Genomic DNA, 51670 nt, shown 5'->3' on the forward strand with positions numbered 1-51670 from the left:
ACACCGAACACCGAGCACCGGCCCCGTACCTGCCTCGAACCACGATGGAGACACCGCGATGCGCGCAGCGCCGCAACCGGAGCACGCCGGCCGAGCACGGCCGGATGCCGGCGCCACCGAACCCGACCGGATGGCCGCGTGGCGGCTCGCGATCTGCCTGTCGCTCGGCAGCGCGATCGCGCTGGGCCTTGCGCGTTTCTCGTATGCGTTGCTGCTGCCGCCGATGAAGGCCGATCTCGGCTGGACCTTCGCACAGGCCGGCGCGCTGAACACGGCCAACGCGGCCGGCTACCTGATCGGCGCGCTCATCTTCCCGCTCCTGTCGCGACGCTGGCGCGCCGGCACGCTGCTCGCGGCCGGCTGCGCGCTGACCGCGGTGCTGATGGCCGCATGTGGGCTCACGCCCGACATGAACGCGCTGCTCGTCGAGCGGCTCGCGACAGGCGTCGGCAGCGCGCTGATCTTCATCAGCGGCGGCGTGCTGGCCGCGCGGCTCGCGTCCGCGTCGCCGCGCGATGCGGGGCTGCTGCTCGGGCTCTATTACGGCGGCACCGGGTGGGGCATCGTCGCGTCGTCGCTGCTCGTGCCCGCGACGCTCATGCCTCGCGCGCACGGCTGGCAACCGGCCTGGTTCGCGCTTGCGCTCGCATGCGTGCTGTTCTCGGCGATCGCCGCGTCGGCGGCGCGCCGCATCGAGCATGCGCACGCGGCACCGGCCATCCGGCACGACGGCGCCGCGCCGGTGGCGGCCGCGAGTCCCGCGCGCTTCGCACTCGCGCTCGCGGGCTACGGACTGTTCGGCGTCGGCTACATCGGCTACATGACGTTCATCGTCGCGCTGCTGCGCGGCGCGGGGATGAGCGGGACGGTCGTGTCCGCGTTCTACGTGATGCTCGGCGTCGCGACCGTCGTGTCGGCGCGGCTGTGGTCGGGGCTGCTCGACCGGATGCGCGGCGGCCAGGCGCTGGCCGTGCTCAATGCGCTGCTCGGCGTCGCGACGCTGATGCCGGCGCTGTTCGTGCATCCGGCGGCCGCGTTCGCGTCGGGCGTGCTGTTCGGTGCGACGTTCCTGTCGGCGGTCGCGTCGACGACCGCGTTCGTGCGCCACAACCTGCCGCCGGAAGGCTGGGCGAAGGGTATCAGCGCGTTCACGACGATCTTCGCGTTCGGGCAGATCGCCGGGCCTGTCGCGATCGGCTGGGTGTCGGACAGCGCGGGGCTCGCGCGCGGGCTGGTCTATTCGGCACTGACGCTGTTCGCGGGCGCGGCCCTCGCGGCCGGACAGCGTGCCTTGAGGGCGTCAGCGTAGCCGACCCCGGCCCGCGACATCCGGCGAGCCCGGCAACGCTACCGCTACCGCTACCGCTACCGTTACCGCACGCAGGCCGTGCGCGACACGCGATGGAACGCGCGGCTGAAGTAGATGAGGCTGTCGCCGTCATTGCGCACGCGGATCGACGTCGCCTCGATGAACATCACCGAATGCGAGCCGACTTCCTTCATCTCGGCGATCGTGCCCTGCAGGCTCGCGAGCGCGTCGCGCAGCACGGGCACATCCTGCTCGCCGCGATCCCACACCGGCAACGCGAAGCGGCGCTCCATCGGCAGCTCGGTCGTCCCCGCGAAATGCCGCGCGAGCAGTTCGTGCTCGGCCGGCAGCACGTTGATGCACACATGACGATTGCGCTCGAAGATCGCATGCATCGCGCTCGACCGGTTCAGGCACACGAGCAGCGTCGGCGGCGCATCGGTGACGGAACAGACGGCGCTCGCGGTGATCCCGCAGCGGCCGTGCGGCCCCGCGGTGGTGATCACGTTGACGGCCGCGCCGAGGTGGGCCATCGCTTGCCGGAAGGCCTTTTGCGCGTCGGTCGGTTCGGCGCGCGCCGGTTGCGGGGTATCGGTCGTTGCGGACATGGGCGCTCCTGGGTGAATGAGGGCGGCGATCGTGCGTGCCGTGGATGCGGCAGCGGATCGTCGACGATGTCCCAAGCGTACGTCGCGAAAAAGCCGGCGAACATTCGCACGATTGACGATGAGGATGGCGTTCCCGCCAACGCATCTAAAGGTTCTACCTAGATGCGCGGCGCGACGCGCGAAAAAAAGTGCGATCGGGCGTTCGAGCGGTACGTAAAGGGGTATTCAGCGCATTTTCGGCTCGCTATGATGTGCCGCACACCCCCCGACGAACGACGCTTGCCTCACCCGCGGCGCGTGCGATACCGATAGCGATATCTTGCGAGACACCCCGATGACGTCACCCGCTCCGATCGTATACATCGTCGACGACGACAGCGGCATGCGGACGTCGCTCGCCTGGTTGCTCGAATCGGTCGGCATCGCGTCCGAGGGATTCGCGAATGCCGCCGATTTTCTCGCGCGCTTCGACGTGAACCTGCCCGCGTGCCTGGTGCTCGACGTGCGGATGCCGGAGAAAAGCGGGTTCGACGTGCAGGCGGAACTGAACGCGCGTGGCGCGACGCTGCCGGTGATCTTCGTCAGCGGGCACGGCGACATTCCGATGTCGGTGCGCGCGCTGCAGAACGGCGCGATCGATTTCGTCGAGAAGCCGTACAACTCGCAGCAGATGCTCGAGCGCGTGCAACGCGCGCTGCGGCTAGCGCAGCAGCGGCACGCGGTCGACCAGCGTCACCGCGAACTGCGTCAGCGGCTCGATGCGCTGACCGCGCGCGAGAAGGAAGTGCTGCGCGGCGTCGTCGACGGCAAGGGCAGCAAGCAGATCGCGTCGGACCTGTCGATCAGCGTGAAGACCGTCGACGTGCATCGCGCGAGCATCAAGGAGAAGCTCGGCGCGACGTCGATCGCCGCGCTGGTGCGCGACGTGATGGTCGTGTGGGGCGACGACAACGACACGCCGCGCTAGGGCCTGTTCACGCTGATAACGGGCCGGCCCCAAGCGGGATTTTTGGGTGACGGGAACGTGCGTTGCCGGCCGTATTGCGGTGTCGCACGCCGCTTGTTCGGCTCGGCGCAAACGGCGCGCCGTGCGCCTTGCACGACGGCCGTCGACGCACGTTCGCAAGCCCGTTATCGGCGTGAACCGGCCCCGGGGCGTTCGTTCACGCGCCGCAGCGCGCGACGCTCAACGCATGTACAGCCCGCCGTTGATGTCCCAGCACGCGCCGTTCGCGAAATGCGCGTCGCCCGACGCGAGCAGCACGGCCGCATCCGCGACGAAGCCGGCCGACCCGAGCTTGCCGCCCGGCAGGCTCGCGAGCACCTGGCGCAGCTTGTCGGGTGCGACGCTTTCATGGACGATCGGCAGATCGAGCGGGCCCGGCGAGATCGCGTTGACGGTCACGCCCTGCGCGGCGAGGTCGCGCGCGAACACCTTGGTCAGGGTCAGCGTGCCGCCTTTCGCGGCCGCATAGTGCGCGCCCGTCGCCGAGCCGCCGTTCTGCCCGGCGAGCGATGCGATGTTGACGATGCGGCCCGCGCCGCGCGTCGCGAAGTACTGGCCGAACACCTGGCAGCCGAACAGCACGCTGCGCAGGTTCACGTCGATCACCTGGTCGAACTGCTCGGCCGTGATCTCCATCGCGGGCACGACCTTCGATGCGCCGGCATTGTTGACGAGCACGTCGATCGCGCCCCAGCGCGCGACGAGCGCATCGCGCGCGGCTTCGAAATCGCGTTTCGACATGACGTCGAGCGGCAGCGCGAGCGTGCGTTCGCCGCTCGGATCGAGGTCGCGCGCGTGCGCGTGAATGGCGTCGACGGCGATGTCGGCCAGCGCGACGCGATAGCCGGCCGCATGAAAGCGTTCGGCGATGACGGCGCCGAGCCCGCGCGCGGCGCCGGTGACGAGGACGACTCGATCTGACATGGTGCGTGATTCCGTGGTTCGCGGGCGCGTGGCCGAAGCGGCGCCCGCATCGTGGTTCATGCGGCGAGTGCCGCTTCGAAGTGCGCGGCGACCGCGCACACCTGTTCGTCCGCGCCCTTGCGTCCGACGATCTGCAATCCGGCCTTCAGCGGCGTTCCCGCGAGCGGCAGCGGCAGGCTGAGCGCCGGATGGCCGCTCAGGTTGAACGGCCGGATCAGCGACGACATCGCGATGACCGATACGCCGTCGCGTGCCTGCGCAAGCGTGATCGGCAACGCGGGCAAGGTCGGCAGCACCAGCACGTCCGCGCGTTCGAGCGCGGCGTCGACCTGCGCCGTGAAGCGTGCGCGTACGGCTTCCGCTTCCGCGAGCGCGGCCGGCGCCGTCGTCGCGGCCATGCGCAGCCGCGCATCGAGATCGGCGCCGAGCTTGCCGGTTTCGACGAGATGGCCGAAGGCACGCGACGTTTCCGCATTGATGACGGCGAGCCCGGCCGCGAACGCGGCGGGCAGTTCGTCGAGCACGACATCGTGCGCGCGCAGGCTCGACGCACGTACCGCCGCGTCGAGCGCGGCGGCGATGGCCGGATCGGCATCGACGATCACGCGCGCGATCGTGCAGCCGGCAACGGGTGCTGCCGCACGCGCCCGATCGAAGCCCGGCGCGATCGCGGCCATCACGGCCGCGAGCGTGCGGATGTCGCGTGCGAACGGCCCGACGCAATCGAGCGTGGTGTCGGCAGGCGCGACCCCGCGCCGCGACACGCGGCCGAACGTCGGCTTGAGCCCGGCCACGCCGCAGCAGGCAGCCGGTCCGCGGATCGAGCCGCCGGTATCGGTGCCGAGCGCGGCGTCGACCACGCCGAGCCCGACGAGCGACGCCGACCCGCTCGACGAGCCGCCCGGAATGCGCGTCGGGTCCTGCGGATTGACCGGCGTGCCGGTGGTGTCGTTGATGCCCGTCATGCCGAACGCGAGCTCGTGCATGTTCGCCTTGCCGGCGATCTGCCAGCCGGCGTCGAGCAGCAGGCGGACCACGTCCGCGTGCCGCGCGGCGGGCGGCGCGTCCGCCAGCGCGCGGCTGGCCGCGCGGGTCGGATGGCCGGCGATGTCGATCGTGTCCTTGATCGCGACCGTCGGGCCCGGGCCGCCCAGCGTGAAGGTGTCGATGAAGCCTGTCATGGTGCGATGGCGTGCGAGCGCGGTGAAGGGGTTCAGGATTGCGGCGCGGCGGCGAGCGGCCACGGGCCGTCGAGCACGCGCTCGGTGCGGAAATGGCGGATCAGCCAGGTCGCGGCGTCGGCGGCCGGCGCGAAATCGACGGTCAGCCGCGCGGCGATCAGCTCGGCCGTGCCGTCCGCGTGGCGCGATGCCTGCAGCATGATCCAGCGGCCGCGCGCGGTCGCGCGGTCGAGGTCGACGTCGATCGACTCCGACGTCAGGAAGTGCAGGTTCGCCGAGAAATGCGGATCGGGCGGCAGATAGCGGCGCAGCATCGCGACGATCGCGTCCGTGCCTTCGAGGCGGCCGAACTTGCGCGCGTACTGCGGGCCGATGCCTTCCCATATCGCGTCGGCCGTGAACAGCGCGGCGAGCGCCGGGCCGTCGCCGGCATCCTCGGGCACGTCGCACAGCGCCATGTAGCGCGTGATCGTCGCGCGCACCGCGCGTTCGGCATCGAGCGCCGCCACGCGCGGCGTGAGCGCCGCGAGTGCTTCGAGTGCTTCGCGCGCTTCGAGTGCTTCGAGTGCTTCGAGCGCCCGCGTCGAATCGGGTCCGGTCATCGCCGGCCTCACGACGCGGGCTTCGCGGCCGGCGGCACGGTCAGCGCACGGCCGACGCGCGCCTCGATCTTGCCGTAGCGCCACAGGTTGTATTCGCCGACGGGTGTCGTGCGATACAGGTTGCACACCGCGACCGTCGTGTCGAAGTCGGCGACGTCGGCCATGATGTAGAACGTCCACGGCGCACCGTCGGCCTGGCCGACGACGAGGCGGTCGTCATCCATCACGCCGAGCACGCGCACGCCGGGCATCGCCTCGACGGCGGCGAGCATCGCGCCGTACGCTTGCCATACTTCGCCGATCTTCTCGCGCGGCAGGTCGAAGAAGTTTTGCGACACGCCGCAGCAGAACAGCACGCGCAGCGGCAGTGGATTCGAATCGGACATGACAGGGTCTCCTGAAGAATGTGTCGAGCGGTGTCGAAGCGAATCGACGCGGATTACAGATAGCCGGGAAACGGCGTGACGCCGGTGAACACCGCGCCCGCGCCGTCGAAGTTGCCTTCGCCGAGAAACGCGTGCTGCGTGACGACCATCGCGTCGCGCAGCAGGCGCTGCAGCGGATGCGTGCGATAGATCGCGGCCGTGCCGCCGAGGCGGTATGCGTGCTCGACGACGCTCGCGCCTTCGCGGGCGATATGCGTGGCCGCGAGCCGCAGCAGGCTGACCTGCTCGGGCGTGACCGGGTTGCCGGCCAGGATCGATTGCCAGACCGAGTCGGTCGCGTCGTAGAAGAACGCGCGCGCCGAGCGCAGTTGCGCCTCGGCCTTCGCGAGCTCGATGCGGAAGTACGCGCGATCGGCGAGGCGCGGCGCGCCGGTGGTCGTCTGCCGGCCGCCCGACATCCGGTTCGCGACGTCGAGCGCCGCGCGCGCGAGCCCGAGGTTCACGACGGCGAGCACCTGCGCCGCATACGCGACGGTCGGATAGCGGTACAGCGGCTCGTCGACGGTCGGCTCGCCGCCGCGCACGAAGGTCCACGCGTCGGGCACGAAGCGGTCGTCGACGCGCAGGTCGTGGCTGCCGGTGCCTTGCATCCCGACCACGCTCCAGTTCTCGACGATCTCGACTTCACCGGCGCGGAACACGGCCGTGCGCGGCTTGTTCGGCGCGGCGTCCCGCGCGCCGGGCACCGCGATGCCGACGCCGAGCCAGTCGGCGCCCTTGCACCCGCTCGCGAACTTCCACGTGCCGTTCACGCGCCAGCCGCCGGGCGCGGCCTGGGCCGGCTGCACCGGGAACAGCCCGCCCGCGAACACCTGGTCGGGGCCGCTCGCGTACAGCTCGGCCTGCGTGGCGAGCGGCAGCGCGGCGAGATAGACGTTCGCGGAGCCGAAGCTCGCGACCCACGCGGCCGACCCGTCGGCGGTCGCGATCCGCTCGATCATGTCGAGGAACGCGGTCGGCGCCAGCGCATCGCCGCCGAAGCGGCGCGGCGTGCCCGCGCGATAGAGGCCGGCCTCCTTGAACAGCGCGATCACGTCGCGCGGCACGTGCGACAGGCGGTCGAATTCGTCGCGCCGCGCGACGACGGTCTCGATCACCGCGTCGAGCGGCGACACCCGCGCGGCCGCTTCGCGGACCGCATGCGGCGAGGAGGACGCGGCGTCGATGGCGAGGGCGGCGTTGGGCATGACTGTCTCCTGGGGGAAGGGGTTCGAAAGACGATGCAATCAGTCTAGAAACGCCGAAAACACGCAGCAATTGGTGCGTAGGGCCGCGTGACTGGTGTCGCTCCGTGCCGGACTAAAGAAATCTTCAGATGCAGGCCGTGCACGCCGGTGCTATGTTGGACGTCCGGCCGCGCGACGCCGCGCGCCTTCATCCGAATCCGATCATGAGTTTCCCCGACGAAGACGATTTCCATCGGCTGCTCGACGCATTGACCACCTGCGTGCTGCTGCACGATGCGCAGACCAAGGCGATCGTGTGGGCGAACCGCGCCGCGTGCATCGCGCTCGGCTTTTCCGTCGAGGAACTGCTGCCGCTGAAGGCGCCGGACATGACGCGTCCCGAGCCGAAATACCGGCGCGAGATCGGCGTGGGCGCGATGGACCGTGCGATCGCCGAAGGGCGGCCGCAGGTGTACGAGTGGTGCTACCGGTCGCGCACCGGCGTCGACATGCTGTCGGAGGCGATCGCGACCCACGTGCCGCTGCGCGGGCGCGACGTCGTGATGGTGCAGTTCCGCGACATCAGCGCGGAGGAAGCGATCCGTCAGCAGCTGCGCCGCTACGAGGCGCGGCTGCGCGAATTCATGCAGGACCTCGACGAGGGCATCGCGGTCGTGACGCCGCACGGCGGCGCGCAGTTCGTCAGCGAGTCGGGGCGCCGCGTGCTCGGGCTCGCGCCCGACGAGGCGCTCGGCGGCGTGCTCGACTACTGCACCGCGGCCGATCGCGACCGGCTCGTCGCGCAGCTGCACGATGCGCCGTCGACGTGTCCGTCCGAGCCGCAGCGCTATCGCTTCGTGCGGCGCGACGGCTCGGCGTGCTGGCTGCGCATCACGTGCCGGCAGGTCGAGATCGAAGGCGATCTCGACGGTTTGCTCGTGCATTTCCGCGACGTCAGCGACGAAGTCGCGATCGAGGAGGCGCGCCGCGCCGAAGCGCGCATGCTCGAATACGCGGGCCGCTACAACGCGATGGGCGAGATGGCGACCGTGATCGCGCACGAGCTGAGCCAGCCGCTCGCGGCCGTGCGCAACTTCATCGAGGGCGCGGTGCAGCGGCTGACCACGCGCGGCACCGTCGACGATGCGATCTGGGGGCTGCGCAGCGCGGACCGGCAGGCCGAGCATGCGGCGCTGATCATCAAGAGCGTGCGCGAGTTCATCGTGAAGCGCGAGCCGGTCGTCGCGCTCGCCGACCTGCGCGAGATCCTCGCCGACGTCGCGTATTTCATCGAGCTGCGCGCGAAGGAAGCGGGCGTGACGGTCGCGATCGTGCAGGCCGACAGGCCGCTGCCGATTCGCTGCGAGCGCGTGCTGATCGGGCAGGTGATGCTCAACCTGGCCTTCAACGCGATCGAGGCGTTCGCCGGCTGCGAGCGCACGCCGTGCACGCTGACGCTCGGCACCGCGAACGTCGGCGGGCAGGCGGAGCTGCGTGCGATCGACAACGGGCCGGGTATCGCAGAAGGTGCGCACGACCGGCTGTTCGACGGCTTCTCGTCGTCGAAGGCCGGCGGCAACGGGATCGGGCTGTCGCTGTGCAAGAGCATCGTCACGCGCCACGGCGGGCACATCGGCGCGAGCCCGGCCGAAGGCGGCGGGCTCGACTGCCGCGTGACGCTGCCGCTCGTCGACACGCAGGCGTAGCCGGTGCGTCGCGGTGCAAGCGTAACGGGCGCCACGGACATCACGCACGTCACGCGCATCGCGGCCGTCACGCCCATCACGCCCATCACGCACATCGCGGCCGGGCAGCGACGCGCGGCGCACGATCAGCGCCCCAGCGCCCGCGCGGTCTGGCCGCCGATCCCGAAGTCGGTGTTCGGGATGTCCTTGATGATCACGCGCGTCGCCTGCAACGGCGCATCGAGCACGTTCGCGCCGGCGTCCGAGAGCGCGGCGATCAGCGCGCGTTTCTGCGCGTCGGTGCGGCCGGCGATCAGGATCGCGACGATCACCGGCAGCGACGGCGGCGCGCCGTCGGCGGCCGTGCGCCCGCCGAGGCCGATATGGGTCGCGGGCAATTCGGTGAGCAGCACGCGCACCGATTCGATCGGCGCGCCGATCGCGTCGACGGTCGCGTTGCTGAGCCGCGCGATCAGCTCGGCCTTGCGCGCGTCGTCATGGCCGGCCGGCAGGAAAACTTCGAGTGTGGGCATGGTCGTCCGGAAAGGTGAAGGTGACCGGTTCACCGTTGCAGATTCGGCGATGAACCGGCGGCTACTTACAGCAGGAAGCCGATGGCGCTGAGCGCTTCCGTCGAGTCGATCAGGCGCACGACCTTCCCGGCGATCCGCATCTCGCCGTCGGCATCGACGTGCAGCGTGTGCGTGACGTCGGCCGCGAACAGCGTCGCGACGCCGCGCTTGTACGCGACGACGACCTGCGCGGATTTCAGCTCGACGATGCCGGCGCCGCCACTTTCCAGCGTGAAGCGCGACACGGTGCGCACCGTGCGCGCCGCGTCGGTCGCCGACGCCGAGTAACCGGACACCATCCGCTGCACGCGCTTCTCGCGCATGTCCTGATCGTCGAACACGTAGTTGAGCGTCGCCGCGAAGTCGGTCGCGTCGGGATCGATCGGCACCACGTAGTGACCGGCCGGATCCCACAGGTCGAGCCACGCGCGATAGTCGCGGCGGTCGAGCATCTCGGCTTCGCGCCACACGAATTCGACCGCGCGGGCAAAGGTCTGCTCGGAAAAGAGGGCGTTGCGGTCGTCCATCATCGTTGCTCCATCATCTTGCGCCATTGCTGGTAGGCCTCGCGCATGCCGGTCTCGTCGGTCGCATGCGCGGTCTTTTCGCCGTTCGCGGCGGTCGTCTCGCGGTTCAGCCCGCGGTTCACGAGAATCGGCACGTCGGGGCCCGCCTGCGCGCCGCGCTGCACGCGCTCCCACGCTTCCGCGTCGTCGGGGCTGCCGAAGCCGAACGGGCCCTGGAAATGCTCGTGGATGCGCAGCCGTTCGCGATTCGCTTCGTCCGGGCCGCCATCCATTGCGAGCGCGACGTGGCGGATCTCGGTTTCGTTCGCGGAGATCGGCCGCAGCACGCGGAAGAACGCCATCGACAGCGCGAGGTTCGGGAACAGGTTCAGGTTGAAGCCGACCCCCATCAGCGAGCGCACGATGCGGCGCACTGCTTCCGGCGTGTGGCGCTCGGCGAGCTTCGCCGCGAGCGGCGCGAAGCGTTCGGGCAGCGGCGCGCCGTCGTCGTCGTCGAGATCGATCAGTTCGGGCATCAGCACCGCGAGGCTGTGACCGTTGCCGAGCCCGCGGCAGAATGCGTCGTCGCTCGTCATGAAGCTCGTGATCGCCGCGGCCGTTTCATCGTCGATCGATTTCATCCACGACTTGTGCACGACGGGGAAGTGATAGAGGTCGGTCGTGTTCTCGAGCTGGATCTTCCAGTTGCCCTTGAACTTGAACTTGTGCTCGCCGTTCGCCTTGATCGGGTAGCCGGCACCTTGCTTCATGAACAGGTCGATCCACGGCTTCGCGCCGCCGAGGAAATCCTCGAGCGGTTCGATGGCGTCGTTGAAGCTCGCGAAGATCAGCCCCTGGTACACGCCCACGCGCAGCTTGACGAGCGGCAGGTCGCCTTTCTCGCACACGCCTTCGTAGCCGTCGCCGTACGGCAGCGCGCGCAGCGTGCCGTCGAGCGCGTACGACCAGCTGTGATACGGGCACGTGAAGCCCTTCGCGTTACCCTTGTGCGATTCGCACACGGTCGCGCCGCGATGGCGGCAGCGGTTCTGCAGCACGTTGATCTCGCCGGTCTTGTCGCGCACGACGATCACCGGCTGGCGCCCGATCGTCGTCGTGATGAAGTCGCCCGGGTTCGGCAACTCGCTCTCGTGCGCGACCCAGATCCAGGTGCGGTAGAAGATGCGGTCGAGCTCGGCCTCGAACAGCGCGGGGTCGTGATACATCGCGGGCGCGATGCGGTCGGGCTGCACGAAGCCGTGCAACGCGCGGGTGTCGATCGTCTGGGTGGGAATGTCGCTCATCGTCGTCGTGGGGAAAGAGTCGCGAAATCGGGCCGCGTCGCGCGCGGCATCGAGTACTCAGTCTCGTCTCCTGCTACATATCCGTCAAATTGATCTAAAATTGCCAATCAAATAAATACGGCAAATGATGGAGGTCACGATGACATCGGTCGATCATCTCGATCTGAACCTGTTGCGGGTGTTCCAGGCGATCGTCGAGGAGCGCAGCCTGACCAAGGCCGGCGAGCGGCTCGCGCTGTCGCAGCCGGCCGTCAGCTATTCGCTCGGGCGGCTGCGCACGCTGTTCGACGATCCGCTGTTCGTGCGCACGCGCGCGGGGATGCAGCCGACGCCGGTCGCGCTCGAACTCGCGGGGATCGTCGGCAAGGCGCTCGACATGGTGCGGGTCGCGCTGCGCTATGCGGAGCGTTTCGATCCGGCGTCGAGCACGCGCACGTTCCGGCTGTCGCTGTCGGATGCGGGCGAGATGGCGTACCTGCCGGCGATCTGCCAGGCGCTGCGCGCGCGCGCGCCGCGCGTGACGCTGAGCGTGCAGCCGCTGCCGGTGGAGGAGATCGAGGAGGCGCTGCGCGCGAGCCGGCTGGATTTCGCGATCGGCAACCTGCCGGAGCTGATGCCGCGCACGCGCCACCAGGTGCTGTTCGAGGAAACCTACGTGTGCATGACCGGCCGCCGGCGCGGGTTGCCGGCCGGCGCCGCGCTGAGCCTCGAGCAGTTCGTGCGCGCCGCGCACGTCAACGTGAAATCGGTCGAGCACAGCCACCACGCGCTCGACGACGCGTTGCGCGCGCAAGGCGTGGGCCGCAACATCGCGCTCGAAGTGCCGCACTTCGTCGCGCTGCCGAGCGTGCTGTCGGTCACCGATCTCTTTGCGACGCTGCCGAAGCGGCTCGCGCGGATCCTGAACCGCGACAACGCGTTCCGGCTGTACGACCTGCCGGTGATGCTGCCGCCCGCGCCGGTCACGATGCACTGGCATGAGCACTTTCACGAGGACGAGGGGATCGCGTGGATGCGCGCGCTGCTCGCCGAGATCGTCGAGCGGTTCGACGCGTGACGATCGGACAGCGCGCTGGCGGGGCGGCCCTGCGTGTCGGCAGCGCACCGGCGCATGAGTCAATCGGTAGATCGGCGCCTTCGCACGTCAGCGCCCGCTGCGCATCACAGATCGAGGACGAGCACCGCCGAGCGCGCTCGCGACACGCAGCAGCAGATCACCGTGTTGCTCGCGCGTTCGGCCTTGCTGAGGCAGTGGTCGCGATGATCGGGTTCGCCGTCGAGCACCGGCACCATGCAGGTGCCGCACACGCCTTCGCCGCATGACGTATCGACCTCGATGCCGATGCGGGCGAGCGCGTCGACGATCGACGTGTCGGGCGCGACGCGCACCGCTTGCCCGCTGCGTTGCAGGCGCACTTCGAAGCCTTCCGCCGGCGCGGCATCCACAGCGGCGTCGGCCGCGACGGGTTCCGCCGCGAAGCGTTCGAGATGAATCGCATCGTCGGGAATCCGCGTGGCCGCCGCGGCGACGACCGCATCCATGAACGGCCCGGGCCCGCACGTATAGACATGCGCGTTCGCGTCGATCGATTCGACGCAGCGGCCGAGTTCGGCCGCGAGCGCGTCGGGCGCGATCCCGTAATGGAACGTCACGTGCGGCGCGAACGGCTCGGCCGACAACTCGTCGACGAAGGCCGCGTGTTCACGGCTGCGCGCGAAGTAGTGCAACCGGTAACGCGCGCCGCGCTGCTCGAGCGCATACGCCATCGACAGCAGCGGCGTGATGCCGATCCCGGCCGCGACGAGCACATGCTCGCTCGCGTCGTCCGTCAGACGAAACAGGTTGCGCGGCGCGCCGATCGACAATTCGGCGCCGATGCGCACGTCGTCGTGCAGCGAGCGCGAGCCGCCGCGCGACTGCGCTTCCTTCTTCACCGCGAACAGATAGCTGCCGCGCTCGTCGGGACGGCCGCACAGCGAGTATTGCCGCGTGACGCCGGACGGCGCGGTGACGTCGATGTGGGCGCCCGGCTCGTACGCGTCGAACGGCTGGCCGTCGACGCGCGAGACCCGGAAACAGCGGATGTCGTGCGCGGCGTCGATCAGCGCGTCGATCCGGACCTGGTGGCGGTTCGCTTGCATGGGGTGTTCCGTGGGGAAGGGAGGAAACCGGCGCGGCAGGTACCGCGCCGTCATGCAACCGAGAATAGGGATGGGCATCGCATAAATCAAATCGATAAAAAAGCGATGACAGAATCAGTGGGATGGATGATGGTTGATGGCGTCGATCGGCATCGGTCAGCGTGCGGCCACCGCGTTGCCGCCGTCGACGGCCGGGTTCGCCGACGCCGACGCATGGCCGCGCTCGCGGTCGAGACTGCGGCGGTACTGCCGGCATCCGGCCGCCAGCAGCAGCGCGGCGAGCGTGGCCGCCGCGACGTTGACGATCGACATCGAATGGCCGACCGCCGCCGGCACGCCGAACACGCGATCGGTGAACAGCGCGACGACGGTCGTGCCGATCCCGAGCGCGATCAGGTTCGACACGAGCAGGAACAGTGCGGAGATCTGCGCGCGCATCTGGTTCGGCGCGAGCGTCTGCATCGCGGCGGTCGACGTCGGCATCGGGAACGACGCGAAGAACATCGCGACGACGAGCATCGCGAGCGACGCCGGCAGGCTGTCGAGCTGCGTGAACAGCGTCGCGGGAATCACCATGCACGCGGCGCCGATCGCGCCGGCGCGCATCGGCGCATCGCTGCGGCCGCGGCGCAGCAGCCAGTCGTTGAGCCAGCCGCCGCAGAACACGCCGGCCGTGTTCGCGACGAGCAGCACGACGCCGAGCGTGTAGCCGGCTTCGACGGCCGTCATGCCGAAGCGGCGGATATAGAACGCGGGCGTCCAGCTCAGCAGGCAGTACAGCGTCATCGCATAGAACGAGAAGCCGAGGTAGTGGCACGCGAAGGTCGCGCGATGCGTGCCGACGAAGCGCAGCGAATCGCGCATCGACACGCGCCGCACGGCGCCCGAGCGATCCTGCGCGAGCCCCTTGCGCTGCGGGTCGCGCACGGTCGCGGCGAACAGCAGCGCGACGAGGATCCCCGGCAGCCCGACGATCAGGAACGTGACCTGCCACGCATGCACCTGCCCGACGACCGGCAGCGTGAACGCGCTCGCATGCTTGAGCAGCGCGATCACGTAGCCGCCGATCAGGAACGCGACGCCGCCGCCGATGAACGAGCCGAGCGAATACACGGCGATCGCGCGGCCGAGCTTCTCCTTCGGGAAGTAGTCGGCGAGCATCGAATACGCGCCGGGCGACAGCGCGGCCTCGCCGACGCCGACGCCCATCCGCGCGATGAACATCTGCACGAACTGCTGGCTGAGCCCGCACGCGGCGGTCGCGACGCTCCACAGCGCGATGCCGAGCGAGATGATGCGCGGGCGCGCGTAACGATCGGCGAGATACGCGACGGGCAGGCCCATCACCGCGTAGAACAGCGAGAACGCGAAGCCGTTCAGCAGGCTGAACTGCGTGTCGGTCAGGTGCAGATCGCGCTTGATCGGCTCGATCATCAGGACGAGCACCTGGCGATCGACGAAGGAAAAGACATACGCGAGCATGCAGATGACGACGACATACCATTCGTACGTATAGCGCTTGCCGTCGGCAGCGCGGGCCGTGGGTGCGGACATGCGGATTCTCCAGGAGCGGGCGGTGGGGAAGCGCGGCGCGGGCCTCGCGGGCCGGGCGCCGTCGCGGCGCGAAAGCGTGCGGGTGACACGATCGGAGACGCAGCGTAGTCGGCCAAATTCGGCGGCCATAGCCGGAGTGACAGCCGCGCCACACGGACATTCACCGACCCGGATAAAGAAAACACCGAGGCCGTGCGCGCGGGCCGCCGCGCAGCGCACGTGCGGCGGGGCGCGCGTGCCTCATGCGGCGCGTCTATAAGCGTTATAGAGCGCATTGCGTCGACGTCCGAAATTGTCGTTCCTAGACTCGGCCCGTTTTTGATCGGCAGCGTTCGCCTCCGAAAGCGAGCGCGCTTCCTGTCAAACGGCGCGATGCCGACGGGCGCCGGAATTTCCACGGGACCACGAAGATGAACCATCCGAACGGGCGGGCCGACCGGCCTGCCGTACCGCTTGCCATGCTGGTGGCCGCGCTCCTTGCGGGCGCAGCGCTGCCGGCTGCCGCGCAATCGAGCGTGACGCTCTACGGCCGCATCGATACCGCGATCGAATACGCGAACGCCGGGCCGAACCACGTGACGCGCATGGGCAGCGGCAACCTGTGGGCGTCGCAGTGGGGGTTGAAGGGCGTCGAGGATCTCGGCGGCGGCTACGCGACGATCTTCAAGCTCGAGGACGGCTTCAACGCGGCGAGCGGCGCGCTGTCGAACGCCAGCGCGCTGTTCGGCCGCGAGGCATGGGTCGGCATCACCGGGCCGTTCGGCGGCGTGCAGTTCGGCGAGCTCTACACGATCGTGCACACGACGCTCGTCACGTACAGCCTGCCCGGGCTCGGCGCGGGCCTCGCATGGGGCAACGCGACGAACAACTTCGTCGGCCCCGCTTTCCTGCGCGTGCGCAACTCGATGCGTTACACGTCGCCGCGCTACGCGGGCTTCATGCTGCGCGCGATGGCCGCGCGCGGCACCAACGGCGCGGCCGGCCAGCCGGCATCGCTCGGCGACACGTATGGCGCGGGCCTCAACTACGTGCGCGGCGGGTTGTCGGTCGACGTCGACTACATGCAGCAGAAGTTCAGCCCGGTGGCGGCATCCGCGCTCGGCGCGACCAGTTCGGCCGCGAACGGCAACTACACGGTCGGCGCGATCTCGTACGACTTCAACGTCGTGAAGGTCGCCGCGCTGTACATGCGGCATCGCGGCGGCCCGGACGTCGCGGCCGCGATCGACAGCCAGAGCGCGTATCCGCACAGCGACACGATGGAGCTCAGCGCGACGGTGCCGATCGGGCGTGCGTCGCTGCTGCTGAGCATCGGTCATTACCGGAAGGTCGCCGACAGCGACGGCAATGCCGATTCGTACGGCATCCGCTTCGACTATCCGCTGTCGAAGCGAACGGTGCTGTACACGGGCGCCGCGATGGTGCGCAACGGCGCGCACGCGCGCTTCGTCGTCAACGGCGCGGCCGGCGGCGGCGTCGCGGTCGCGAAACCCGGCGCGACCGCCAGCTCGATCGTCGCGGGCATCCTCACGGCATTCTGACCGCCGAGGGTGGCCCGCATCCGCACCCGCCTGCGCGGCTACGCGCAGGCAGGCGGCTGCGGCGCGAGCCATGCGTCGAACGGCGCCTGCCGGCCGATGTCGAACAGCTCGAGCAGCAGCGCGCGCAGCCAGCGATGGCCCGGGTCCGCATCGAAGCGCCGGTGCCAGTATGCGTTCACGGCCCATTCGCCGGCATCCGCGATCTCGTACAGCGCGCACGGCTGGCGCGCCGCGAACGTGAGCGCGACGGTTTCCGGCAGGATCAGCGCGTAATCGCCGTGTTCCAGCAGCGCCGGCACCACCATGAAGTCGGGCAGCGCCGCCCGCACGCGCGGCATCAGGCCGTGCCGTTCCAGCAACTGCATCGACTGCGGATGCGTGGTCACCGCGACGAAGCGCAGCGCGTCCGGCGCGTCGCCGTCGAGCACGAACCCGTCGGGCAGCGCGACGCGCCGCGCGGTGCGGCGCGGCATCAGCAGCACGCAGCGTTCGTGCAGCAGCGCGGTGCGCTGGAAGTGGCTCGACGCATCCGCGAAATGCCCGAGCGCGAAGTCGATGCGGCCCGATTCGAGCGCGACGTTGAGCTGGCATTCGTCGACATGCAGTGTCTCGATCACCGCGCCGGGCGCGCGCCGGTCGAATGTCGCGAGCAGCGTCGGCAGGAACGCGCTCGCCGCGAAGTCGCTCATGTGCAGCCGGAACACGCGCTGCGTGCTGTCCGGCGCGAAGCGCGAGCCTTCGTCGAGCACGTCCTGCAGGATCGCGAGCGCCTTGTCGACCGACACCGCGAGCCGCTGCGCGCGCGGCGTCGGCTCGACGCCGGTGCCGGTGCGCACGAACAGCGCGTCGCGGAACATCAGCCGCAATCGGCCGAGCGCGTAACTGACCGACGGTTGCGTGACGCCGAGCCGCAACGCCGCACGGCCCACGTGCCGTTCTTCGTACACCGCACGAAACGTCTTCAACAGGTTCAGGTCGAGGTCCTGCACGCGCAGGCCGTCGGGCGCGTCCGTGTCGTGCGCCGGTGGTTCGGATCGGGCCGGCGGCCGGCCGGGGGCGGCGTGCGTCATGGTGCTTGCCTCGCGGTGACGGAAGGCGGGTGGCCGTAACGCCGTGCATACGCCTTCGCGAAATGGCCGAAGCCATGGATGCCGTGCGCGATCAGCACGTCGGTCACGCTGCGCGCGTCGCCGCGTTGCAGCGCGGCGTGCACCGCCGCCAGCCGGCGCTCGCGCACGTAGGCGGCCGGCGTGGTGTTCAGGAACGCGCGGAACGCATGCTGCAGCGTGCGCGGCGCGACGCCCGCGACGGCCGCCAGCGCGGCGAGCGCGAGCGGTTCGCCCAGGTGCGCGTCGACGTGGCCGCACGCGCGGCGCACGTGCGCCGGCAGCGGCGGGGTGCCGCGCGCCAGCGCGTCGCTGTACGAATGCGGCAGGTGCGTGAGCAGCAGCGACATCAGCCACGCGGTGAGATCGGCGCCGAACGTCGCCGCCGCTGCGCCGATGCCAGCTTGCGCGCCGAGCCGGCACAGGTATTCGAAGGTCGGCAGCACGAGCGCGGCGCCCGTGCCGTTGCCGCCGGCGGCGAGATCGAAGTGCAGCGGCCGCGTGAGTGTCGCGTGCAGCATGTCCTGCAGCTTGCGTTCGAGCGCGCCGCGTTCCAGCCGCAGCACCAGGTTGCGGCAGTCGGGGCTCGTGCTCAGGCGGCTCGCGAGCGCCGGCGACGACACGGTCAGCTCGCCCGGCCCGGCGCGTGCCACCCCGTGGCCTGCCCGCAGCTCACAGGCGCCCGACAGCGTCAGCCGGAACAGGAAGTGATCGGCATCGTCGCCGAACTCGATGCGCGTCTCGCGGCCGTAGCAAAGCTCGAGCAGCGCGCCGCGATGCAGCGGCACCTCGTACAGCTCCGCATGAAACGGCGCGCGGCCGTGCGTGGCCATCCGGTGCGGCCCGAGCCGGTGTGCGACCGCGCGTTCGACTTCGTCGGGCGCATGCAGCGTGCCGAGCCGGTTCGGCGCGTGTCGGGAAAGGGCGATATCCATGCGGGGGTCTCGGGTCGGATGGATGGGGGCGACGTCGTGCGCGTCGCCGCGATTGCGTTGCGCGAACGGGTGCGCCGTTGCGTGTTTCGAAGCGACGCGATGCGTGCCGCCGCGTAGTCTCGGAACCACTCACTCACCGGGAGACGACGATGAAGGTATGTGTACTGGGCGGCGGCCACGGCTGCCATGCGGCCGCGCTCGACCTGTTCGAGAAGGGCCACGACGTGACGTGGTGGCGGCGCGACCGCGAACCGCATGCGCGGCTGCGCGCGCTCGGCGCGTTGCACGTGACCGACCATCGCGGCAAGCGCGCGGTGCCGCTCGGCGACGCGCCCGGTGCGATCCGCCTGACCGACGATCTCGCGGCCGCGCTGCGCGGCGCGCGGCTCGTCGTGGTGCCGCTGCCGGCCGTTTCGCACGATGCGCTTGCCGCGCAGGTCGCGCCGCTGCTCGAGGACGGCCAGGTCGTGTTCCTGCCACCCGGCACGTTCGGCAGCGTCGTGTTCGCGCGGGCGGCGGCCGACGCCGGCAACCGGGCGCGCGTCGCGTTCGCCGAGACGGGCACGCTGCCGTACCTGGTGCGCAAGCACGGCGACAACGCGGTCGTGATCAGCGCGTATGCGACGCGCCTGCCGACCGGCGTGTTTCCCGCGCACGCGGCCGGCTGGGCGTTCGACGTGCTGCGCGCGGGCTACCCGTCGGTCGAGCCGGTCGAGGATGCGCTGTCCGGCGCGCTGATGAACGCGGGCCCGGTGATCCACCCGCCGCTGATCCTGATGAACGCCGGGCCGCTCGAACACTTCGACGCGTGGGACATCCACAACGAAGGCACGCAGCCGTCGATCCGCCGCGTGACGAATGCGCTCGACGCCGAACGCATCGCCGTGCGCGAGGCACTCGGTTACCGCGCGCCGCATTTCCCGCTCGCGGACCACTACGCGGCTGACGGCGACGAATGGATGTACGGGCGCGGCGCGCACGGCAAGCTGACCGACAGCGGCGACTGGCGCGAGAAGATCGATCTGCGTACGCATCGCTACATGCTCGAGGACACCCGGCTCGGGCTGTCCTTCATCGTGTCGTGCGGGCGCTGGGCCAACGTGCCGACGCCCGTTGCGCAGGGGCTGCTGAGCATCGCGTCGGCGGTGACCGGCCGCGACCTGTATGCGGACGGACGCACGCTGGACGGGCTCGGCCTCGCGGCGCTGTCGCGCGACGCGATGCGCGCGTGGCTCGATACGGGGTACACCGCATGACGGCCGCCACCGACGTGACGCGCGTGCACGTGCTCGGCGCGGGACGCATGGGGCAGGGGATCGCGCTCGTGTTCGCGTTCGCGGGCCTCGACGTGACGCTGATCGACTTCAAGCGGCGCGACGCGCAAGGATGGCGCGCGTTCGAGAGTCGCACGCACGACGAGATCATGCGGCCGCTGCACGCGCAGGTCGCGCTCGGCCGCATCGATGCCGAGCAGGCAGACGCCGTCGCCGCGCGCATCGCGCTGGTTCCGCGCGACGGTGCGGCGCACGCCGTGCGCGACGCCGGCATCGTGTTCGAAGCGCTGCCCGAAGTGCTCGACGCGAAGGCGGACGCGTTGCGCTGGCTTGGCGAGCATGTCGATGCGGGGGCAACGATCGCGTCGACGACGTCGACGTTCATCGTCACCGAGTTGCAGCGCCATGTCGCGCACCCTGAGCGGATGCTGAATGCGCACTGGTTGAATCCGGCGCTGCTGATGCCGCTCGTCGAGATCAGCCGCGGCGACGCGACCGATCGACGGGTCGTCGACGCACTGGCCGCGCTGCTTGAGCGCGTCGGCAAGAAGCCGGTGATCTGCGGGCCGGCGCCCGGCTATATCGTCCCGCGCATCCAGGCACTCGCGATGAACGAGGCCGCGCGCATGGTGGAAGAGGGCGTCGCGAGCGCCGCGGACATCGACACCGCGATTCGCACCGGCTTCGGCCCGCGCTTCGCGGTGCTCGGGCTGCTCGAGTTCGTCGACTGGGGCGGTTGCGACATCCTGTACTACGCGTCGACGTATCTCGCCGGCGAGATCGGTCCGCGCTTCGCACCGGCCGACAGCGTCGTGCGCAACATGGAGGCCGGGCGCGACGGCGTGCGTACCGGCGCCGGGTTCCACGACTATGCGCAGGTCGACGTGCCGGCCTACATGCGGCAACGGCTCGGCGAGTTCGCGCGGCTGCTCGATCACCTCGGGTTCGCGCCGGTGTTCGACGGCGCGCGGCGGGAGGGCGGCAACTAGGCGGCGCGTCGGGGTGGCGAGCGCGAGCGGCGGCACGCGTCGGGAACGGCCGTGCCGGCCGCCGCCGTGTTCACCGCCCGTCGGTGCGGATCGGCCCGCTTGCGCGGATCGAAGCGTCATGGTCACGCCGTGTCGCCGCGCGGGGCGGTCGCGGCGACAGCGGGAACGACCCCCACGGTGCGTGTCTCGCGCATCACGCACAGCGTCGCGACGGTCACGAGGCCGAGCGCAACGAGGAACAGCGACACGGGCCACGACGCGTGATAGCGCGCGAGCAGCGCGGTCGCGATCAGCGGCGACATCCCGCCCGCGAAGATCGATGCGACCTCATGGCCGAGCGCGACGCCCGAATAACGCACCTCGGTGCTGAACAGCTCGCCGACCAGCGCGGGCAGCGTGCCGATCATCGCGCCGTGGCTCACCGCGGTGCCGACCGTCAGCGCGAGCCATACGAGCGGCGTCACGCGCGTATCGAGCAGCCAGAAGAACGGAAACGCGCACGCGACGAGGCTCAGCGCGCCGATCAGGTACACGGGCTTGCGGCCGATCCGGTCGGACAGCCGGCCCCACGCGAGCATCGCGCCCATCTCGACGATCATCGCGATCATCACGCCGGTCAGCATCACGCCGTTCGGGATGCCGACGTATTTGCCGTAGACGAGCGAGAACGCGAGGAAGATGTACGCGCCGCCGTTTTCGGCGACGCGCAGCCCCATCGCGAGCAGGATTTCCTTCGGATGGCGGCGGATGCATTCGACGATCGGCAGATGCGTGTGCGCGCCGCGCTTGCCGGCCTGCTCGTAGTCGCGGCTTTCCGGCAGGTGGCGGCGGATATAGATGCCGATCGCGAAGATCGCGATGCTCGCGAGGAACGGCAGCCGCCAGCCCCAGGTGCGGAACGCGTCGTCGGGCAGCGCCTGCGCGGCGAGAAACGCGGCCGACGACAGCGCGAAGCCGCCGCCGACGCCGAGCTGGCTCCATGCCGCGTAGTAGCCGCGCTGCTCGGGCGGCGCGTTCTCGCTGATCATCAGCACGCCGCCGCCCCATTCGCCGCCGGATGCGATGCCCTGCAGCAACCGCAGCACGACGAGCGCCGCCGGCGCCCACAGGCCGACCTGCGCGTAGGTCGGCAACAGGCCGATCGCGAACGTCGACGCGCCCATGATCAGCAGCGTCCACACGAGCGACGCCTTGCGTCCGTAGCGGTCGCCGACATGGCCGAACACGATCCCGCCGAGCGGCCGCGCGACGAAGCCGAGTGCGAACGCCGCGAACGCGGCGAGGCTGCCCGCGAGCGGCGATGCGCCGGGCGGGAAGAACACGTGGCCGAATACCAGCGCGGCGGCCGTGCCGTAGACGAAGAAGTCATACCATTCCATCGCGTTGCCGGCGACGGAGGCGATGACGATCCGGCGAAGCTGCCGGTCGGCGAGCGGCCGGGCGGCGCTCGGGGACTGCACGGTGTCGGTCGGGTACATGGCGGACTCTGAAGGGGGCGGGCGCGTGCCGTCTCTGGAACCCATGCGGCACTGCGGGCTAGTGTTGTCGGCAGCGCCGCCCCGGTCAAATCCGCAGAAAAAGGGGAGTGTCATCACTCCGGCAAATGATGGGGACGCGCGGCACGGCCCTGCGCCGGGCTATCGGGGAAAACCGGATGGGCGCCTCGAGCGTCGCCGTTTCGTCAGCTTGCTTACGCACGCCATTCACGTCTGAGCAAAAGGCGCCGCGCCTGGCGGACCTCCACGCTTTCGTTTTTCTTTCGGTGCCGCGCGGCACCGCCTGTTTTCCCGTCCACCTCCTCTCATTCGATTTTCAACTGCCGTCCAGTTGAACATTTCATTTCTTGATGCGAGTGCGGCTGGATACCATCCAGCCACTGTCTATGCAAGCCGACCGGCGCGTATGGCCAGCATCGAGAAAACACAACACAACATCGACAAGACGGTTTGGAGAGGAGATGACGGAGATGGTGCGAATGATGGGCAGGAAGACGGGCGTCGCGTGCACGAGCGCGGCGATTGCGATGCTGTTCGCGGGCGCCGGCGCCGCGCACGCGCAGTCGACGGTGACGCTGTACGGGATCGTCGACGCCGGCGTGACCTACACGAACAACGCGAAGGGCCATGCGCTCTGGCAGTTCACGGGCGGCAACGAATCGGGCCCGCGCTGGGGCTTGATCGGCACCGAGGATCTCGGCGGCGGCCTGAAGGCGAACTTCCGGCTCGAGAACGGCTTCAACGTCGCGAACGGCGCGCTCGGGCAGGGCGGCCGGATGTTCGGCCGCTCCGCGTGGGTCGGCCTGAGCGGCGCGAACTGGGGCGCGGTGACGCTCGGCCGCCAGTACAACTCGACGCAGGACATTCTCGGCTCGCTGCAGATGAGCAGCTTCCTCGCGCAGTACTCGACACATCCGTTCGACAACGACGACATCAACAACACGTTCCGCACCAACAACGCGGTCAAGTACGTGTCGCCCACGATCGCGGGCCTGCAGGCGAACCTCGTGTACGGGTTCTCGAACTCGACCGGCTTCGCGAACGACAACAGCTGGAGCGCGGGCGTCACGTATGCGAACGGCCCGCTCAACGCGGGCGCCGCCTATACGCGCGTGAATCACCCGGCCGCCAGCGCGACGGGCGCCGTCGCCTCCGACAACTACTACCCGGGATCGGCGTCGGTGTTCGGCGCCGGCCTGTCGAGCGCGGTGCGCCAGCAGATCTGGGGCGCGGGCGCGAGCTACGCGATCGGGCAGGCGACGCTCGGGCTGCTGTACACGGGTTCGAACTTCGGCCAGGCGACCGGCGGCGCGCTGCGCTTCGGCAACTACGAAGGCAGCGTGCGCTACCTGATCACGCCCGCGCTGATGGCCGCGGCCGGCTACACCTATACGAAGGTCGCGCGCGGCGCCGACGACGGCCACTATCAGCAGGTGTCGGCCGGCCTTCAGTACCTGCTGTCGAAGCGCACCGACGTGTACGTGAACGGCTTCTACCAGAAGGCGTCGTCGGGCGTCGGCCACGCATGGATCGACGGCACCGACGGCCCGTCGTCGACGACGTCGCAAGTGGCGGTGGTGGTCGGCATCCGCCAGAAGTTCTGATGTCCTGACGCGTTCGCGCGTGTTCCGGAGGAGACATAGATGAAATTCAAACTGTTGCTGGCGGCGTTGCCGTTCGTCGGGATGTACACCGGCGGCTCGATCGCCGAGGTGCGGCCGCTGCTGTTCGGCCTGCCGTTCCTGCTCGTGTGGAACCTGATCTGGATGGCGGCGACCGCCGCGATCCTCGCGATCCTGTTCCACCTCGACGAGCGCGGCGAGCGCGGCGAGCGCGGTGAGTGCGACAAGGTCCGCGGCGCCCGCACGGGAGACGCGCGATGAACGCTTCGATCATCATCATCGCGGCGTTCGCCGTGTTCGCGCTCGCGATCGGCGTGATGGCGCGGCGCGGCCGCAAGCTCACGCTCGAACAGTGGGCGGTCGGCGGGCGCGGTTTCGGCTCGCTGCTCACGTTCCTGCTGATGGCCGGCGAGGCGTTCTCGACGTTCTCGTTCCTCGGCGCGAGCGGCTGGACCTACAGCAAGGGCGTGCCCGCGTTCTACATCCTGTCGTACGGCTGCCTCGCGTTCGTGATCGGCTACTGGATGCTGCCCGCGGTGTGGCGCTACGCAAAGGCGCACGGGCTCGTGTCGTTCGCCGATTACTTCGCGTCGAAGTACGACAGCCGCGCGATCGGCGTGCTGGTGTCGGTGGTGGCCGTGTTCGCGATGGTGTCGCTGCTGATGATCCAGCTGCGCGGCCTCGGCGTGATCGTGTCCGAGATGTCGTACGGGCTGATTCCGCAAGCGGCCGCGATCTGGATCGCCGCGACGCTGATGGCGGTCTACATGGTCGTGTCGGGCATCCACGGCTCGGCGAGCATCGCGATCTTCAAGGACGTGCTGATCCTCGCGATCGCGATCTTCCTCGGTCTGTACCTGCCGATGCATTACTACGGCGGCCTCGGCGAGATGTTCGCGAAGATCGACGCCGCGCATCCCGAACTGCTGCGCATGCCCGAGCACGGCTTCAACCTGAGCTGGTACAACTCGACGATCCTGCTCACGTCGCTCGGCTATTACCTGTACCCGCACGGCTTCACCGCGATCTACGTCGCGAAGGACGAACGCGCGCTGCGCCGCAACGTGATCCTGATGCCGCTGTACCAGGTGCTGATCGCGTTCCTGTTCCTCGTCGGCTTCGCGGCCGTGATGACGGTGCACGGGCTCGAAGGCGCGCAGACCGACCTCGCGCTGCTGCGTCTCGTGAAGCAGACGTTCCCCGCGTGGTTCGTCGGCATCGTCGGCGGCACCGGCCTGCTGACCGCGCTGGTGCCGGGCTCGCTGATCATGCTGAACGCATCGACGACGATCGCGCGCAACATCTACCGCGAAGGCTTCGCGCCGAATGCGACCGATCGCGAGGTGACGCGCGTCGCGCGGATCGCGTTGCCGATCTTCACGCTGGTCGTCGTGTACTTCGTGCTGCGCGGCGGCGCCACCTTCGTCACGCTCGCGATCTTCTCGTCGAGCCTGCTCACGCAGCTCGTGCCGATGCTCGCGTCGAGCTTCCTGAAGCGGCCGTTCGGCACGCGGGAAGGCGCGTTCGCGGGGATCGTCGCCGGTGCGATCGTGATCGCGATGACGAACTACTACGGCGTGACGCTCGCATCGCTGTTCCCCGGCGCGTCGAGCACGCTGACGTCGATCAACCCCGGGCTGGTCGCACTCGCGGTGAACGCGGTGGTGTTCATCGCGATCAGCGCGGCGCAGCGCAAGCTGAAGGCGCGGGTGGCGGCGCCGGTCCGCTCCGCGTGACGACACGACCGCCATGCCGACGTCGAGCCGCCGGGCAGCCGCCCGGCGGCTCCCGAACTATTTCAAATTAAGACAGGACACCTGGCGATGACGACCGAGGACAAGGCCGACAACCGGCGCGAAGCGATCGATACCCTGATCGCGAACGGCTGCGTGATCACGATGGACCCGCGGCGGCGCGTGATCGAGAACGGCGCGGTGGCCGTGAAGGGCGATCGCATCGTCGCCGTCGGCGACACCGCCGAATTGCAGGCACGCTACCGTGCCGCACGCACGATCGATGCGCGGCGCAAGGCCGTGCTGCCGGGCCTGATCGATTCGCATGCGCACGCGGGTCACGCGATGCTGCGCACGATCGGCGGCGCGGACGGCGATGCGTGGTCGGCCGCGGCCGAGACGATCTACACGCGCGCATCGGATGAAGCGTTCTGGGAAACCGAATCGCACCTCGCGGCGCTCGAGCGGCTGAAGGCCGGCGTGACGACGGGCGTGTCGCTGCTCGGCGGCGGCAACTCGATCATGCGCGTCGACGATCCCGTCTACGCGCGGCGCCATTGCGATGCCGTGGTGCGCACCGGCACGCGCTCGATCGTTGCAGTCGGCCCGTCGCGCCCGCCTGCCCCGCGTGCTTACACGCGCCACATGCCGCACGGCAGCGAGACGCGCGACATCGATTTCGACACGATGTACGACGTGTGCGAGCGCATCGTCGACGCATGCCACGGCGATGCCGACGGCCGGATCAGGATCGCGGTGACGCTGCCGGTGTACGGGCCCGAGCACGACCCCGAACTCGCGCAGTACGAGCGCGAGTTCCGCGACCAGGCGGCGCGCTACGGCGCGCTGGCGCGCGAGCGCGGCCTGACGTTCACGCAGGACGGACATCGCGCCGGCACGCTCGCGTTCGCGCATCGCGAGCTCGGGCTGCTCGGCCCGACTTCGTTCATGTCGCACAGCATCGACCTGACCGACGACGACATCGCGGCATGCGTGGAAACCGGCACCGCGATCATCCACAACCCGAGCGCGATCATGTCGATCATCGGCCGCTGCCCGGTGCCCGAACTGATCGATGCGGGCGTGACGGTCGCGATCGCGTCGGACGGCGCGGCGCCCGATCGCGGCTACGACATGTTCCGCCACATGTGGCAGTGCATGCATTACCATCGCCGCCACTTCCGCGACCCGGACGTGCTGCCGCACGGCAAGGTGCTGGAGATGGTGACGATCGACGCGGCGAAGGCGCTGTCGCTCGATCACGAGATCGGCTCGCTCGAAGCAGGCAAGCTCGCCGACATCATCCTCGTCGACCTGTTCCGCCCGCACATGATGCCGATGAACATGCCCGTGTATCGCGTGACGTGTTTCGCGAATGCGGCCGACGTGTGCATGACGATGGTCGGCGGACGCGTGCTGATGGAGGATCGTCGCGTGCTGTCGGTCGACGAGAACGAGATTCTCGAGCGCGTGATGGAGGTCGCGGAGACCACGATCGAGCGCAGCGGGTTGCGGCGCCTGCTCGACGAGCCGAAGACGCTGTGGGGGCGCAGTCACTACTGAGCGATGCCGCGCGGGCAGACATTTGCGTGGTGCGCTGTCGGCAAGGCCGGCCCAGGTCGGCCCTTTTGGGGCCGGCTTTTTTTCTGGTTTCGCCGCCGACGGACATGCTAGGATTTCTCTCAAACAACTTCGGAGACTGCTATGCCGTTCATCTGCGAGAACGTTGAATGTCGTGCCGTGCTGGCGCGCGGGCAGGTCAGGACCCTTCAGGATGACGCGGGATGGTGCTTCTACTGCCCGGACTGCAAGGCCAGGAACGAGTTGATGACGATCGGCCTGGCCGGTGGCTCCGTCGAGCTGGTTCAGCCGGAGCGAGCGAGCCCGCCGCACAAGGTCGTCGCGACGGCCCGGCCGCTGGACGACGGCAGATACGCGGCGCAGTTGCGCGTTCAGCGGGCGCTGGCGGTGAGGGGAACCTACGCGGCCGAAGAGCATTGGGAGCAGCTCGGTGTATTCCCCGATGCGCAGGAGGCCGTCGCGCATGCGAAGTCCTTCGCAACCGACCTGCTGGAGCGGGCGGTCTAGTCGCGAACCGCACACCGGACTGTCCAACTTTGCCGGCCACGACGCCGAGCCGCGGCTCGGGTGTCGTGCCGTTTCGGCAAGGCCGCCCGGACCCGATCCGGGCCGACCCGGGCCGGTTGCATCACGCCGCCGCCGCGTCTCGAAGACGGAATTGCGCGACGGCATCGCTGAGCCGCGCGCCCTGATCCTCGAGCGACAGCGCCGCGGCGGCCGCTTCCTCGACCAGCGCGGCGTTGCGCTGCATTGTCTGTTCCATCTGGACCACCGCCGCATTCACCTGCTCGATGCCGGCCGACTGCTCGTCGAATGCGATGCTCGTTTCGCCCATGATCGCGTTCACGCGTTCGACCGCGACGACGAGTTCGGCCATCGCCGAGCCGGCGAGCGCGACGAGGCCGCTGCCGTCTTCGACGCGCTGCGTCGAATTGCCGATGAGTTCGCGAATCTCCTTCGCCGCCGACGCGCAGCGCTGCGCGAGCCCGCGTACTTCGGTTGCAACGACGGCGAAACCGCGCCCCTGTTCGCCCGCGCGCGCCGCTTCGACGGCGGCGTTCAACGCGAGGATGTTGGTCTGGAATGCGATGCTTTCGATCACGCCGACGATGCCGGAGATCCGCGCGGAGCTGTGTGATATCGCCGACATCGTGTCGACGACGCGCTGCATCGCGTCTCCGCCTTTCGCGGCGATGCCGGCCGCCCCCTCGGCGTAAGTGCGTGCATCGCGTGCGTTGTCCGCGTTCTGGCGCACGGTTGCCGTCAGTTGCTCCACGCTCGCCGCGGCCTGTTGCAGCGAAACGGCCTGCTGCTCCGTGCGCGCGGACAGGTCGACGTTGCCGCTCGCGATCGTGCGCACGTCGCCGACGATCGTCTCGGTGCTCGTGCGTACCTGGGTCACGGTGTCGACGAGGCCGTCCTGCATGCGCTTCAACGCATTCAACAGATACGCCATTTCGTTTTCGCCGGGAATGACGACCGTGCCGGTCAGGTCGCCTGTCGAGATCCTGTCGAAATGCGCGACGGCGAGATGGATCGGCGCGATGATCGCCTTCGCGAGCACGCGCTGCGCCAGGACGCCGACGATCAGCGCGAAAGCGGCGACCGCCGCCATGGCCCACACGATCCGGTGGAAGCGCTCGCCGGCCGCCTCGTAGCGCGCCTTCTGGCGCGCGACCTGGAACGATTCGAGCGCATCGATCGCTTCCTGGTAGGCGGTGAAGAGTGCCGGCGGCGCGGTGCGGTGCGTGTCGAGGAAGTCGAATGCGTTGTCGTGGTCGAGTTGCGACATCGCTTTCAGAAACACCTGATCGAGCAACGTGCGACGGCGCTGTTGCAGCGTATCGAACCGTGCCTGCTCGTCGGCGTCGCGCGCATGCAGCCGCGCGTACGCGTCGAGTTCGTCGTCGCTCTGCTTGAGGAGCGTGTGGAGTTGCGCGATTTCCGCCTTCGCGGGCTGGCCGGCGCTGATGATCTGCGCGACGTCGCTCACGCGTTCTCGCAGCACGAGCATGCGCTCCGAGCTGGTCTTCAGGTGCAGCAGCGACGCGGTGTCGTCGCGATACATCGCTTCGAGCGAGCCGTTGCCGGCGTAGAGGGCGGCGATGCACGCGCCGACGACCAGCACGAGCAGCGCCGTATAGCCGGCGATGGTCGCGACGAGTCCGCCGCGGATGGTGAGTTTTCGCATGACGTTCCCTTGCCGGCGGCCCGACGGGCGGCTGACGGCGGATGTGGATTCCGGATCACGAACGACGACGGGCGCCGCGTCGCAATGCGGGGCGCCGGGATTGCGAACGGGTTAACGGCGGGCGCGGCGCGGAAGTTTTATCTGCACGCGACGCGAATCTGAACGATTGCGACAGCGGGCGAGGGTGAACGGTGGAGGCGTTGTCGTGGCGAACGGCGTGCCGATCGTCGCGGCCACGCCGCCTGCGCCGATCCGGACTCGGCCGAAGCGTCCGCGGTCCCGACCGTCTGCTAGTCGCTGTCGGCCAGTCGTGCCCGGATCTCGTCAACCGGGAGATCGCGCTGATGCGTGGCGATCTGCCATGTGTTTCCCCACGGATCCCTGACCATCGCGCGCCGGTCGCCGTAGGGCAGGTCGGCCGGTATGTCGAGCGAAGTCGCGTGTGCGGCAATCGCTCGCCGATAGGTCGCATCGGTGTCCTCCACGTAGACGTAGAGAAATGCCGGCATCGGCTCGCGCAGCCCGTCGCCGCCGCTCACCATCACGACGGAATCGCCGATCCTGATTTCGGCAGGCAGTCCTGAACGGAATTCGCCGCGAGCGTGAAAGACCACCTTGATGAAGGCGATCAGGTGTTCCGGATCGGGCACGACGATGCGGGGCGTGACGGTATGCCATCCATCGGGCTGGAAGTGGGCCATGTTGCGCAACCTCGGGAGAGATTCACGCGCGTATTGTGCGCCGGGGGTGCGGTGTCCGCAAACGATCGGGCGGCCGCCCGGCAGGACCCGTGCAGCGGGCGATGCGGCTAGTTGGCGGGATTGTCCACAATGGCACGAAACGCTTGCACGTCCGGTTCGGACACGCGTCGTTTCAACGGCGGTACGGGCTTGGCTCCCGGGGTGTGATCGTGGAGGTAGCGATAGACGACACCGCCACCGTTGCCCGTGTCTTGCCAGATCTCGAATGAGCCGTAACGGCCTTCCGTGTAGTCGACGGAGATGCCGATGGACGGAAAAGGGGGCGTTTCCATGAGCCCGTGCCAGCCGTTTCGATGGGCGTCGATCCACTGCGCGAGGACCGCGCGCTGTTGCGGGTTCAACGACACACGGTGCCCTTGCCGGTATCCGACGGCCGCTGTGATCGGTAGCGTATCGATTTGCTTGTCGCAGCCGGCAATGCCGACCGTCAACGGCGCGACGATCAGCATGCCGATCAATGAACGGCCAGGCGGTGGCATGGTCTTCGAAACCGTCGGTTGTCCGGCTTCGATCACCATAACGGAACGCGTTCGCGCTGTAGATAGGGGTATGAACGGAACACGACCGTGCCGACGCGCGCATGGGCCGCCGGCCGCGACCGGTGGCAACCAGTCGCGGCCGGCGGCGTCCGTCAGTTGTAAATGTCGAACGAGAAATATCTCCTCGCGATCCGCTGATACGTGCCGTCCTGAATCAGGCTCGCGAGCGCCTGGTTGATCTGCGTGCGCAGCGCGTCGTCATCCTTGCGCACGCCGATCGCGGACCCGACGCCGAGTGTCTTCGGATCGTGCAGCGCCGGCCCCGCGAATTCGAAGTTCGTGCCCTTCGCGGTCTTCAGGAACCCGAGATCGGCCTGCACCGACGACTGCAGCGATGCGTCGAGGCGACCGGAAATCAGATCCTGATAGACGAGATCCTGCGTCTGGTACGTGCGCACGATCACACCCTTCGGTTCCCAGTACGTGCGCGCATAGGTTTCCTGCGTCGTCCCCTGCTCGATGCCGACCGTCTTGCCGGCCAGCGACTCGGCCGTCGGCTGCAGGTTCGAACCGCGTCGCGCGACCAGGCGCGGCGGCACGTTGTTGATCTTGTCGGTGAACGCGATCTGCGCGAGGCGCTTCTCGGTCACGCTCATCGACGACAGCACGCCGTCGAACTTGCGCGCCTTCAGCGCCGGGATCATCCCGTCGAAGGCGTTCTCGACCCACACGCAGCGCACCTTCATGCGTTCGCAGATCGCGTTGCCGAGATCGATGTCGAAGCCGACGAGCTTGCCGTCGGGGGCGAGCGATTCGAACGGCGCGTAGCTGGGATCGACGCCGAGGCGCAGGACGGCCGGGTCTTTCGCGGCGGCGGCGCCGGCCGTCAGCGCGAGCGCGACGGCGATGACGAGTTTTTTCATGATTGTCTCCATACCGATCGATGTTGTCTGGGGTGAAGCAAGCGGCGGCCGATGGGCGTGACGGCCCGCGCCCGGCCATGCGCGGGCGGCTGGACGAGCGCCGGAAGATGCCGGCGGCCGTCCGGATCAGGGAATCCGGTGGTTCGGTGTCAGGGCGCGGCGCCGGTGACGCGCGCCATGCCGCGCCGGTAGCCGGCGGGCGAGAACGTGGCGTTCAACACGGCCATCGATGCGATCACGCCGATATGCATCCACCACGCGATCGCGAAGCCGCCGCCGGCGTCGCGCAGCCAGCCGATCAACCACGGGCTCGCGGCGACGGTCAGGAAGCCGATGCCCTGCACGAACGCGGCGAGCGCGCCCGCGCGCCGCGCATCGGGCAGGTGATCGAGCGTGACGATCAGGCTCATCGAGAAGAAGCCGCCGAGCCCGACGCCGACGCTCGCGACCCACACCCACGGCGCGAGCGCGGGCATCGTCGCGAAGCCGATGAAGCCGGCCGTCTGCAACGCGAGCGTGAGCCACAGCACCGGCCGGCGATCGCGCGAACGTTTCGCGAGCATCGGCATCGCAAGCGCGCCGGCCGCCTGGAACAGCGCCATCCACGCGAGCAGGTTGCCGCTCGCCTGCGGGTTCATGCCGACACTGCGATAGAACGCGGGCAGCCACGCGACGAGGCTCGCGTAGCCGCTGTTGCTGAGACCGAAGAACAGCGCGAGTTGCCAAGCACGCGGAACGCGTACGAACGCGGTGACGGGCGCCGATGCCGCCGCCGCATGCGTCCCATCGCGCGGCGCCTTCGCGCGCCACAGCGCGAGCGTGACGAGCGCGGGCACGGCCCAGACGGCGAGCGACAGGTGCCAGCCGCCGTGCGCGGCGAGCCACGGGCTCGCGACCGCGCCGAACGCACCGCCGCTGACCAGCGCGGCCGAATAGAGGCCCATCGCGAGCGGCAGCCGGTCGACGAACCAGCGTTTCGCGAGGCCCGGCGCGAGCGACTGGACCACCGCGACGCCCGCACCCGCGACGATCGCCGTAACGACCAGCCCGGTGCTGCTGCCGGTCCACAGGCGCGCGGTACACCCCGCGGCGATCAACGCCAGCGCGGCGATCAGCGCGCGCTGCTCGCCGACGCGCCGCGCGAGCCCGACGCCGATGCCGGCGACGACACCCATCAGCACGAACGGCAGCGTGGTCAGCAGCGCGGCCGCGCGGAAACCGAGGCCCGTGTCGGCACGCACGAGGTCGAGCACGGGGCCGAACGCGGTCAGGAACGGACGCAGGTTGAGGCCGGCCAGCACCAGCAGCGCGAGCGCGCCATGGGACACGGAAGCCGCGTGCGGGCGGGGAACGGCTTGCGCGGTGCCGAGGTCGGTCATCGGAATGCTCCAGAGGGGGCCGGTGGCCCTGTGATGCGATGCCGAAAGGGTAAGGGCGCGCTGGTCCAGGGGAAAATTAAATATTCGACTGGGGATCAGTGCGGAATGCGATGGCGCGGCGCCGCGTGACGGGGCCGGATGGGCGGGGCCGTCGGGGCGGGTCGTGCGGCACCGGCGCACAGGCTGCGCGACGGTTTTGGGTGCGGTGCCGGGTGCGGTGCCGGGTGCGATTCCGAGGGCGATTCCGAGGGCGATTCCGGGCGTAAATTCGACGCGCCGCTAGGCGGCCGGCGCGTGCGGTTCGCGGGCCGGTTCGCGGGCCTGTTCACGCGCGGCGACGAGCGCCCGGATGCGCGCACGATCGGCCGGCGTCGCAGGCGTGAAGATCACGAGGTTCAGGTCCGGACGGCCGGTCACCGAGAACGCCGAATATTCGAGCGCGATCCGGCCGGCCTGCGGATGACGGATCTCCTTCGTCCCTTCGTCATGCGAATGGATGTCGTGGTCGCGCCACATCGCATCGAACTCGGCGCTCGTCGCGCGCATCTCGTCGACGAACGCCTGCACGGACTGCGTCGCACCGCCGCGTGCGATGTCGGCGCGAAACGCGCCCACCGCGAAGCGCGCGACGCGTTCCCGGTTCGGCTGCGCGTAGCGCACCCCGGTTACGGGCGTGCCGTTCCGCGAGATCGCGGCCGTGATCGGCCGCCGGCTGAACGTGCCGGTCGTGTCGAAATCGGGCGCGCAAGCCGGCGAACATTTCGGCTGGTTCGCGATGTTCGCGGGGATGGACGCGCCCGCAACGAGCGAACGCACCCGGGCATGGCTCGACTGGGCGCCGATGCAGCCCGGGTTGCTGGCCGACATCGACCGGCCGCGGTATTTCGCCACCTGACCCGGGCACGCGGAGGCGTACCGCGGCTTCCGGTCGGCACGCCCGTCGCCGCGACGCTCAGACGGTGACGACGATCTTGCCGACCTGCGCGCCGGCTTCCATGTACCGATGGGCTTCGGCGATGTCGTCGAACGCGAACGTGCGGTCGATCGACGGCTTCAACGCGCCGGCCGCGAGCCCGTCGACGATGAAGCGCTTCGCGCGTTCGAGCCGTTGCGTGTCGCCCGTGATCTCGAACAGCTCGTAGCCGCGCAGCGTCAGGTGGCGCGCGAGCAGGTCCATCACCGGCACCGGGATGTCGCGCGTGTCGAGCGCACCGTACTGGAAGAACGTGCCGTTCGTGCGCAGCGCGCGCAGCAGGTTCGCCGCGTCCGGCCCGCCGACCGGATCGAACGCGAGGCGCGCGCCGATGCCGCCCGTCAGTTCCGCGACTTGCCGCGGCAGGTCCGCCGGGCTGCCGGCGATCACGTGCGCGGCACCCGCATCGAGCAGCGCCTGGCGCTTCGATGCGCTGCGCGTCAGCGCGATCGGCACCGCGCCGATCCGGTTCGCGACCTGGATCGCCGCGAGCCCGACGCTGCTCGATGCGGCACCGATCAGCACGGCGTCGCCGCGCTCGAGCCCGCCGAGTTCGATCAGCGCGCCCCAGGCCGTGACGAACATCATCCAGGTCGCGGCGGCTTCCTCGAACGACAGGTTCTCCGGATGCCGGACGAGCGCATGCACGGGCACGTTGACCACGTCGCCATACATTCCGTAGTCGGCGAACGAGAACGCCGGCACGACGCTCACCGCGTCGCCGGCGGCGAACGCCGTCACGTCGGGCCCGACCGAGGCGACGACGCCCGACGCTTCATAGCCGAGCGATGCGGGAAAACGCGGCTGGATCGTGTATTCGCCGCTGCGGTACATGACTTCCGCGCGGTTGATGCCGATCGCCTTCACCTGCAACTGCACTTCGCCGGGGCCGGGCGCGGGGACGTCGACGGTGTCGATCTGCAGCACGTCGGGGCCGCCGATACGATGGAAACGAACGATACGGGACATGGAGCACTCCTTCGATGAACGGGTGGGGATGAAGGAGCACTGTAGGCGGCAGCCCGTACCGAATAAACACGCAACGGAATCACTGATTGTTATTCGTCGAATAACAATCGCCGCGCAGGCGTGTGCGTGCGAATGTGCGTGTGAGCGTGCGTTATGCCGGATAACGACGGGCGAACAGATCCGTGAGCCAGTCGATGAACACGCGCACCTTGTCGGGCAGGTGCGCGCGGTTCGGGTACATCACCGACACGGGCTTCGGCTCGGCCGGAATGCCGGGCAGCAGCTCGATCAGCTGGCCCGCGTCGATGCTCGGCTGCAGCGCGGGCCGCAGCGCGTGCACGATGCCGAGGCCGGCGAGCCCGCACGACAGCAGCGCTTCCGAGTTGTTCGTGAGGAGGCTGCTCGGCAGCTTCACATCGACACGCTCGCCGTTCGGACGGAACGTCCATTCGAGAATCCTGCGATTGGCGCCCGTGAAGAAATTGACCGCGCGATGCGCGCGGAGATCGTCCAGCGTGCGCGGCAGCCCGTGGCGGACGATATACGCGGGCGACGCGCACGTGACCATCGGCACCGCGCCGACCGTGCGCGCGACCATGCTCGAATCCTTCAGCGTGCCGACCCGCACGACGCAGTCGATGCCTTCGCCGATCAGGTCGGCCGGCTGGTCGCTGGCGCCGAGCACGAGCTCGATCTGCGGATAGCGCTGCTGGAATTCGGGCAGTGCCGGGATGATGACCGTCTTCGCGAGCGCGACGGCGATATCGAGCCGCAGCCGGCCCTTCGGCACGGCCCGCTGCTTCGGGAACGACGCGAACGCATCGTCGATGCTGCCGAGCAGCTGCACGCAGCGCGCATGGAACGCCTCGCCTTCGGCCGTCACGCTGACGCGGCGCGTGCTGCGGTTCAGCAGCCGGATGCCGAGTTCCTGTTCGAGCTGCTGCACGGCCTTGGTGACGGCCGGCCGATGCAGCTGCAACGCATCGGCGGCCTGCGTGAAGTTGCCGCGTTCGACGATCTGTACGTAGATCTGCATCGTTTGCAGACGGTCCATGGCGCTTCCGGATGGCGTGACGAACAGCCATCTTCGCACATGGCGCGACGCCGGCGCGCGGCCGGCAACGCCCGTACGAACCGGACGCGCGGGACAGGCGCGCGTCCGCCGTCGTTCATTCGACCGGATGCAGATCCTGCAGCAGCGTCGGCACGAGCTCCGATACGGTCGGGTGGATGTGCATCGCGCGGCTGATCGTCGTGTACGGCGCGCCGGCGGCCATCACGTCGAGCATCTCGTGCACGACCTCGTCGCCTGTCACGCCGAGGATCGACGCACCGAGAATCGCATGGCTGTCCGCGTCGACGATCACCTTCATGAAGCCGAGGCTCTCGCCTTTCTCGACCGCGCGGCCGACGCGCGTCATCGGCCGCGTGGCGACCAGCAGCCGGCGGCCGGTCTGCTTCGCTTCGTCGAGCGTCATGCCGACGCGGCCGAGCGGCGGATCGATGTACATCGCGTACGCGGTGATGCGGTCGGACACCTTGCGCGGATCGCCGTCGAGCAGGTTCGCCGCGACGATCTCGTAATCGTTGTACGCGGTGTGCGTGAAGGCGCCGCGTCCGTTGCAGTCGCCGAGCGCCCAGATGCCGGGCACGCTGGTGCGCAGCTGGTCGTCGACCGTGATGTAGCCGCGCGCGTCGGTCGCGACGCCGGCCCGTTCGAGCCCGAGATCGTCGGTGTTCGGCACGCGGCCGACCGCGAGCAGCAGGTGCGAGCCCGCGACCTCGCGGCGGCTGCCGGTGCAGTCGAGGCCGACCGCGACGCCGTCGCCGTCGCGCCGTGCGGTCAGGCAGTTCGCGTCGAGCTGCACGTCGATGCCTTCGTTCACGAGAATCTCGCGCACGGCTTGCGACACGTCCTCGTCCTCGCGACGGATCAGGCGCGAACCTTTCTCGACGATCGTCACCTGCGAGCCGAAGCGGCGATACATCTGGCCGAATTCGAGCCCGACGTAGCTGCCGCCGACGATCACGAGATGCTCGGGCAGGAAGTCGACGTCCATCATCGTCGAGTTGGTGAGGTACGGCACCGAGTCGAGGCCCGGCATCGGCGGGATCTGCGCGCGCCCGCCGACGTTGATGAAGATGCGCCCGGCTTCGAGGAGAACGTCGCCCACGCGCACCGCGTCAGGGCGCTCGAACCGGGCATGACCCTGAAACACGGTCGTGTTGTCGAGCCCGCGCACCCATTGCTCGACACCGTGGTTCGAGCGCCCGGAGATCTGGTCCTTGCGCGCCTTCACGGCCTTCATGTCGACGCTGACGGGGCCGACCGACACGCCGTATTCGCCGGCGCGCCGCGCGAGCTGCGCGGCGTACGCGCTCGCGATCAGCGTCTTGGTCGGAATGCAGCCGGTGTTCACGCAGGTGCCGCCGAAGCGGCCGCGTTCGACGACCGCGACTTTCATGCCGGCGCCCGCGAGCCGCGCGGCGAGCGGCGGCCCGGCCTGGCCCGTACCGATGACGATCGCGTCGAAGAGTTGCGTCATGACGTCCTCCTGCGCAGGTTCAACGTGGGAAGGAGGGCGCGCAAGCCGCATGCCGCGCCGGCGCGCCCGAACGGCGATGAGCGACCATGGTAGACCCGTTGGCGGGGGGAGGCGAGTCGTACGGATGCGCGAGGCGGAACATCGTGCATCGACGATTGTTCAGTCGTTGCGCCGCCATTGGCCGAACGTCACCGGCCGGTGCGCATCGGCGCGCGTGACGGTGACTTCGTCGGGCTTGTCGTCGAGCGGGGACGATTCGGTGTAGATCTCGCTGGAGAACAGCCAGCCGTGCGTGCGCGGGTCGTAGCGGAACGTCACGTAGTCGCTCCAGTGCTGGCCGCACGCGACGAAGTTTTGCACGGTGAAATAGCGGCCTTTCACCGAGAGGCCGCTGTCGGCGGCGTCTGCGGGATCGAACGGATCGCACTGGCCGCCTTCGTTCGCGCGCAGGACGACGTGGTCGTTGCGCGCGGCGAGCCGGTACGCGTGGCCGGGCCGCCCCTCGAAGATCAGCAGCGGGCGGGGCGACGGCTGCTCGCGCGTATCGGCCATGCGATGCACGACGACGAGAAAGCTGCGCCGTCCGTCGCCGAGGTCCGGCCCTTCCTGGGCGACGAGCGGCTGGTAGCCGGACGGCAGTTGCGACGCGATCGATTGCGGCAGGCCGTCGGCCCGTGCGCCGGACGACAGCGCGCCGAGCAGCGCAAGGACGGCGCGGCGTGCGGTGGCGCCCATCACAGATCCCGCCCGAGAAACTCGGTGCCGGGCACCGGATTGAACGCAACGGGCGGCGCGGGCGTGAAGCCGAGCGAACCATACAGTTGCCTTGCGGCGACGAATTCGGGCAGCACGTCGAGACACATCCGCGCATAACCGGCCGCCTTCGCGTCGTGCAGCAGCCGTTCGACGAGCTGGCGGCCGACGTTCAGCCCGCGCGCTTCGGGACGCACGTACACGCGCTTCATCTCGCACGTCGTCGGGTCGATTGCGCGAAACGCCGCGCAGCCGACCGCGCGCTCGCCGTGCCACGCGAGCAGCAGTTGCCCGCGCGGCGCCGCGTACTTGCCCGGCAGCGCGGCGAGTTCGGGCTCGTAGTCCTGGAACGCGAGGCTGACGGTGGGGCTCGCGAGGTACTCGCGGAAGATCGCTTCGACGGCGGCGGCATCGTCGGGATAGCGGGCGGCGCGGATCTCGATCATGGGTGGTTCATGGGTGACGGCGCGCGATGGCGGGAACGGCAGCCAGCATAGCAGCGCACGGGTGCTTCCGGCGGCCCGCGAAGCGTGCCAGAATCATCGGCTTCACCGTCGGGATTCGACACGCTACGACACGCAGGCGCCGGCGCTTCGGCGTCGCTCACCAAGGAGACTTCGATGACTGCATCGGCTGCCGTACTCGCCATTCTGGCCGCGCTGTGGCTCGGCGCGATGATTCCGGGCCCGAGTTTCGTGCTGGTCGCCCGCAATTCGATCGGGCTGTCGCGCCGCGACGGGCTGGCAACCGCGCTCGGCATGGGTGTCGGCGGGATCGCGTTCGGCGGCGTCGCGCTGGCCGGCCTGTATACGCTGCTGCAGGCGGTCGAATGGCTGTACGTAGGTCTCAAGCTGGCGGGCGGTGCGTACCTGATCTACATGGCGTCGAAGATCTGGCGCGGCGCCGACCGGCCGATCGTGATGGACGATTCGCAGGCCGGCGTCGCCGGCAGCGCGCGCAAGTCGTTCTGGATCGGCCTCACGACCCAGCTGAGCAACCCGAAGACGGCGATCTGGTACGGCAGCATCTTCGCGGCGCTGTTGCCGCAGCATCCGCCGCTGTGGTGCTACCTGGCGCTGCCGCCGCTCGTGTTCGGCGTCGAATTCGGCTGGTACACGATCGTCGCGCTGTGTTTCTCGACCCGCCGGCCGCGCGAACTCTATCTACGTGCGAAGAAGTGGGTCGACCGCGTCGCGGCCGGCGCGATCACGCTGCTCGGGCTGCGTCTCATCCTGAACGCGCCGAAAGCGGGGATCTGACGGCAGGCGGCGGTACCCGGGGGCCGCGCCCCCGTTTCATTCACGACAGGCAGGCCGCCACGGCCGGTCGTTCCGGCACGTGGCGGGGCCGATCCATGGCCCCGGCTCGCGGCCCCCGACTCGCGCCAGCGCGCATCACGCCGCCGGAAACCGCGCGATCAGCGCCGCGAACCGCGCTTCATCCGGAAACCCCGTCACCTCATACCGCACCGGACGATGCGCGGTGGCCGTCATCAGGTCGCCGCAGGCGTCGCGCAGCGCGGCCATCGGCACGTGCGCCGACTGCCGCGTCGCTTCCCGGTAGAGCACGACGATGTCCGTCTCGGGCAGCAGCGTCGGCACGCCGTCGCTCCACACGCCGACGCTGAACAGCTCGCCGTTTTGCCGCCGGTACACCGTGTATGTCGCCACGAAGATGTCGGTGCCGTCCCGCTTGTGCAGGTCGTCCAACTGCGTCCGCTGATCCTGGTAGTCGCCGGCGAGTTCGTCCACGCGCAGCGCGTGCAGCTTCGCTTCCAGTCCTGCCGGGATGAAGTTCCGCCACGCGGCGCCGTCCCAGCGCAGCATCAGCGGCGGCAGCGGGCGCGGCTGCGCGCGCGCCTGTTCGGCGAGCTCGACCATCGTCGCGAGCCCGGCCGTGTTGCGCTCGCCGGTGAGCAGCAGCACGGCCCGGTTCGGCGCCATCACCACCGGCGCGCCGGAGATCGGCTGGCGGTGCAGCAGGTCGGTCAGCAGCAGCCGCGCCGCGTCGTAGTAGTCGCCGAACTGCGACAGGAACACGCCGTCGCGCAACGCGACCCACGGCGCCGACGACGCGCCGCGCAGGTTGTCGATCGCGATGTCGCAGGCATCGTCGAAGCTGACGCCCCATTCGGCGAGCCGCGCGGTCGTCAGCCGCGCGACGCTGAACTCGCCGTCGTACGCGATGCCGATCTCGAGGTTCTCGCACAGCGGCCGGAACGCGACTTCCGACGCGCCCGGCTGCCCGGCGAGCTGCAGCGCGACCGCGCCGCGCTCGGTCGCGCTGCGGATCACGGGGCGCAGCCGCGCGCGGACGTCCGCGAAGTTCGCCGGAATCTCGTGCTGCATCATCGCGTTCGCCTGGCGCTGCAGCGTCGCTTCGCGCTCGGTGGGCTTCGCGTCCGCGTAGTCGCGGAACAGGTTGTGCAGGTTGATGACGTTCGACGGGACATCGACTTGCACGAGACGGCCCTTGTCGTCCTCGTGAAGCCACTCGCGCGTGTCGCCGGTCGCGCGCAGCGCGGCGATCAGGCGTTCGGCGAAGTCCTGCCGGGTGGGCGGTTTGCTGAAGCGCTCGCGCAGGCGCGCGACGAAGTCGGAAAGCATCGTGTGCGGTCGGGCGGGCCCGTCTGTTGTCGGTCTGTCGTTGTCATGGGCGGCGGCACCCGTCTCCCGGGGCACGCCGCCTGCGGCCCGCGGATATCGGCCGGATATCCGTCACGCGTCCGGCGGCCCGCGCGCCGGTTGCCGGGCGGCGCGGGTCCGCATCGGGCGCGATCGCCTGGCGGGTGTCGCGATGGTACCGCACGTCCGTGACGGAATCGTACGCGGGCGAGAATTGGCGGCGTGGCGTGGCGTGGCGTGGCGTGCGCGGCGCGGCGTGGCGTGGCGTGGCGTGCGCGGCGCGGCGCGAACCGGCGTCCGCCGGGGCGGCTTCGGCAGGCGGCCGAACGTCTCGCCGGGGCTGTGGAGAAAGGTGTCCGCGCGCGTCACCAGAGCCGCGCCGGCGCACCGGGAAACCCCGGCAATCGGCCCGTGAGCCTTGTACGGCGGGCGTTCGCGCCGGTTGCGCGGCGTGCCGGGCCGGGCCGCTTCCCCGATTCTGGCGGCCGACCTCCCGACGACGTGTAAACTGCTGCCTTTTTTGACGGTTTGCAGCATGGTGCAAGCACCCCCGCGCCCGGCACTGAGCGGCCCGACGCTCGTCCGGCTGCTCGCGCGCCTGACCGATGCCGACGTCGCGGAATCCCGGCAGACGCTGTCGGACCGCCTGAGCCAGTGGCTCGGCTGGACCGACGCGATCACGCTGTCGTCCGCGCTGAATGCGAGCCCGCCCGGCGTCGCGGCCGGCGTGCGCGGTTACGACGCGGAGCGCGACTGCGCGCGCGTGCGCCACGACCTCGCGCAGGCGATCACGGCCGCCCTCCGCCCGCGCACGCGGCGGCGCCCCGGCGAGATGCCGCCGCCGCCCGCCGACACGGCCGACTTCGCGGACTTCCGCCAGAGCTGTCTGTCCCTGCAGCAGGAGATGGAGACCGCGATCGGCCAGTTGCGTGGCCGCCTGCGGGTCGCGCTTGCCGCGCGCGCGTCCGGGATGGCGCGGCTCGCGACGCTCGACGCGATCATGGAACGCGTGCTCGGCGCGCGCGAGCGCAGCCTGCTGTCCGCCGTGCCCGCGCTGCTCGGCATGCGCTTCGAGCGGCTGCGCGACGCGGAACGGCAGGCGCTGGCCGACACGCAAGCGGCGGCCGATCTCGACGCCGCGGGCGACGCGCCGTCCGCCGCGCCGATCGTGCCCGGCACGTGGCTCGACACGTTCCGCAACGAGATGCAAAGCATCCTGCTCGCCGAGCTCGAAGTCCGGTTTCAAACGGTAGACGGGCTGCTCGCGGCCCTTCGTACCTGCTAATCCCTACGCTATGTCCAGAATTCGTCTTGATCTCGTTGTCTTCATCGCCGGTCTGCTCGCAGTGTGCTGGATCGGCGTCGGCTATATCGCGTCGAACCCGCTCGCGACGGCCGTCACGCTGCTGATCGGCGCGTGCTACGTCGCCGGTGCGTGGGAACTGCTGCGCGACAGGCAGGCGACCGCCACGCTGTCGCGCGCGGTGGCCGGGCTGACCGAACCGCCGGCGAAGCTCGACACGTGGCTCGATTCGTTGCCTCCGGGCCTGCGCGGCGCCGTGCGGGCGCGGGTCGAAGGCGCGCGCGTCGCGCTGCCGGGCCCGTCGCTGACGCCGTATCTCGTCGGCCTGCTCGTGCTGCTCGGCATGCTCGGCACGCTGCTCGGGATGGTCGTGACGCTGAAGGGCACCGGCGCCGCGCTCGAAAGCGCGACCGACCTCGACGCGATCCGCGCGTCGCTGATCGCGCCGGTGAAGGGCCTCGGCTTCGCGTTCGGCACGTCGATCGCGGGTGTCGCGACGTCGGCGATGCTCGGCCTCCTGTCCGCGCTCGTGCGCCGCGAACGGCTCGACGCGGGCCGGCAGCTCGACGCGAAGATCGCGACGACGCTGCGCGTGCACTCGTCCGCGCACCAGCGCGACGAATCGTTCCGGCTGCTGCAGCGCCAGGCGGACGTGATGCCGGCGCTGGTCGACCGGCTGCAGACGATGATGACGACGCTCGAGGCGCGCAGCGTCGCGCTGCACGATCGCCAGATCGAAAGCCAGCAGGCGTTCTTCGATCGGACCGAGCGCGCGTATGCGGGCCTGGCGTCGAACGTTGGCGATGCGCTGAAGGAAAGCGCCGCCGAGAGCGCACGCGTGGCCGGTGCCGCGCTGCAACCGGTCGTCGCGGCGACGATGACGGGGCTTGCGCAGGAGATGGCCGCGCTGCGCGACACCGTGACGGGCGCCGTGCAGCGTCAGCTCGACGGGCTGACCGACGGCTTCGAGCAGACCACCGGGAACGTGACGGCCGTCTGGAATCGCGCGCTCGACGAACAGCGCCGCGCGGGCGACGCCGTCGCGCAGCAGCTGCAGACGACGCTCGGCCGGTTCACCGACACTTTCGCGCAGCGTTCGACGGACCTGCTCGACGGCGTCGCGACGCGCCTCGAAGCGACCGAAAGCCGGCTGTCCGACGCGTGGCGCGATGCGCTCGCGCGCCAGGAGCAGGTCGGCGAGACGCTGGCCGGCCAGCATGCGCAGGCGCTCGGCGAAGCCGCTGCGACGTTCGAGCGGCATTCGGGCGCGGCGCTCGCCGCGATGCGCGAGTCGCATGCGGGGCTGCAGACGCAGCTGGCCGCGCGCGACGAGGAACGCCTGTCGGCGTGGAATGCGTCGCTCGCCGCGATGGCGACGACGCTCGGCGACGAGTGGCAGCGCGCGGGCGTGCACAGCGCCGGCCGTCAGCAGGCAATCTGCGACGCGCTGGCGCAAACGACGCGCGATCTCGCCACGCAAGCGTCCACGTTCGAACAACGCTCGACCGACCTGCTGTCGACGATTCGCGAGTCGCACACGGGCTTGCAGACGCAACTCGCGGCACGCGATGAAGAACGTCTGTCGGCATGGAACGACTCGCTTGCCGGGATGGCGACGAAGCTGGGTGACGAATGGCAGCGCGCGGGCGTGCACAGCGCCGGCCGTCAGCAGGAAATCTGCGACGCGCTGGCACAAACGACGCGCGATCTGACTGCACAAGCGGCAACGTTCGAACAACGCTCGACCGATCTGCTGTCGACGATTCGCGAGTCGCACACGGGCTTGCAGACGCAACTGGCCGCACGCGATGAGGAACGTCTGTCCGCATGGAACGACTCGCTTGCCGGGATGGCGACGAAGCTGGGTGACGAATGGCAGCGCGCGGGCGTGCACAGCGCCGGCCGTCAGCAGGAAATCTGCGACGCGCTGGCACAAACGACGCGCGATCTGACCGCCCAGGCATCTACGTTCGAACAACGCTCGACCGACCTGCTGTCGACGATCCGCGAGTCGCACACGGGCCTGCAAACGCAACTGGCCGCACGCGACGAAGAACGCCTGTCGGCGTGGAACGACTCGCTCGCCGCGATGGCGACGAAGCTCGGCGACGAGTGGCAGCGCGCGGGCGTGCACAGCGCCGGCCGTCAGCAGGAAATCTGCGACGCACTGGCACAAACGACGCGCGATCTGACCGCCCAGGCATCTACGTTCGAACAACGTTCGACCGACCTGCTGTCGACGATCCGCGAGTCGCACAGGGGCCTGCAGACGCAACTGGCCGCACGCGACGAAGAACGCCTGTCCGCATGGAACGACTCGCTCGCCGCGATGGCTGCCGCGCTGCGCGACGAATGGGCGCAGACGAGCGCACAGGCCGCGACGCGCCAGCAGGCTATCTGCGACACGCTGACCCGCACCGCGAACGACATCACCGCGCAGGCGCAGGTGCACGCGAGCGACACGATCAACGAGATCTCGCGCCTCGTGCAGGCCGCAGCGGAAGCGCCGAAGGCCGCGGCCGACGTCGTCGCCGAACTGCGGCAGCGCCTGTCCGACAGCATGGTGCGCGACACCGCGATGCTCGAGGAGCGCAGCCGCCTGCTGGCGACCCTCGAGACGCTGCTCGGCGCGGTCAACCACGCGTCGACCGAACAGCGCACCGCGATCGACGCGCTCGTCAGCACGTCGGCCGACCTGCTCGACCGCGTCGGCGCGCGCTTCAACGACACCGTCGATGCCGAAACGCGCAAGCTCGATTCGGTGGCCGCGCAGGTCACGGCGGGCGCCGTCGAGGTCGCGAGCCTCGGCGATGCATTCGGTGCGGCCGTGCAGGTATTCGGCGAGTCGAACGACAAGCTGCTGAACCACCTGCAGCGCATCGAGGCCGCGCTCGAGAAATCGCTCGCGCGCAGCGACGAGCAGCTCGAGTACTACGTCGCGCAGGCACGCGAGGTGATCGACCTGAGCATGATGTCGCAGAAGCAGATCGTCGAAGACCTGCAGCAGATCGCCGGTCGGCGGGCATCGGTCGGAGCGTAACGCATGCACGACGAAATCGACGACGGCGCGCCAGCCGCGCCGGTGTGGCCCGCGTTCGCCGACCTGATGTCGGTGCTGCTCGGCGCATTCGTGCTGATCCTCGTCGGCGTGATCGGCATGCAGTTGCAGCTCACGTCGAAGCTCGAGGAAGCGGTGCGCGCGCGCCAGCAGGAGGCGCAACAACGCAAGTCGCTCGAAGAGGCGCTCGCCGGGCCGCTCGCGGCCGGCCGCGTGACGCTCGTGAACGGCCGCATCGGCATCAGCGGCAACGTGCTGTTCGCGCTGAACTCCGACCAGTTGCAGCCCGAGGGCCGCGATCTGCTGAAGACCCTCGCCGGGCCGCTGGCCGCGTACCTGAAGACGCGCGACGAGATCCTGATGATCAGCGGTTTCGCCGACGACCAGCAGGTGCGTGCCGGCAACCGCCAGTTCGCGGACAACTGGGAACTGTCGGCCAAGCGCGCGCTGACGGTCACGCGTGCGCTGATCGACGCCGGCGTGCCGGCGCCGTCGGTGTTCGCGGCCGCGTTCGGCTCCGAGCAGCCGGTCAGCTCGAATGCGGACGATGAAGGCCGCGCGAAGAACCGCCGCGTGGAGATCGCGCCGGTGCCGCGCAAGACCGCATCGAGCGGAGGGAAGGCGAAGTGACGGACGACGCGACGCACGTGCGCGCAACGCTCGATGCGTGGCGCGAGCAGGGCGCCGACCGGCACGATCCGGTGCGCTTCCATCGGCTCGATGCGCTCGAGAAGCGCGCGGCCGTGCTCGACGGCGACGCGCGCGCGTTGCTCGATGCGCGGCTCGCGACGCTGCTGGCAGGGTTTGCGGCAATCGTCGCGCGCGCCGGTGAAGCGGCAAGCGCAAGCGAGACGGCGCAAGCAACCGCACCGGCGCCTGCGCGCAGCCTGCTCGGCGGGCTCGTCGAGCAGCTCGCGCGCGATGGGCAGGCCGACCGGCGCGGGATCGATCCCGAGCTGATCGACTACTTCCGCACGATGTGGTCGAAGGTCCGCACCGAACAGCAGTACCGCCAGTCGCTCGATCAGGTGCCGCGCAACGCGGGGCCGCTCAATTCGAACAGCCTCGTGCACCGGTCGCTCGCGACGATGCGCGAGCTGTCGCCGGAATACCTGCAGCAGTTCCTGTCGTACATCGATGCGCTGGCGTGGCTCGAGGATCTGGCCGGCGGCGGCGCGCAGCCCGAGAAGGAAGCGCCGCGCGCGAAGGCCGCGAAGCCGACGAAACCCGCGAGGAAGACCACGCGCGCCAAGGCGCGATAACGCGCGCCTTCGGCCGCGCCGGGCGTCGTCTAGCGACCCGGTGCCTGCGCGTCGATCGCCGCGCGCAGCGCGTGCAACGCGTCGGTCAGCGCGGACGCGAACGGCGGATGCGCGGCGATGCCCGCCGCGTCGAGCTGGCTGCCGAGGATCGGCAACGCGATCGACGCGCGCTCGACGATGCATGCCGACATCACCGACAGCGTTTCCCGCAGCGCCGCGTCCGCATGCGTCGCGCGCGGCGACGCGTTCCATACCGCGACCGGCTTGTACACGACGGCTTCGCATCCCACGACCCAGTCCAGCGCGTTCTTCATCACGCCCGTCACGCCGTGCGCGTATTCCGGGCTCGCGATCAGCACGCCGTCCGCGGCGTTCAGCCGCTCGATCAGGTCGCGCACCGCGGCCGGCGACGGATATTCGGTATCGGGATTGAACAGCGGGAATTCGCCGAGACGATCGAAGCGCGTGATGCGCATGCCGCGCGGCGCGATGCGTGCGGCCGCATCCAGCAGCGCCGCGTTGTACGACTGCGCGCGCAGGCTGCCGCACAGCGCGACGATGTCGATGCGGCGCTCGGAATCGGTTCGGGGGTCGGTGGCCATCGGGGAGCGTGGGAGGTCGTGGCGTGCGCGGCGGCGTCGCGCGGATCCGACGGATTATCGCATCGTGGCGTGCGCGACGTGACGCGCGCGGGCGGCGCCGCGCAGGCGATGCGGTTCGCGTCCTTCTGGCGGAAATGTCACGTCCTGACACCCTGCGGCAACCACGTCCGACATCCCGGTTGCCCGCGCCAGGTCACCGAGCGTCCATCCGTTGCCGAGCAACAGCCGGCGCGTATGCAGCGCACCGTGCACGTGATCCGCGACGGTGTCGCCGAGATAACGCAGCGCGCGGCCTTCGACGTCGACGAAGCCGTGCCGGTAGTCGTGCGCGAGCGCGGTCCACAGATACGCCGCACCGACCGACTGGCGTGCGCCGCTGATCAGGCACAGGCCCGCGTCGAGTCCCCATCGATACAGCGTCGTCGCGATCCCCTTGCGTTGCGCGGAGCCGCGCAGCCGCGTATGCGGCGCGCGCAGGTAGCGGTCCGCGCGGCGCGGCAGTTCGGGAAGCCGGTTGAAGATCGTGTAGCCGGCGAGTTGCCGGGCGGACGGATCCTCGACGTAAAGGAAGTATTCGCCGTCCGCTTCGCGGTGGCGGACGATCAGGCCCGAGTCGCCGAGCGCGACGGCCGGCAGGCCGTGCAGGCGATGGCCCGGCCGGTGCAGACGCGCGTAGAGCGTGTCGAGTTCATCGTCGATGTCGTGCTGGGAATGCTGTACGTCGATACGCATGGCAAAAGGCGCCCGTCCCGGGCGCATCGAGAAAGGGGTTCATCGCAAACGGGAAAGAAAATGGCAGCGGCCCCCGGGCTCGGCGCGCGAGCCGGGGCCGCGAATCAGCTGGGGATGTGCTGGAAACCGGCGGCGATCGCGGCGAGGCCCGCGATGCAGAGTGCGAACAGGATCAGGACTTTGTGGATCACGCCTCTCTCCTCATGAACGCGCGGCGCCGAAGGGCGGTGCCGCGGAGACGGTGATGGCGGGCACGGCCCGCGCGGCCGTCGTGCGGGACGACGGTCGGAGGTCCGGGCGACGGGCGCGCGGACGGTCAGCACCATACGCGACGGGCACCGGGCGGGCAATCGAACGGCGGGAGAAAAGCGACGAAACGCGGGGAATCGGGGTGTTTCGCGACAATTGGTCGCAAGCGGTCGGACGTGGCGATGGCGGATCTCGGCACGTGTCTCGAAATCACATGCGCTTCAGCGCACCCGAACCTCACCAGGATCTGATCATGGGAGCGGGCCCGTCCACGGATCGCTGAGCCGCAACGACCTGCTTCACCCGGTTGTTGCGGCAATCTCTTCTCGTCACCGACTCTGCAGGCAGATTGCCGCCGGAACTTCCCTTCCGAGCGGATGCCTTGTCATGCCTGATCAATCCGTGCCCGCGTGGGCCGCTTCGTTGCCGTCGGCATTGTTGCTGATGGCCGTGCGGCCCGGCAGTCGACGACGCGATGTCTCGCGCGTGCGTCGACGGTCCGGCCGCGCGTCGCCGGCTTACCCCGCCTGCCGCCCCCCGAACGCCTGCCTGATCCGCGCGAACACCCCGTGCTGCGCGATCCACGCCGCATACGCGCGATAGTCAGGATCACGCATCAAATGACGTTCCTCCGTCTTCGCCCGCGTGTAGTAGATCAGATTGACCGCGACGAGCCCCGCGCAGTGCAGCAGCCCGACCCGCCAGCCGAGCGGCTCGACGAACGGTACCGACACCATCCAGTACGACAGGTTCTTCGTGATGTACGCCGGATGCTTCGTGAAACGATACGGGCCCGACGTGATGATCCCGCGGTTCGTGAGGTTCGAGAAACGCAGCCCGAACGAGATCGTCGACAGCGCGTAGGTCATCAGCAGCAGGATGATCACCGCACCCCAGATCACGCGCAGCGTCGGCGCGGACAGCAGCCAGTTGTCCCAGAACAGCGAGCCTTCGTAGCGGATGTAGTTGTTCGAGATCAGCGACCAGAACGGCTGGTAGCACATCAGCGCGGCGACCCAGCCGAGCGTGGTCGGCTCGACGGTGCGCACGTGGCTGTCGAGGATGCGGAACGTGCACAGGTAGCCGACCGTGCCGAACATCAGGTCCATCGTGAACGACAGGTCGTACAGGAATACGAAGGCCGCGAGCGTCATCGGCGCGTGCAGCGCGTTCGCGAGCGACGCGCTCAGGTGATCGGCGTCCTTCGACAGGTAGACGGTCATCAGCGGCAGGAAGAACGCCTTCACGCCCCAGCCGGCGAGCATCTCGCGCACGGGCTGCCAGCTCGCGGGCTGCTCGCGGCGGAACAGGTAGCGGCCCCACAGCAGGTACGCGTCGTCGGTCTCGCGCTGGTGGCGATCCATCCATGCGAAGTAGAACGGCGCGGCGACGATCACGTACGGCGCGAGCGCGCGCAATAGCGACCAGAACGGCAGGTAGAACGCGCCGTGATATTCGGGCAGCAGCCAGTAGATCATGGCGATGCCGGCGTAGATCGACGTCAGCGCGCCGAGCCGCGTCGCGACGCGGGCGAGCCCGAGCGGGCGCACGGCCTGCCGCGACAGTCCCGCGCTCGGGCGCAGGTAGACGCGCGAGATGAAGATTTCGTACAGCGCGATCGTGCCGATGATCGCGAGGCTGGCGATGATCGCGCGCGTGGCCGCGTCGAGGGTCGGCTGGTCGCGGGTGATCCACAGCGCGAAGAGGCCGGCCGCGATGCCGAGCAGGCCGGCGCGGAATGGCGTGGCGGAACGGGGCGGGCGGTCCTGGACCGCGGCGATGCCGTCGAGCGTGGAATTCATGATCGGATCCTCGTCGGGATGACGGCCGGCGCCCCCGCTTGGCGGGTGGTGCCGGCCGTCGGCCGGGCTTTGGATTGGTATGTGCCCGGCCATTGGCCTGTGGTTCTGATACGTGAAGCGTTACTTCTTCGGGGTGGCGCCGAGCAGACCGCCGAGCAGGTTCGTCACCGGCGCCAGCAGGTTGGTCGCGCCGGCCGTGGTGCCGCCGTTCGAACTGCCGGTCAGGCCGGCCGTGACGGTGCCGCTGCCGGACGGCGTCGTCACCGTGCCGGCCGCGCCGCTCGGGCTGGCCGTGCCGACCGTGCCGAGCGCGCCGGCCGGCGACGTCAGCGAGCCCGTCAGCGTGCCGACCGGGCCGCTCGTCAGCGCACCGCCGAGGGTGCCGGTCAGGTTGCCGCCTGGCGTCGTGACCGTGCCGGTGAGGCTTGTGCCAAGCGGCGTCAGCGAGTTGACGAGGCCGGTGACCGGTGCAAGCAGGCCGCCGATGCCCGAGCCGCTGGTACCGCTCGTGCCACTGGTGCCGCCCGTGCCGCTCGAACCGAGGCCGCCGAGCGCACCCGTCACCGTGCCGAGCAGGCCCGTGACCGGCGCGAGCGGGCCGCCGCTGGTGCCGCTCGTTCCGCTGGTGCCGCCCGAACCGCTCGAGCTGCTGCCGCCGCCGAGCCCGCCCGTCAGCGTACCGAGCAGGCCGGTAATCGGGGCGAGCGGGTTGGTGCCGCTGCTGGAGCTGCCGCTGGACAGCAGGCCGCCGGTCGACGTCACCGTGTTGCCGAGCTGGGACACGCTGCCGCCGGCGCTCGTGCCGACCGGGTTGCCGGTCGCGCTGCCGACCTGCGAACCGGCGAGGCCGAGGCCGCTGCCGAGCGTGTTCAGCAGGCCGCTGAGCGGCGCGCCGAGCAGGGTCGCGTTGCCGAGCGTCTGCGTGGCGCCAGGCGTCGTGACGCCGCCGGTCAGGGTGTTCGTGATCGGGTTGATCACGCTGCCGAGCTGCGTCTCGAGTTGCTGCACCGGCGCGCTGTTCAGCGCCGTGTTCAGCGCCGATGCGGTCGAGTTGACCGCGGTGCCGACCGTGTTGACGAGATCGCCGACCAGCGTCGTCGCCGGCGCGAGCGGCGCCAGCGGACCGGTGCCGAGGCTCGACACGGCATTGCCGAGGTTGTTGACCGCGCCGCCGGCGCCGGTCAGCAGGCCGGTGGCCGACGTGAGCGTCGGGCCGAGCGGGTTCGGCGACACGCCGATCGAGCCGAGGCCGGCCGCGACGCCGTTGCCGAGCGACTGCACGCCGTTGCCGAGGCTCGTGACCGCGTTGCCGATGCTGGTGGCCGTCGCCGGGTTCGTGCCGGGGACTTGTACGCCGCCAGCCTGCGCGCCGCCGTTCGCAACCGTCGTGCCGAGTCCCGTGACGAGCGTGCCGGTTTGCTGGAGGACGTTGCCGAGCGGGGTGACGTTGGTGCCGGAGGTGCCGGAGGTGCCCGAAGTACCGGAGGTGCCCGACGTGCCGGAGGTGCCCGACGTGCCGGAAGTGCCCGAAGTACCGGAGGTGCCCGACGTGCCCGACGTACCGGAAGTACCTGAAGTCCCGGAGGTGCCCGAGGTACCGGAAGTGCCCGAAGTACCGGAAGTACCCGAAGTACCCGAAGTACCCGAAGTACCCGAAGTACCCGAAGTACCCGAAGTACCGGAAGTACCGGAAGTACCGGAAGTACCGGAAGTACCGGAAGTACCGGAAGTGCCCGACGTACCGGAAGTACCCGAGGTACCCGAGGTACCCGAGGTACCCGA

The 51670-nt window shown here is 69.6% G+C and carries 46 protein-coding genes and 2 pseudogenes; 18 read left to right on the plus strand and 30 right to left on the minus strand.

What is annotated here, in order from left to right; translation table 11 throughout:
* The first annotated feature begins 58 nt into the window (after positions 1 to 58).
* Complete coding sequence (locus U5771_RS29935) at positions 59 to 1309, plus strand: YbfB/YjiJ family MFS transporter (protein ID WP_322027314.1); 1251 nt, start codon at positions 59 to 61, stop codon at positions 1307 to 1309.
* 62 nt (positions 1310 to 1371) lie between these two features.
* Here U5771_RS29935 and hpaC read toward each other — a convergent pair whose 3' ends face one another.
* Positions 1372 to 1917 carry a 4-hydroxyphenylacetate 3-monooxygenase, reductase component gene (gene hpaC / locus U5771_RS29940; protein WP_322027315.1) on the minus strand — a complete coding sequence of 182 codons (546 nt, stop codon included), beginning with the start codon at positions 1915 to 1917 and terminating at the stop codon, positions 1372 to 1374.
* Between the two features lie 334 nt (positions 1918 to 2251).
* Here hpaC and U5771_RS29945 point away from each other — a divergent pair, with 334 nt between their 5' ends.
* A complete protein-coding gene (locus tag U5771_RS29945) occupies positions 2252 to 2884 on the plus strand; it encodes a response regulator transcription factor (protein WP_322027316.1) in 633 nt (210 codons plus the stop codon).
* Positions 2885 to 3103: 219 nt separating this feature from the next.
* Here the strand turns inward: U5771_RS29945 and U5771_RS29950 are convergent, their stop codons facing one another.
* The 5 genes from U5771_RS29950 to U5771_RS29970 are packed head-to-tail and all read right to left on the minus strand — an operon-like array spanning position 3104 to position 7263.
* Complete coding sequence (locus tag U5771_RS29950) at positions 3104 to 3847, minus strand: SDR family NAD(P)-dependent oxidoreductase (protein WP_322027317.1); 744 nt, start codon at positions 3845 to 3847, stop codon at positions 3104 to 3106.
* Positions 3848 to 3903: 56 nt separating this feature from the next.
* A complete protein-coding gene (locus U5771_RS29955) occupies positions 3904 to 5028 on the minus strand; it encodes an amidase (RefSeq protein ID WP_322027318.1) in 1125 nt (374 codons plus the stop codon).
* 32 nt (positions 5029 to 5060) lie between these two features.
* Entirely contained in the window at positions 5061 to 5630 is a 570-nt protein-coding gene (locus U5771_RS29960; RefSeq protein WP_322027319.1) for a nuclear transport factor 2 family protein, read from the minus strand.
* Between the two features lie 8 nt (positions 5631 to 5638).
* Positions 5639 to 6016 carry a hypothetical protein gene (locus U5771_RS29965; protein ID WP_021161073.1) on the minus strand — a complete coding sequence of 126 codons (378 nt, stop codon included), beginning with the start codon at positions 6014 to 6016 and terminating at the stop codon, positions 5639 to 5641.
* Between the two features lie 53 nt (positions 6017 to 6069).
* Positions 6070 to 7263 (minus strand): acyl-CoA dehydrogenase family protein, encoded by a 1194-nt coding sequence (locus tag U5771_RS29970; protein ID WP_322027320.1) that lies wholly within the window; start codon positions 7261 to 7263, stop codon positions 6070 to 6072.
* A 128-nt stretch (positions 7264 to 7391) separates the two neighbouring features.
* Between U5771_RS29970 and U5771_RS29975 the strand changes: the two genes are divergently transcribed.
* The gene (locus U5771_RS29975; RefSeq protein WP_322027321.1) at positions 7392 to 8948 is read left to right on the plus strand and encodes an ATP-binding protein; all 1557 of its coding nucleotides are present in this window, start codon (positions 7392 to 7394) and stop codon (positions 8946 to 8948) included.
* A gap of 125 nt (positions 8949 to 9073) precedes the next feature.
* Here the strand turns inward: U5771_RS29975 and U5771_RS29980 are convergent, their stop codons facing one another.
* The 3 genes from U5771_RS29980 to U5771_RS29990 all read right to left on the minus strand — a co-directional run bounded on the left by U5771_RS29980 (position 9074) and on the right by U5771_RS29990 (position 11309).
* Entirely contained in the window at positions 9074 to 9460 is a 387-nt protein-coding gene (locus U5771_RS29980) for a tautomerase family protein (protein WP_322027322.1), read from the minus strand.
* A gap of 65 nt (positions 9461 to 9525) precedes the next feature.
* Positions 9526 to 10029, minus strand: coding sequence for an aromatic-ring-hydroxylating dioxygenase subunit beta (locus U5771_RS29985; protein WP_322027323.1), 504 nt, complete (start codon positions 10027 to 10029; stop codon positions 9526 to 9528).
* Complete coding sequence (locus tag U5771_RS29990; protein WP_322027324.1) at positions 10026 to 11309, minus strand: aromatic ring-hydroxylating dioxygenase subunit alpha; 1284 nt, start codon at positions 11307 to 11309, stop codon at positions 10026 to 10028. Before U5771_RS29990 ends, U5771_RS29985 begins: the two co-directional genes overlap by 4 nt.
* Before the next feature lie 139 nt (positions 11310 to 11448).
* Between U5771_RS29990 and U5771_RS29995 the strand changes: the two genes are divergently transcribed.
* Positions 11449 to 12366, plus strand: a complete 918-nt coding sequence (locus U5771_RS29995) for a LysR family transcriptional regulator (protein WP_322027325.1) — start codon at positions 11449 to 11451, stop codon at positions 12364 to 12366.
* A gap of 104 nt (positions 12367 to 12470) precedes the next feature.
* Here the strand turns inward: U5771_RS29995 and U5771_RS30000 are convergent, their stop codons facing one another.
* A complete protein-coding gene (locus U5771_RS30000) occupies positions 12471 to 13451 on the minus strand; it encodes a PDR/VanB family oxidoreductase (RefSeq protein WP_322027326.1) in 981 nt (326 codons plus the stop codon).
* A 156-nt stretch (positions 13452 to 13607) separates the two neighbouring features.
* Complete coding sequence (locus U5771_RS30005) at positions 13608 to 15005, minus strand: MFS transporter (protein ID WP_322027327.1); 1398 nt, start codon at positions 15003 to 15005, stop codon at positions 13608 to 13610.
* A 410-nt stretch (positions 15006 to 15415) separates the two neighbouring features.
* Here U5771_RS30005 and U5771_RS30010 point away from each other — a divergent pair, with 410 nt between their 5' ends.
* The gene (locus tag U5771_RS30010; RefSeq protein WP_322027328.1) at positions 15416 to 16546 is read left to right on the plus strand and encodes a porin; all 1131 of its coding nucleotides are present in this window, start codon (positions 15416 to 15418) and stop codon (positions 16544 to 16546) included.
* A 38-nt stretch (positions 16547 to 16584) separates the two neighbouring features.
* On the opposite strand, the gene U5771_RS30015 is transcribed toward U5771_RS30010, so the two are convergent.
* Entirely contained in the window at positions 16585 to 17616 is a 1032-nt protein-coding gene (locus tag U5771_RS30015) for a LysR family transcriptional regulator (protein ID WP_322027329.1), read from the minus strand.
* Positions 17613 to 18587 (minus strand): AraC family transcriptional regulator, encoded by a 975-nt coding sequence (locus U5771_RS30020; RefSeq protein ID WP_322027330.1) that lies wholly within the window; start codon positions 18585 to 18587, stop codon positions 17613 to 17615. The genes U5771_RS30015 and U5771_RS30020 overlap by 4 nt, the downstream gene beginning before the upstream one ends.
* A 149-nt stretch (positions 18588 to 18736) precedes the next feature.
* On the opposite strand from U5771_RS30020, the gene U5771_RS30025 reads away from it, so the two are divergent.
* Positions 18737 to 19843 (plus strand): NAD/NADP-dependent octopine/nopaline dehydrogenase family protein, encoded by a 1107-nt coding sequence (locus tag U5771_RS30025; RefSeq protein ID WP_322027331.1) that lies wholly within the window; start codon positions 18737 to 18739, stop codon positions 19841 to 19843.
* Positions 19840 to 20850, plus strand: coding sequence for a 3-hydroxybutyryl-CoA dehydrogenase (locus U5771_RS30030; protein WP_322027332.1), 1011 nt, complete (start codon positions 19840 to 19842; stop codon positions 20848 to 20850). The genes U5771_RS30025 and U5771_RS30030 overlap by 4 nt, the downstream gene beginning before the upstream one ends.
* Positions 20851 to 20972: 122 nt before the next feature.
* Here U5771_RS30030 and U5771_RS30035 read toward each other — a convergent pair whose 3' ends face one another.
* On the minus strand, positions 20973 to 22328 hold the full coding sequence (locus U5771_RS30035) for an MFS transporter (protein ID WP_322027333.1): 1356 nt from the start codon (positions 22326 to 22328) through the stop codon (positions 20973 to 20975).
* 488 nt (positions 22329 to 22816) lie between these two features.
* Between U5771_RS30035 and U5771_RS30040 the strand changes: the two genes are divergently transcribed.
* The 5 genes from U5771_RS30040 (at position 22817) to U5771_RS30060 (ending at position 27789) form a co-directional block, all read left to right on the plus strand.
* Positions 22817 to 23950, plus strand: coding sequence for a porin (locus tag U5771_RS30040; protein WP_415859450.1), 1134 nt, complete (start codon positions 22817 to 22819; stop codon positions 23948 to 23950).
* Between the two features lie 39 nt (positions 23951 to 23989).
* Complete coding sequence (locus U5771_RS30045) at positions 23990 to 24229, plus strand: DUF3311 domain-containing protein (protein ID WP_322027334.1); 240 nt, start codon at positions 23990 to 23992, stop codon at positions 24227 to 24229.
* Complete coding sequence (locus U5771_RS30050; protein WP_322027335.1) at positions 24226 to 25704, plus strand: sodium:solute symporter; 1479 nt, start codon at positions 24226 to 24228, stop codon at positions 25702 to 25704. The genes U5771_RS30045 and U5771_RS30050 overlap by 4 nt, the downstream gene beginning before the upstream one ends.
* An 87-nt stretch (positions 25705 to 25791) precedes the next feature.
* A complete protein-coding gene (locus tag U5771_RS30055; protein ID WP_322027336.1) occupies positions 25792 to 27264 on the plus strand; it encodes an amidohydrolase family protein in 1473 nt (490 codons plus the stop codon).
* A 141-nt stretch (positions 27265 to 27405) separates the two neighbouring features.
* Positions 27406 to 27789, plus strand: coding sequence for a hypothetical protein (locus tag U5771_RS30060; protein WP_322027337.1), 384 nt, complete (start codon positions 27406 to 27408; stop codon positions 27787 to 27789).
* Positions 27790 to 27910: 121 nt separating this feature from the next.
* Here U5771_RS30060 and U5771_RS30065 read toward each other — a convergent pair whose 3' ends face one another.
* The 6 genes and pseudogenes from U5771_RS30065 to U5771_RS30090 all read right to left on the minus strand — a co-directional run.
* Positions 27911 to 29473, minus strand: coding sequence for a methyl-accepting chemotaxis protein (locus U5771_RS30065; protein WP_322027338.1), 1563 nt, complete (start codon positions 29471 to 29473; stop codon positions 27911 to 27913).
* Between the two features lie 290 nt (positions 29474 to 29763).
* A complete protein-coding gene (locus U5771_RS30070) occupies positions 29764 to 30174 on the minus strand; it encodes a VOC family protein (protein WP_322027339.1) in 411 nt (136 codons plus the stop codon).
* Between the two features lie 107 nt (positions 30175 to 30281).
* Positions 30282 to 30752 carry a hypothetical protein gene (locus tag U5771_RS30075; RefSeq protein WP_322027340.1) on the minus strand — a complete coding sequence of 157 codons (471 nt, stop codon included), beginning with the start codon at positions 30750 to 30752 and terminating at the stop codon, positions 30282 to 30284.
* Between the two features lie 113 nt (positions 30753 to 30865).
* The gene (locus tag U5771_RS30080) at positions 30866 to 31636 is read right to left on the minus strand and encodes an ABC transporter substrate-binding protein (RefSeq protein ID WP_322027341.1); all 771 of its coding nucleotides are present in this window, start codon (positions 31634 to 31636) and stop codon (positions 30866 to 30868) included.
* A gap of 149 nt (positions 31637 to 31785) precedes the next feature.
* A complete protein-coding gene (locus tag U5771_RS30085) occupies positions 31786 to 33015 on the minus strand; it encodes a cyanate transporter (RefSeq protein ID WP_322027342.1) in 1230 nt (409 codons plus the stop codon).
* Positions 33016 to 33294: 279 nt separating this feature from the next.
* A pseudogene (locus U5771_RS30090) lies at positions 33295 to 33678 on the minus strand (transcriptional regulator); the annotation flags it as partial.
* A 4-nt stretch (positions 33679 to 33682) separates the two neighbouring features.
* On the opposite strand from U5771_RS30090, the pseudogene U5771_RS30095 reads away from it, so the two are divergent.
* Positions 33683 to 33910: pseudogene (locus U5771_RS30095) on the plus strand (3-beta hydroxysteroid dehydrogenase); the annotation flags it as partial.
* Between the two features lie 57 nt (positions 33911 to 33967).
* Here U5771_RS30095 and U5771_RS30100 read toward each other — a convergent pair.
* From U5771_RS30100 to U5771_RS30120, 5 genes are all read right to left on the minus strand, one after another.
* A complete protein-coding gene (locus tag U5771_RS30100) occupies positions 33968 to 34957 on the minus strand; it encodes a zinc-dependent alcohol dehydrogenase family protein (protein WP_322027343.1) in 990 nt (329 codons plus the stop codon).
* Positions 34958 to 35108: 151 nt separating this feature from the next.
* Positions 35109 to 36011, minus strand: a complete 903-nt coding sequence (locus tag U5771_RS30105) for a LysR family transcriptional regulator (protein WP_322027344.1) — start codon at positions 36009 to 36011, stop codon at positions 35109 to 35111.
* 115 nt (positions 36012 to 36126) lie between these two features.
* On the minus strand, positions 36127 to 37503 hold the full coding sequence (locus U5771_RS30110) for an FAD-containing oxidoreductase (RefSeq protein WP_322027345.1): 1377 nt from the start codon (positions 37501 to 37503) through the stop codon (positions 36127 to 36129).
* A 159-nt stretch (positions 37504 to 37662) separates the two neighbouring features.
* On the minus strand, positions 37663 to 38238 hold the full coding sequence (locus U5771_RS30115; protein ID WP_322027346.1) for a hypothetical protein: 576 nt from the start codon (positions 38236 to 38238) through the stop codon (positions 37663 to 37665).
* Positions 38238 to 38702, minus strand: a complete 465-nt coding sequence (locus tag U5771_RS30120; protein ID WP_322027347.1) for a GNAT family N-acetyltransferase — start codon at positions 38700 to 38702, stop codon at positions 38238 to 38240. The genes U5771_RS30115 and U5771_RS30120 overlap by 1 nt, the downstream gene beginning before the upstream one ends.
* Positions 38703 to 38876: 174 nt before the next feature.
* Between U5771_RS30120 and U5771_RS30125 the strand changes: the two genes are divergently transcribed.
* Entirely contained in the window at positions 38877 to 39515 is a 639-nt protein-coding gene (locus U5771_RS30125; protein ID WP_322027348.1) for a LysE family translocator, read from the plus strand.
* A 135-nt stretch (positions 39516 to 39650) separates the two neighbouring features.
* Here U5771_RS30125 and U5771_RS30130 read toward each other — a convergent pair whose 3' ends face one another.
* Positions 39651 to 40862: a hypothetical protein gene (locus U5771_RS30130; protein WP_322027349.1), complete on the minus strand. Its 1212-nt coding sequence runs from the start codon at positions 40860 to 40862 to the stop codon at positions 39651 to 39653.
* Positions 40863 to 41415: 553 nt separating this feature from the next.
* Here U5771_RS30130 and U5771_RS30135 point away from each other — a divergent pair.
* The 4 genes from U5771_RS30135 to U5771_RS30150 are packed head-to-tail and all read left to right on the plus strand — an operon-like array spanning position 41416 to position 46503.
* Positions 41416 to 42165, plus strand: coding sequence for a DUF3348 domain-containing protein (locus U5771_RS30135; protein ID WP_322027350.1), 750 nt, complete (start codon positions 41416 to 41418; stop codon positions 42163 to 42165).
* 10 nt (positions 42166 to 42175) lie between these two features.
* Entirely contained in the window at positions 42176 to 45223 is a 3048-nt protein-coding gene (locus tag U5771_RS30140) for a DUF802 domain-containing protein (protein WP_322027351.1), read from the plus strand.
* A gap of 3 nt (positions 45224 to 45226) precedes the next feature.
* Positions 45227 to 45871 (plus strand): OmpA family protein, encoded by a 645-nt coding sequence (locus U5771_RS30145; RefSeq protein ID WP_014900247.1) that lies wholly within the window; start codon positions 45227 to 45229, stop codon positions 45869 to 45871.
* The gene (locus U5771_RS30150) at positions 45868 to 46503 is read left to right on the plus strand and encodes a DUF2894 domain-containing protein (RefSeq protein WP_322027352.1); all 636 of its coding nucleotides are present in this window, start codon (positions 45868 to 45870) and stop codon (positions 46501 to 46503) included. The genes U5771_RS30145 and U5771_RS30150 overlap by 4 nt, the downstream gene beginning before the upstream one ends.
* A 29-nt stretch (positions 46504 to 46532) precedes the next feature.
* Here U5771_RS30150 and U5771_RS30155 read toward each other — a convergent pair whose 3' ends face one another.
* The 4 genes from U5771_RS30155 to U5771_RS30170 all read right to left on the minus strand — a co-directional run.
* Positions 46533 to 47105 (minus strand): NADPH-dependent FMN reductase, encoded by a 573-nt coding sequence (locus U5771_RS30155; RefSeq protein WP_322027353.1) that lies wholly within the window; start codon positions 47103 to 47105, stop codon positions 46533 to 46535.
* Positions 47106 to 47159: 54 nt separating this feature from the next.
* Entirely contained in the window at positions 47160 to 47837 is a 678-nt protein-coding gene (locus U5771_RS30160; protein ID WP_322027354.1) for a histone acetyltransferase, read from the minus strand.
* Positions 47838 to 48604: 767 nt separating this feature from the next.
* Positions 48605 to 49888 (minus strand): isoprenylcysteine carboxylmethyltransferase family protein, encoded by a 1284-nt coding sequence (locus U5771_RS30165; RefSeq protein WP_322027355.1) that lies wholly within the window; start codon positions 49886 to 49888, stop codon positions 48605 to 48607.
* Positions 49889 to 50008: 120 nt separating this feature from the next.
* The coding region (locus U5771_RS30170) for a collagen-like triple helix repeat-containing protein (protein WP_322027356.1) at positions 50009 to 51670 on the minus strand (1662 nt) is incomplete at its 5' end.

The sequence above is a fragment of the Burkholderia sp. BCC1977 genome (assembly GCF_905339595.1).
Classification (GTDB): domain Bacteria; phylum Pseudomonadota; class Gammaproteobacteria; order Burkholderiales; family Burkholderiaceae; genus Burkholderia.

Bases quoted from the DNA above. Each gene is read 5' to 3' on its own strand.
- U5771_RS30085 (WP_322027342.1), bottom strand. From the start codon at position 33,015: ATGACCGACCTCGGCACCGCGCAAGCCGTTCCCCGCCCGCACGCGGCT.
- U5771_RS30025 (WP_322027331.1), top strand. From the start codon at position 18,737: ATGAAGGTATGTGTACTGGGCGGCGGCCACGGCTGCCATGCGGCCGCG.
- U5771_RS29950 (WP_322027317.1), bottom strand. From the start codon at position 3,847: ATGTCAGATCGAGTCGTCCTCGTCACCGGCGCCGCGCGCGGGCTCGGC.
- U5771_RS30115 (WP_322027346.1), bottom strand. From the start codon at position 38,238: ATGGGCGCCACCGCACGCCGCGCCGTCCTTGCGCTGCTCGGCGCGCTG.
- U5771_RS30080 (WP_322027341.1), bottom strand. From the start codon at position 31,636: ATGAAAAAACTCGTCATCGCCGTCGCGCTCGCGCTGACGGCCGGCGCC.
- U5771_RS30105 (WP_322027344.1), bottom strand. From the start codon at position 36,011: ATGGACCGTCTGCAAACGATGCAGATCTACGTACAGATCGTCGAACGC.
- U5771_RS30040 (WP_415859450.1), top strand. From the start codon at position 22,817: ATGGTGCGAATGATGGGCAGGAAGACGGGCGTCGCGTGCACGAGCGCG.
- U5771_RS30055 (WP_322027336.1), top strand. From the start codon at position 25,792: ATGACGACCGAGGACAAGGCCGACAACCGGCGCGAAGCGATCGATACC.
- U5771_RS29990 (WP_322027324.1), bottom strand. From the start codon at position 11,309: ATGAGCGACATTCCCACCCAGACGATCGACACCCGCGCGTTGCACGGC.
- U5771_RS30130 (WP_322027349.1), bottom strand. From the start codon at position 40,862: ATGCTTTCCGACTTCGTCGCGCGCCTGCGCGAGCGCTTCAGCAAACCG.
- U5771_RS30000 (WP_322027326.1), bottom strand. From the start codon at position 13,451: ATGCAAGCGAACCGCCACCAGGTCCGGATCGACGCGCTGATCGACGCC.
- U5771_RS30135 (WP_322027350.1), top strand. From the start codon at position 41,416: ATGGTGCAAGCACCCCCGCGCCCGGCACTGAGCGGCCCGACGCTCGTC.
- U5771_RS30100 (WP_322027343.1), bottom strand. From the start codon at position 34,957: ATGTCCCGTATCGTTCGTTTCCATCGTATCGGCGGCCCCGACGTGCTG.
- U5771_RS30145 (WP_014900247.1), top strand. From the start codon at position 45,227: ATGCACGACGAAATCGACGACGGCGCGCCAGCCGCGCCGGTGTGGCCC.
- U5771_RS30035 (WP_322027333.1), bottom strand. From the start codon at position 22,328: ATGTACCCGACCGACACCGTGCAGTCCCCGAGCGCCGCCCGGCCGCTC.
- U5771_RS30160 (WP_322027354.1), bottom strand. From the start codon at position 47,837: ATGCGTATCGACGTACAGCATTCCCAGCACGACATCGACGATGAACTC.
- U5771_RS29980 (WP_322027322.1), bottom strand. From the start codon at position 9,460: ATGCCCACACTCGAAGTTTTCCTGCCGGCCGGCCATGACGACGCGCGC.
- U5771_RS30010 (WP_322027328.1), top strand. From the start codon at position 15,416: ATGAACCATCCGAACGGGCGGGCCGACCGGCCTGCCGTACCGCTTGCC.
- U5771_RS30065 (WP_322027338.1), bottom strand. From the start codon at position 29,473: ATGCGAAAACTCACCATCCGCGGCGGACTCGTCGCGACCATCGCCGGC.
- U5771_RS29945 (WP_322027316.1), top strand. From the start codon at position 2,252: ATGACGTCACCCGCTCCGATCGTATACATCGTCGACGACGACAGCGGC.
- U5771_RS30075 (WP_322027340.1), bottom strand. From the start codon at position 30,752: ATGGTGATCGAAGCCGGACAACCGACGGTTTCGAAGACCATGCCACCG.
- U5771_RS30005 (WP_322027327.1), bottom strand. From the start codon at position 15,005: ATGTCCGCACCCACGGCCCGCGCTGCCGACGGCAAGCGCTATACGTAC.
- U5771_RS30070 (WP_322027339.1), bottom strand. From the start codon at position 30,174: ATGGCCCACTTCCAGCCCGATGGATGGCATACCGTCACGCCCCGCATC.
- U5771_RS30045 (WP_322027334.1), top strand. From the start codon at position 23,990: ATGAAATTCAAACTGTTGCTGGCGGCGTTGCCGTTCGTCGGGATGTAC.
- U5771_RS30165 (WP_322027355.1), bottom strand. From the start codon at position 49,888: ATGAATTCCACGCTCGACGGCATCGCCGCGGTCCAGGACCGCCCGCCC.
- U5771_RS29995 (WP_322027325.1), top strand. From the start codon at position 11,449: ATGACATCGGTCGATCATCTCGATCTGAACCTGTTGCGGGTGTTCCAG.
- U5771_RS30155 (WP_322027353.1), bottom strand. From the start codon at position 47,105: ATGGCCACCGACCCCCGAACCGATTCCGAGCGCCGCATCGACATCGTC.
- U5771_RS30015 (WP_322027329.1), bottom strand. From the start codon at position 17,616: ATGACGCACGCCGCCCCCGGCCGGCCGCCGGCCCGATCCGAACCACCG.
- U5771_RS29975 (WP_322027321.1), top strand. From the start codon at position 7,392: ATGCAGGCCGTGCACGCCGGTGCTATGTTGGACGTCCGGCCGCGCGAC.
- U5771_RS29970 (WP_322027320.1), bottom strand. From the start codon at position 7,263: ATGCCCAACGCCGCCCTCGCCATCGACGCCGCGTCCTCCTCGCCGCAT.
- U5771_RS30030 (WP_322027332.1), top strand. From the start codon at position 19,840: ATGACGGCCGCCACCGACGTGACGCGCGTGCACGTGCTCGGCGCGGGA.
- U5771_RS29960 (WP_322027319.1), bottom strand. From the start codon at position 5,630: ATGACCGGACCCGATTCGACGCGGGCGCTCGAAGCACTCGAAGCACTC.
- U5771_RS30120 (WP_322027347.1), bottom strand. From the start codon at position 38,702: ATGATCGAGATCCGCGCCGCCCGCTATCCCGACGATGCCGCCGCCGTC.
- U5771_RS29965 (WP_021161073.1), bottom strand. From the start codon at position 6,016: ATGTCCGATTCGAATCCACTGCCGCTGCGCGTGCTGTTCTGCTGCGGC.
- U5771_RS30140 (WP_322027351.1), top strand. From the start codon at position 42,176: ATGTCCAGAATTCGTCTTGATCTCGTTGTCTTCATCGCCGGTCTGCTC.
- hpaC (WP_322027315.1), bottom strand. From the start codon at position 1,917: ATGTCCGCAACGACCGATACCCCGCAACCGGCGCGCGCCGAACCGACC.
- U5771_RS29935 (WP_322027314.1), top strand. From the start codon at position 59: ATGCGCGCAGCGCCGCAACCGGAGCACGCCGGCCGAGCACGGCCGGAT.
- U5771_RS30050 (WP_322027335.1), top strand. From the start codon at position 24,226: ATGAACGCTTCGATCATCATCATCGCGGCGTTCGCCGTGTTCGCGCTC.
- U5771_RS30060 (WP_322027337.1), top strand. From the start codon at position 27,406: ATGCCGTTCATCTGCGAGAACGTTGAATGTCGTGCCGTGCTGGCGCGC.
- U5771_RS30125 (WP_322027348.1), top strand. From the start codon at position 38,877: ATGACTGCATCGGCTGCCGTACTCGCCATTCTGGCCGCGCTGTGGCTC.
- U5771_RS30110 (WP_322027345.1), bottom strand. From the start codon at position 37,503: ATGACGCAACTCTTCGACGCGATCGTCATCGGTACGGGCCAGGCCGGG.
- U5771_RS29985 (WP_322027323.1), bottom strand. From the start codon at position 10,029: ATGATGGACGACCGCAACGCCCTCTTTTCCGAGCAGACCTTTGCCCGC.
- U5771_RS30020 (WP_322027330.1), bottom strand. From the start codon at position 18,587: ATGGATATCGCCCTTTCCCGACACGCGCCGAACCGGCTCGGCACGCTG.
- U5771_RS29955 (WP_322027318.1), bottom strand. From the start codon at position 5,028: ATGACAGGCTTCATCGACACCTTCACGCTGGGCGGCCCGGGCCCGACG.